The organism is Methylobacterium sp. E-065 (assembly GCF_022829605.1).
Taxonomy (GTDB): domain Bacteria; phylum Pseudomonadota; class Alphaproteobacteria; order Rhizobiales; family Beijerinckiaceae; genus Methylobacterium.
This window is the reverse complement of the sequence record NZ_JAKSYD010000046.1, coordinates 1-54,319: the sequence shown is the minus strand read 5'-3', so window position 1 is coordinate 54,319 and position 54,319 is coordinate 1. Positions and strand designations below refer to the sequence as shown.

The following is a 54,319-nucleotide window of genomic DNA, read 5'->3' as shown; positions in this document are numbered from 1 at the left end:
ACGGCCCCCGCAAGGTCCGGCGGAACCGGCGTGTCAGGACGGCCGATGGTGAAGGACCGCGCCGCCGTCTCGTCGCCTGAGGCCATTGTGTCGGGGTCGGATACGCGAAAGGTCGGGTTCGGATCGCAGGCCATGCCCGCATGGGGGCCGACGCGACCGGACCCTGCCGAAAGGTGCCCGGAGGGTCAAGCGAGGGGCGGATGCCGCGGTGCAACACTTTGGCATCCCATGCGCCGCCGGCTGCAATTAACGGCTTCGCAATGCGCAGGCCCTATTTAAAATCACGTGCGGCGCAGCTAAATTGCAGCCATAGCGAAGCGTTAATCTTTCCGGGAGCCGTCGCGGCCTCCCGCCGGGCAATTACGGAGTAGTGGTTCGATGGCTCTCGACTTGAGCATGCCGATCCTCGTTGTCGACGATTATCAGACGATGGTTCGCATTATTCGAAATCTTCTGAAGCAGCTCGGCTTTGAAGAGGTTGATGACGCTTCTGACGGCACCGAAGCACTGGCCCGTCTCAAGGACCGCAAGTACGGCCTTGTGATCTCGGACTGGAACATGGAGCCGATGACGGGGTACGAGCTGCTCCGGCATGTGCGCGCTGACGAAAATCTTCGCACGACGCCGTTCATCATGGTGACGGCCGAATCGAAGACCGAGAACGTCATCGCCGCCAAGAAGGCCGGCGTGAACAACTACATCGTCAAGCCGTTCAACGCCGCTACCCTGAAATCGAAGATCGAAGCCGTCTGCGGCAGCTGATTGAGATCGATGACACGCGCCCCGCGCCGTCCGCCCGGCTCCCCGATCCTTCGGAAGTCGCCCGCACACGGCGCGGATGGTCCGGACGGTGGCCGATCTCAGGAGAACAGCATGTCGTTAGCCGCCCCCCGGCAGTCCGAAGTGCGGTTCCGGGAACCGCAGGCCGTCATCGCCGAGTTGAGCGAGATTGCCGAGTACATCTCCCATCTCCGCGAGGAGATCGGGGCCCTCCGCGCGAACGAGATGAGTCGCGACCGGATCCCCATGGCGCATGAGGAGCTCGGCAGCGTCGTCGCGGCGACGGCCGGCGCCACCAACACGATCATGGAAGCCGCCGAAGCCATGCTCGGCCTGCCCGACGGGCCGGGCTACCGCGCAGCGGTCGAAGAGCGCATCAACACGATCTTCGAGGCCTGCGCGTTCCAGGACATCACCGGGCAGCGGATCGCCAAAGTGGTCGAATCGCTGCGGCTGTTCGAGCAGCGCCTGGCTCGGTTCGTAGGCGCCGTGAAGGCGCGCGACACTGCCTCCACGGACCCGACCGAGCGTACCCGCCGGGCCCGGGCCGAGGATCTGATGCTCAACGGCCCCCAGGCAGACGGAGCCGTGCCGTCCCAGGACGATATCGACGCGCTGTTCGGCTGAGTCGATTCGCTCGGCGCCTGTCGACTCGCCGGCCCTGCGCCGGTTAGAGGGGCCTGGCGACCTGTCGCCGCCCGGCGCAGGGGGAGGTCCCGGCAGGCATGGCGGCGCGGTTCTGGTCCGACTTCACCACGGATGAACTGGCGAGCCGCGACATGCGGCGTGCCATTGCGGTGCTGCCGGTGGCCGCCATCGAGCAGCATGGCCCGCATCTGCCGCTCGCGACCGATACGATCGTCGCGGAGGGCTACCTCGCTGGCGTGTGTGCGCGCGCGCCGGCTGATCTCGACGTACTGATCCTGCCCGTGCAGGCGATCGGCAAGTCCGACGAACACGATGACTTCCCGGGCACGCTCTCGCTGGACACCGGGACGGCGTTGGCCGCCTGGACGGGGATCGGCACCGCCCTCCACCGGGCGGGCTGTCGCAAGCTCGTGATGGTTTCGAGCCACGGCGGCAACAGCGCGATCATTGATCTCGCGGCGGCCGAGCTGCGCGCGCGGCACGGGATGGTGGCGGTGACGACCGCCTGGGCGCGGTTCGGCTATCCGGAGGGTCTGTTTCCGGCCGGCGAGATCACCCACGGCATCCATGCCGGCGGCGTCGAGACCGCGCTGATGCTGGCGCTGCGGCCGGACCTCGTGCGGACCGACCAGATCGCCGATTTCCCGCCGCGGACGCTTGCGATGGTCCGCGATTTCACCCATCTGCGCGCCGGCCGGCCCGCGGCCTTCGCCTGGAAGGCGGGCGACCTTCACCCGTCCGGCGCCATCGGCGACGCGCGCCTCGGCACCGCGGAGGCCGGGCGCGCGGCCCTGGCGCATGGGGCTGAAGCCTTCGTGGCGCTGCTGCGCGACGTGGACGCGTTCGAACTCGACGGGTCGGACCCCGCGTAACCGCCGCCGCCGCAGGGCGAAGAGAAGGGTGCGCCGGATCGATCCACCGGCGCGCAGGAATCTCGTCCATGCGCCCTGTCGTCTCGATCGCCCTCGCCCTCCTCGGTGCCGCCCTCGGCCCGGCCGCGGCCACGGAACGCCCCGTCGTCGTCGAGCTCTTCACGTCGCAGAGCTGCTCCTCCTGTCCGCCCGCGGAGGCGCTGATCGGGCGCCTCGCGCATGAAGGCGCCGAAATCCTGCCGCTCGCGTTCCACGTCACCTACTGGAACCATCTGAATTGGCGCGATCCCTACGCGCTGCCGGCCGCGACCGCGCGGCAGGAGGCCTATGCGGCCCGGCTCGGCGGGCCCACCTACACGCCGCAGGCCGTGATCGACGGAACGGTCGTCCTCGTCGGATCCGACGAGGCGGCTGTGCGCGGCGCCATCGCGCGGGCCCGGGCGGCCGGACCCGGCATCCCGCTGGCTCTGACCCGCGAAGGCGATCAACTCGTCGTACGGGTCGGCACCGGGAACGGCGACGCTCAGGTGGTGCTGGTCGGGTTCGATCCGAGCCACACCACGAGGGTACTGCGCGGCGAGAATGCCGGGCGCACCCTGGAGCAGGCCAACGTCGTCCGCGCGATCCGCGATCTCGGCCGCTGGTCCGGGGGCGCTGCGACCTTCGCGGCGGCGCGTCCGGAGGGTGAGGCGGCGGCCGTTCTGCTTCAGGCGGAGGACGGGCGCATCCTCGCTGCCGCCCGCCTCGATCAGGATGGGGTGCAGCGGGAGGCGCTGCGATGATCCTCGCCGTGCAGGCCGGGTTCGCAACGTGCGGCTGGTCGCTGGCGCCGGGCTCCGAGGCCGGGCAAGATGCGGCCCGAGCCGGGGGGCGGAACGGCGGCGGGGCCCGGATGGTGCTCGAAGAGGAACTCGCGGGTCTGATGGCGTCGGCGCAACGCGGCGATGCCGCTGCCTATCGCGCGCTGCTGAAGGCCTGTCTACCGGTCGTCTCGGCGATCGCCCGGTCGCAGGGCGTGCGCGGCGAGGCGGTGGACGACGTCGTGCAGGACACGTTGATGACCGTCCATCGGGCGCGGGCGAGCTACGATCCCGATCGGCCGTTCATGCCCTGGCTGCGGGCCATCACCCAGCGGCGGGCGATCGATCGGTTGCGCCGGTCGGGCCGCCGCCCCCGGGAGGTCAACGATCCCCTCGCCTACGAGGCCGAGGTCGATCCCGGCCCGGCGCCTGGCCAGAGCCTCGAGGCGCGGGACCGTGCCGCAGCGCTCGCCCGCGCGGTGGCCTCCCTGCCCGATGGGCAGCGGCAGGCGGTCGAGCAGCTCGGCCTGCGCGAGCTGTCGCTCGACGAGGCCGCGGCGCTCACCGGCCGCAGCAAGGGCGCACTGAAGGTCAATCTGCATCGGGCGCTGAAAGCGCTCCGGACCAGCCTGACGCGGGAGGCGGAGTGATGGCTGAGCGTGCCGGCTGCGAAACCACCCGTCACGATCGGCTCGTCGAGGCACTGGCCGGCGGGCTGGAGCCGGTCCGGCCGCTGCCGGCGCCGGGGATCCGCACGGCTGTGTGGCTCGGCGCGGCGCTTCTGGCCGGGCTGCTGCTGGTGGCCGAGGCCGGCATGACGGGCTTCATGCTGCGCATGCACGTGCCGGATCTCGCCCTGGCGGCGATCGGTGCCGTGCTCACCGCGATCACGGCGGCCTACGCGGCCTTCGCCACGAGCGTTCCGGGCCGCTCGGGCCGGTGGGCGCTGCTGCCGCTGCCGCCCCTCGCCCTCTGGATCGGCGCCAGCGGGTTGGGCTGCCTGCGGGAGTGGATCGCCCCCGGGACCGACCTCCCGGGTGCCCATACGGTGACGGACTGCTTCAGCTTCCTGATCTGCGCCTCGGTGCCGCTGTCGGTGCTGATCGTGATGATGCTGCGCCGCGCCTGCCCGCTGCGGCCGAACCTGACGGCGGCGCTCGGCGGCCTCGCGGTGTCGGCGGCTGCGGCGGCTCTGCTGATGCCGGTCCACCCGCATGACGCCACCGCGACGGATCTCCTGATGCATGCGGCGGCGGTCGCCATCGTGATCGCGGTGAACGGTCTGGCCGGGGGACGGCTGCTGGCCCCGTCATCGCGCGCGGAGCCGGTCTGATCCGGGGTCTCGGGTTTCCAAAGGGCTTGAGCCCTTTGGTGGGTTGTCAGGGCAAAGCCCTGACGGACTCGAGGGCTCTACCCTGGACCCGCGAAAGGTCTCGACCTTTCGAAACCCGGACTTGTCGCTGCGCGCGCGAGGATGGCCGCCTTCAGCCGGCCTGCGGATCGAGTGCCGGCCAGTCCACGATCCGGTCCGGGTATTCCTCGTCCGCAAACTCCTCCTCGTTGCCGGAGAGCCGTCCGCGCACCGAGATGCCGGCCTCGTGGACGCTCGCGGCCCGACCCGAGATCAGCGGGTGCCAGGGATAGAGCGGCTCGCCGTCCCGCAAGAGGCGGTAGGCACAGGTCTGCGGCAGCCAGGCGATGGCCCGCACCGCCTCGGGCGTCAGCCGGACGCAATCGGGCACCCGCTTCTGGCGGCGGACATAGTCGCGGCACCGGCAGGTCAGACCGTCGAGCAGCGTGCAGCCGATATCGGTGTGGTGGACCTCGCCCGTGTCCTCATCCTCGAGCTTCAGCAGGCAGCAACGGCCGCAGCCGTCGCACAGGCTTTCCCACTCGGCGGGGGTCATGGCTTCGAGCGTCTTGGTGCGCCAGAACGGCTCGGCCGCCCCGTGGCGCACCGCCTCGGGCTTGGGCATCGATGTGGTCTCTCGATCGGAAGGGCGTCTCTCTGCCCGAGCCGGGGCGGCGGAGCAAGCGTAGCCGCGATCCCGCGACCAGGTCGCGTCCCCGCGCGTTATGCCCAAGCGCGTCCGCGGCGATTCGCGAGACTGCGCAGAGCCTCGCCCGCGGTTCCGGATCCTGCTATGGAGGAGGATGCCGTGCGGTGGCCCGGCCGCAGCTCCCATGTCTGCGGTGCAGACGCTCCACGCCCCGCCGCAGAGGCGCTCGACAAGCCGGGTTCGACATCGTGCGCCTGCCGACGCTCACCGAGATCAAGGTTCGCCTGGAACGGGCCGCCCTCGCCTTCGACGCCTGGGTCAACGCCAGCCTGTACGACAGCGGCCGCTCGACCGGCGAAGCCTATGAGCGCTTCCGGCGCGTCATGGGCCGCTTCGCCGTGCGCGGCTGGAAGCGCGCCGTGCTCGATCTCACCAGCGAGGGCGTCACCATCGGCACCGGGGGCGCCGTGCTGATGCTGGCCTTCGCGCAACCCGCCTTCCAGCTCACCAGCGAGAATTGGCTGAAGCAGCAGGATCTCGCGGTCACCTTCCTCGACCGCTACGGCACCGAGGTCGGACGGCGCGGCATCAAGCATGACGACTCGCTCAAGCTCGACGAGTTTCCCGACATCATGATCAAGGCGCTGGTCTCGACCGAGGACCGGCGCTTCTACGAGCACTGGGGCATCGATCCGATCGGCACCCTGCGGGCGCTGGTGAACAACTCGAAGGGCGGCAGCGGCACGCAGGGCGGCTCGTCGATCACCCAGCAGCTCGCCAAGAATCTGTTCCTCACCAACGAGCGGTCCCTGGAGCGCAAGATCAACGAGGCCTTCCTGGCGCTCTGGCTGGAGAGCCACCTCACCAAGAACGAGATTCTGAAACTCTATCTCGACCGCGCCTATATGGGCGGCGGCACCTTCGGCGCCGTGGCGGCGGCGGATTACTATTTCGGCAAGCCGCTCAAGGATATCAGCCTCGCGGAAGCTGCCATGCTGGCGGGCCTGTTCAAGGCGCCGACCAAGTATGCGCCGCACGTCAACCTGCCGGCGGCCCGCGCCCGGGCGGCGGACGTGCTGCACAACATGGTGGAGGCGGGCTTCGTCACCGAGGGCCAGATCCAGACGGCTTTGCGCAACCCGGCGACGCCGGTCACCCGAACCCGCGACATCACCGCCGACTACTACCTCGACTGGGCCTTCGGCGAGATCAAGGGCATGGCCGACGCCGGCAAGCTGCGCAACGACCGCGTGCTGACCGTGAAGACACCGCTCGATCTCGCGATCCAGAAGCGGGCCGACGAGGTGGTGGCCGACACGCTGCGCAAGTCCGGCGACGCCATGGATGTCGACGAGGCCGCCATGGTGATCCTCGACCCCGACGGGGCACTGCGCGCCATGGTGGGCGGCGCCGATTACGGCGAGAGCCAGTTCAACCGCGCCACCGACGCGCTGCGCCAGCCCGGCTCGTCGTTCAAGCCCTACGTCTACTCGGCCGCGCTCAATTCGGGTCTGTTCAAGCCCGAAACGGTGGTGGTCGACAGCCCGGTCTGCATCGGCAACTGGTGCCCGCAGAATTACGGCCGCTCTTATGCCGGCCGCGTGCCGATGTGGCTCGCGGTGGCGAAGTCGATCAACACGATCCCGATCAAGATCTCGATCGCGCTCGGCAAGGGGATGGGCATCACCCACGAGGCCAAGGCCGCCAAGGCCGGCCGCACCAAGATCATCGACCTCGCCCACAAGATGGGCATCACCTCGAACCTGATCGATACGGTCTCGATGCCGATCGGCTCGGACGAGGTGACGGTGATCGACCAAGCCGCGGGCTATGCGGTGTTCGCCAATGGCGGCTTCCGCGCCAAACCCTACGCCGCCATGGAGGTGAAGAACTCCTCCGGTGAGGTGATCTACCGCCACGCCGACGAGGCACCGGAGCGGGTGCTCGCGCCCCAGGTCGTGGCCGACATGAACTTCATGCTCAACAAGGTGGTCGAGGAGGGCACCGGCAAGCGGGCCCAGCTCGAGGGCGTGAAGGTCGCCGGCAAGTCCGGCACCACGAACGCCTACCGGGACGCGTGGTTCGTTGGCTACACGGGCAATTATGTCGGCGCCGTCTGGTTCGGCAACGACGACCACACCTCGACCAACAAGCTGACCGGCGGCTCGCTCCCGGCCCAGACCTGGCACGACGTGATGGAGCCGGCCCACCAGGGCATCGAGATCAAGCCCCTGCCCGGCCTGAAGGAAAGCCCCCGGGCCGCCCAGCAGCAGGCCTCCGGCGGGCCGACCGCGCCGATCGATCCCAATGCCAGCGCCTATGGCAAGCTCTCGCGCCGCTCCTTCGAGGTGATCAATGGCCTGAACGGGCTGTTCCGCACGGTCGAGCGTGTGCCCGCCGGCGCAGGCGACGCCCAGAAGGGCGCCCGCAAGCCCGACGACCGCGCCTCGTCCGGTCCCCTCGACAGGGCGCGGGCGATGGCCGAGGGCAGCCGCGCGCCCGGCGGCTTCGTCGAGGTCCGGTGAGCGCATGAGGGACGCGATTCCGGTACCCAGCGGCCATGCGGTCGCATCCGGGCAGGCCCCGCGCGGCGGCGTGATCCGCTTCATCCGGCGCCTGTGGCGGAAGAGTTCGGTGGCCGGGCTCGCCGTCTACGCTTTGGCGCTCGGCGGTGTACTCGGTCTCGCCAGCGCCGACTGGGCGACCAGCGGCGGTTACCCCTTCGGCGGCGTGCAGGTCGGTGCCTGGACAGCCTGGCCCCGGGCCGGCGCCGCGAATGCCGATCCCTACACCCGCGCGGTCAACGCGCGCCGGGGCGAGATCCCCCTCGCGGTGGGTGAGGGGCTGCTCCTCACGGCGGCTGCGGACGATGCCGGTCAGGCGCTCGATGCCACCTGCACCTATCGGATCGGCGGCGGGACGCCCCCGGCCCGGGCCTGGACCATCACGGTGGCCGGCCGTGGGGCCCATGAACCCGGACGGCCGACGCTACGCGAGGGCTTCACCTCCACCGAGGTCCTCCGATCGGCCGAAGGCCGGTTTGCGGTGGTGCTCGCGCCCGACGTCCAGCCGGGCAACTGGCTTCCGAGCCCCCGGGCGAGCGGGCCGGTGCGTCTGGCGCTGCGCCTCTACGACACGCCGGCCGCCGCCAGCGCCGGATCCCTCGACCGGTCCTCGGTGCCGGCCATCACCCGCCTGGGATGCGCATCGTGAGCCTGCGCGTCGTCTACGCCACACTGGTCGGTCTCGTGCTGGCCGGGATCGTCCACGTCGCGGCGGTGCTGGCCATCCCCGTCCTGTCGGAGAAGGATGCCGTCTCGCGCGCCCGGACCAGCGAGAACCTGGACCATCCGCAGCCGATCTACACGGTGGCGACCGGCGACGACCCCTCCCCGCCCGAGGCGTGGCTGCCGATCTCGGATCCCGCCGTGGCGGTGGGCGTCTGTGCCTACGATCTGGCCGACGGGCCGATGCGCGTCTCGGCGCGGACCGGGGCGCTGTCCCTGTCGCTCGCCGCTCATGCGCGGCGCGGTGCCTTCTACGCGGTGACCGATCAGGCGGCGGTGCGCGGCGCCCTCGACCTCGTGATCCTCACCCGTGCTCAGTACGACGAGGCGCTGGCCGACGACGACGAGAACGATCCGAGCCGCGACGTACGGATCGTCGCGCCGGATACGCGTGGCTTTGTGGTGGTGCGGGTGATCGCCGGCCTGCCGAGCCAGCGCCCGGCCGCGAACGCCGCGATCCAGGCGGTTTCCTGCACCACCGATACAGCGACGGACGATGCGTCGGCGGGCAAGGACTCGTCCGGCAAGGGTGCGGGGCGGTAGCGGAGCGCCGCCGGCACCCCGTTGCAGGCTGTGTTTCAGCCCAAAATGGGCTGGAGCGTGAGAGGCGACAGACCCGCCGAGGCTCTGCCGGTTTGAGCCGCGGATATGGCCGTGAACGTGCATCCGTTGTCGCAGAACATGCGCAGCGTTTGCCGATCCAGGCCGATGTCACCGAGCATGGCGTCGTCGAGCGCCGACAGGATCCGATAGTTGCGCGCCGCCGTGCGCGCTTTTCGAGCGGATGTCAGGTACGAAAAGATCATGGTCTATACTCCATGCGAGCAAAGACGTGCCGTTTGGTCAGTTGATGACCCTGATGATTATTAGTGTTCTGGTTGATATAAACATCACCCATTCGAATTAAGGGCCGACACTATTCAAATCACTCAGGCGACAGGTCTGGCCTGACGGCGATCGGTTGCGGGCAGAGCAGGAGCAGGCGCATCAGCTCCGCCTGTCGGCGCGCGCCGGTCTTCTCGAAGATGTGCCGGAGGTGGACCTTCGCCGTGTTCGGTTTAATGCCCCGGCGCACCGCGCTCGCGGCCAGGTCGTGCCCGGCCAGGACATCGGCAGCCAGAGCTGCCTCGGCGGGCGTCAAGCCGAACTGGCTCTGCAGGACAGACGTGTCCGGCGGCCGAACCGATGCCGGATCGGTGAAGCGCAGGAGCACGGTCGACGTGGCGATCGAGCCGACCGGCGCGGGGATCGCGCACGCGGCGACGAGGAGCACGCCGTGCTCGCTCACGAGGCGGGCCGATCTCCCGCCGTCGGCAGCACACCCCGCGATGACGCTGCGAAGGGTGACGCCTGCGCTGGGTGACGGGCCGCGCAGATGGCCGCCTTCGAGACGCAGAAGCCCGGCGCGGACCAGGGCGTGCCCGGCGCGATTCAGGAAATGGACCCGCGCGGACGGGTCGGTCACCGCCACCCCCTGTTCGAAATTGTCGATCAGGATGCCGAGCGCCATGTCCACGGGTGTCGGGCCGGCGCAGGGGTGCTCGGCTTTGGCGACGCCCCGACTGCGAAACGCCGCGCCGTTGCCCGGTTCGTGCACTGCATCGGACCCGCCCGCCCAACTTCTGTCCGTCCCCAACGGGAAGCGATCTGCGATGGCGATCACGCGCGGCCCCTCGATGTCTGCATAGAACGACATCATCGGAAACCCGGCGAGCCGCGGACTTATTCCCGGGCGCGCGCAGGATCGCTCATCCCTGCCGCGTGGTCCGCGACTGGAACAGGTCGATAAAGCTGCGCAGGGCGCGTGCGTTGAGATCGGACACCACCCAGTAGGTCAGGTCGCCGGCGTTCCACCTCAGGATCGTGGACCCGTCCCGGCGCTCCTCACCCTCCGGCGGGCCGGCGGTGGCCGGGACGACGGTGACGCTGATGACGTGGCGGTCGTGGCGATAGACGAGGGTCGGGACGGGTTTGCCTGCGACGATGTCGATCCGCCCGCCGATGAGCGGAAAACCCTGGTCCGCCAGATCGGGTGCATCCGGCGCGAGGAGTGTGCGCCCGTTGAACCAGGGTTTGACGACGTGCCCATCGGAGGAGGCGATGTCGAACGGCTGCGGCGCGGCGAGCCCTCTCAGGTGGCTGGCGAGCACGGCCTCGCTCGTCGTCGGCGCGGCTCCCTGTTGGTCGCGGTAGACGGCGCCCCCGCCGATCGCCGCGCCGACGGCGATGCCGAACACCAGCGTCGCGGCGAGCGCGCGCCAGGACCCGGACCCGTTGCGGTCAGGGGCGGCGTCGACGAAGCCGATTGTCTGCACCACGCGTCCACGCAGCGATTCCGGCGCTGGCGCGCCCGGCAGCGTTTCGCGCAGGCTGGCCGAGAGGTCACGGAGCCGGTCGGCCGTCGCCCGCAATTCAGGCTCCGCCGCGAGCCGGCGCTCCATGGCGAGCACCTCGCCGGGCGACAGCTCGCCGTCGATATAGGCGCTGAGGAGGAGGAGCGTCTCGTCGTCGCCAGTCATCGTTGGTCTCGCGGGAACTGTTCGAGCAGCCTCTGCCGGGCGCGGCCGAGGCGGGACATCACGGTTCCGACCGGCACCCCCGTCACCTCGGCGATCTCCCGGTAGCCGAGGCCGTGGTACTCGCGCAGCACCAGCGCCTCTCGGAAAGGGACCGGCAGCGTTGCGATCGCCCGGGTGAGATGGCGCGCGTCGTCGTGCGCGATGAGGGCCGCCTCGGGCGTCTCCGGGGCCTGAATCGAGGGGCCGCCCGCGTCCAGCTCGGCGCGGGCGACCGGATCCAGGTCGTCGGCAAAGATCACCGTGCGGGGGCGGTGCCGCTGCAGCCAGGAATATCCGGTGTTGCGGACGATGGTCAGGAACCACGCGCGCGCGTTGCCCTCGGCGAAGGTCTCGATCGCCCGGTAGGCCCGGAGACACGCCTCCTGCATCACGTCCTCGGCGTCTGTCGCGTCGCCGGTCAGCCAGCGCGCGAGCCGGTAGCCTTCGTCGAGCCGCGGGAGGATGAGCTGGCTGAAGCGTGCACGGGCGAGCGGCGTCATCCGGCACGCCCGGAAGCACCCGCCCCGACGATGTCCTGCGCTGCCATGGATGCGTTGCCCTGCCGTCGTGCGCCCTGATCATCGGACTCGGCAAGCCGATCGTCTATTCCCGTAACCGGGGTCGAGCGCTGCAAGGTCGTGCGCTGTAGCGGATCCGGATGTCCGTCGTCGTTGGCCGTTCCCGACCGTGCCGGCTCCGGCCGGCCCTCAATACTTGACGACGAGTGGCGCGGCCTGCGCCACCGGCAGCGGCACGGTCTCGAGCCCGCATCGTGCGGCGGCATCCGCCGGCAGGAGCGGGTCCAGGAGGTTGCGTCTGGCCGCCAGCATCATGATGGACCGCTCGGCCGGGACCGATTCGGGCGCCGGGGCCGCGGCGAACAGGTGTTCCAGGGCGAAGCGGTAGCGGGCCAGCCGCAGGCCGGCCTCGATCCGCACCCAGGCGATCACGCAGCGATTCTCGGCGACGCGCCGGGCCGCGTCCTGCACGTCGGCGACCTCGAGGGTCTTGGCGAAGGGCAGGCTGCGCAGGCGCGCGGCATCCGCGTCGATCACCCGGGCGGCCAGCGCCGTGAAGAGCGGGATCAGCCGGGCATCCGCAGTCGCGTCGTCGCCGAGCTGCCGATAGCGGGAAACGGGCGAGCGCGAGGGCTCGGCGGTCAAGGTGTCGTAGTAGGCGCCGATCTCGTCGTACCGCCAGGTCGGCGGCATCGCGTGGGCGCTGGCGAGGCCCAGGAGCAGATCCTGGAAGGCCGCGAAGGTGCTGGCGGGCTGCACGAACCGCCATGCGCGATCACGCAGGGCCTGCTCGTCGTCGGTCAGCCCCGAATCGAGCAGGAGCCGCCCGCGGTCGTGGGTGCTGAAGCTGCCGGTGGTATCGATCAGCCCGTTCCAGACGCCCGTTCGCGGCCGGCCGAAATCACCGCTCTGCGTGCAGGCGGCGAGCAGCGCCAGCGCCACGCAGGCGGGCAAGAGGCGGGTTGGCGCGGGCACGTCGCGGCGCGGCTCTGGCATCCCCCGGATACCGTCAGGACGCGAGGCGCTCGTAGCGCACGCCGAGGAACAGCAGGATCTCGCCCCGGGGCTCACCCGAGCGCGGGATCCGGCGGGCCCGTCGTGCCTCGGGCCCGGGGAAGGGAATCACGAGGGTGTGCGCGGCCGGGGTGGGTTCGCTTATCGCGCCGAACCGGATGCTCGGGCGGTCGGCGGTCTCCAGCGGTTTGAAAGGCGTCATGGTCTCCGGCTCCTGTCGGCGGTCCGAGCGTCCGGCCCGGGCCCTCTGAGGGCGTCGGCAAGGGCTACGACGGCAATCCATCACGGGGTGGTTAACGGACTCTTTCCGCCGGATTGACCGGTAACGAAATCCTTAGACCGGTTGGCCCGCGACTTGCGACGGGTCATCTGCCCATGGCGGGCGTTTCCTCCCTTCGACTTGCGGCCCTGCCCGAACCCGGGTGGGGCCCTTTCTTATGTGCGCCTTCGCGGAGGCGCCGACCCGGCGCTGCGGCCGTGAGGCCACACTCCGGCGGGCCGGCGCCGCGTGGCACTCCGTCGAACCGCGGGCGCTTGCCTAGCGCCCGGCGCGACCGATATGCCGGATGCGGGTGGAGGGGGGACCGCCGCGTCGGTTCTCCGCCCGATCGAGATTTTGAGGACACCGCTGAATGCGACTGGTTCCGGAACGATCCCTGCGCGCCGTCCGCCGCCGTGGGCTGTCTGCGCTGGCACTGCTCGTGCTCGCCGCCGGCCCCGCCTACGCCCAGCGCGAGGACCAGGGTCTGCAGCTCGGCTGTGCCAACGACTATTTCCGACTCTGCGCCGGTGTCGACCCGAACAGCCCGGACGCGGAGAAGTGCATGACGCGCAACCGCAAGCGCCTGTCGCCCGAGTGCCGGGCGGCGATCGGCGATTACGACAAGCGCACGGGCGGCAAGTCGCTGTCCGACGAGTGAGACGAACGGCGATCATGATGCGCGGCGTTGGCAAGGGACGTTTCGGATGGGCCTGACCGTCGCCGTCCAGATGGACCCGATCCAGAATATCCGGATCGCGGGGGACACGACCTTCGCCCTGCTGCTGGAAGCCCAGCGGCGGGGGCATTCCCTGTTATACTACACGCCGGACCGGCTCTCGATGCAGGGCCGCCGGGTGACCGCGCGGGTCGAGCGGCTGACCGTGCAGGATGTCGAGGGTGCGCATTTCACCCTGACGCCGCCGGAGCGGATCGACCTCGCCGAGGCGGACGTGGTGCTGATGCGCCAGGACCCGCCGTTCGACATGGCCTACATCACCGCCACCCACATGCTGGAGCGGATCCACCCGGAGACGCTCGTTGTGAACAACCCCTTCGAGGTGCGCAACGCCCCGGAGAAGCTGTTCGTCCTCGACTTCCCCGAGTTGATGCCGCCGACCCTGATCAGCCGCGACAAGGCGGAGATCGAGGCGTTCCGGCTGGAGCACGGCACGGTGGCGATGAAGCCTCTGCATGGCCACGGCGGCGCGGCGGTGTTCAAGGTGACCGAGAAGGACCCGAACTTCGGCTCGATGTTCGACCTGTTCGCCACCACCTTCCGGGAGGCCTGGGTGGTCCAGCGCTATCTCGACCGGGTCACCGAGGGCGACAAGCGCATCATCCTTGTGGACGGCGTCGCCATGGGCGCGGTGAACCGGGTGCCGGCGGCGAACGACATCCGCTCCAACATGGTCCGGGGCGGCGCGGCCTCGGCGTCCGAGCTGACCGAGCGCGAGCGTGAGATCTGCGCCACGATCGGCCCGGAACTGGCGCGGCGGGGTCTGATCCTCGTGGGGATCGACGTGATCGACGGCCATCTGACCGAGATCAACGTCACCTCCCCCACCGGCATCCGGGCGATCCAGCGGCTCGGCGGGCCCGATCTGTCGGTCGTGGTCTGGGACGCGATCGAGGCAAGGATCGCCGTGCGTAAGGGCGTGTGACCGATGCGCTCTCCTCCCCCTTGCGGGGAGGAGTTGGAGGTGGGGGTGGTTAAGGACCGAGCGATCCGGTGCCTTCTGCGCCACCCCCACCCCTGGCCCCTCCCCGCAAGGGGGAGGGAACGGCGCTTTGTACTTAAAGCGTCGGTGTCGGACCTAAGGGGTATGCGTCCCGTAACCTTTGCAAGGGAGGGATTCGTTCAGGTCTCCGCCTTCGGCGTGGCGCTGAGTTCGGCCCAGTCGAACTCCTCCTCCAGCAGGTAATAGGCGTCGTCACCGATCCGGCCGCGGTGGCGCAGGGTCAGGACCGCGTCACGGGCCGCCTCGACGGCCCGGCGCCGGGCGGCATCGGCCGGCAGGCTTTCCGGGGCGCGGCCCTCCTCGTGCTCCTCGGCCTCCGCGAGCGCCGCGCGGAATTCGGCGCGCAGGGCGTCGGTGCTCGGCTCGTCCTCGGCCTCTGCAAGCGAGTCGAGGGCCGCCTTGTACGCAGCGGCGCGGGCACGGCCCGTCTCGCGCCCCACGGGGTCGTCGTCCTCCAGCTTCAGGTGCGCCAGCAGCGGGCGCAGGGTCAGGCCCTGCACGACCAGTGTGCCCAGCACGGTGACGAAGGCCGCGACCACCACGAGATCCCGGCGCGGAAAATCGGCGGGCAGCGCCAGGGCGGCCGCCACCGTCACGATGCCCCGCATCCCCGCCCACGAGAGCGCCAGCCCCGGGCCGAGCCGGGCCTGCACCCCCGCCTGCCGCAGGCCGAAGCCGCGCAGGCCGGTGGTCGGCATCACCCAGGCGAGCCGGGTCACCACGACGGTCGCGAAGGTCGCGGCGGCGAGGATCAGCGCCTGCTGCGCATCCGCGCCGGATAACCGCTCCTGGATAGGGCCGATCTGGATGCCGATCAGCACGAAGGCCAGGACGTTGAGCACGAACACCGCCGTGTCCCAGACCGCGTAGGAGATCACCCGGGCCCGGGGCGCCGTGATCCCCGGCGCCCGGCGGGCGACCGTGACCGCGAAGGTCACGATCGTCAGCACCCCCGACAGTTCCAGCCGCTCGGCCGCCAGCCAGATCCCGAAGGCGGTGACGAACTGCATCACGATGGCGCTCGCCGGATCGGTCACCCGCCGGGTCAGGGCGACGAACAGCAGGCCGAGACCGGGCCCGACGATGAGGCTCGCCACGACGCCGAGCAGAAAAGCCGGCGCCACCTCGGCCGGGTGGAAACTGCCCGCGGTCGCGGCGGCGACCGCGAGCCGGTAGATCAGCAACGAGGCGGCGTCGTTGAGCAGGCTCTCGCCGCGCAGGATCGTGGCGAGCCGATGGGGCATCGGCGCGTGCTTGAGCACCGCCAGAGCCGCCACCGCGTCCGGGGGCGCCACCACCGCGCCAAGCACGATGCAGGCGGCGATCGGCATGTCGGGCACGATCAGGTGCGCCACGATCGCCACGGCGAGCGTCGTCACCACCACGGCGCCGACCGCGAGCCCGAGGATCGGGCGCCAGTTCACCTTCATGTCCCGCACGGAGGCGTCGAAGCCCGCATCCAGCAGGACGGGGGCCAGGAACAGCGCGAGGGCGAGTTCGGGATCGAGCCGCAGGTTCGGCACGCCGGGCACGAAGGCGAGGCCGATGCCCCCCAGAGCCAGGAAGGCCGGATACGGGGCTCCGAGGCGACGTGCCAGACCAGCTAGGAGGACGGCGCCGAACAGAACGCCGACAACCCATTCGAAGATCAACATGATTCGAAAAGAGGCGGGGCGCCGGGACCGTTCCCGGCGGCGCCGTCGCAGGGCTGGTCAGTACTGCACGGTGGCGCGCAGCCCGAGTACCGCCGCGTTGCGCAGCCGGCGGCCGTCCGGACCGGCGATGCCCGCGCCCGGGCGGATGATGTACTGCGCGTCCGGCTGCACCGTGAAGCCCGGTACGACCACGGCCTGATAGGTCGCCTCCAGCACCCTCTCGGCCCGGCGCCGGGGAATCGGCAGGCCGGTGTAGACAATCGTGTCCCGGTCGGCGCGCTGGGCCTCGTCGCTGATCCGAGCATAGGCGAAGCCGATGCCGAGCGTGTCGTCGTCGCGGCCCTCGAACAGGCCCTTATAGGCGAGGCCGGTATCCACGTAGGCGTCGATCAGGCTGGACCGGGTCGGCGACCACGCGGCGCGCAGGAAGAAGCCGAGACCCTCGTCGTCCTTGCCCGATTCCCGGTACAGGGTCTGATCGTAGATCGCGTAGAGCCCGGCATTGCCGCGCACCGGCCGGCCGATGCCGGTGGCGTTCGGGTCGGCCAGCGGCACGCCGGTGATGTCGAAGCGCAGGCTGTCGAACCGGCCGAAATGCTGCCAGCCGCCGAGGGTGATGTCGCCGGGCAGGCCCTTGGATCCGGGGGCGATATTGTAGGCGTAGGTCGCCTCCGCGATGAACAGGGCCGGGTCATGCAAGCGGAAATTCGTGCCGGTCCGGTCGAGGCGCTGCGCCTCCGGGTCCTGGCCCGGCCGGTTCGCCCCAGCCGGATCGCCGTCGTAAAGCCCGACCTGCAGGGAGAAGCCGTTGCCCGGCACGTACTTGGCCCGGATCGCCGGGGTCGCCAGCGGGTAGGCCGGGCCGCCGCTCGGCAGGTCGAGCCCGGTGATCGCCGGCCAGCCGAAGGTGGAATTTACGAACAGGGTCGCGGTCTGGCTGACGAAGAACTCGGTATCGGCGGCCTGTTGGCCGATGCGGATGCCCAGCTGGCCGTCCATGAGGCTCTGGTCGAACCAGAGCACGTAGAGCCGCGACGCGGGCAGCGCCTCGATGACGCTCGTGGTCAGCAGGTTGCCGACATAGTAGCGCGACAGGCCGGTGCCGTGGATGAAGTAGGCGTTGGCGTGGACCGTGGCCCCCTGCCAGCCCGCCAGCCGGTCGAGGTCGAGGTTGAGCCGCAGGTTCAGGCGGTCCTCGACGATCGCGCCCTGGCGGAGCCCTCCGATCGGGTTGCCGAGGACGTCGACGATATAGGTCAGGCTGTATTCGATGCCGCGTTCCTTCAGCACCGGTCGGATCCCGAGGGGATCGCCGAGCGGGCCGAGATAGGGCTCGACCGAGCGGACGAAGCCCCCCGACGCCTGGCTGGTGGTCTCCGGCTGCGAGACCGAGATGCGCGGATCGCCGCCGGCGCCCTCGAAGACGCGCGGCACCTGCTGCTGCGCCGCGGCTGGCGTGGCGGCAAGGCCGAGGCCGATGGCGAGACGAGGCAAACGTTTCCGGGACATCGGCCGCTTCTGCGGGACAGGATCGGCGCAGCATAGCATGGCGAAGATCTTGTACCCGCCCGCCCTTTGCAGGATCCGCGCGCTCGCCTAACCCTGCGGCCCGGACACCACAGGACCCGCGATGCCCGAGACCCCCGTCTTCACCGCCGCCGCCGTCGCAGCGCCCCATCATCTCGCCGCGCAGGCCGGCCAGACCGTGCTGGCCCAGGGCGGCAATGCGATCGAGGCGATGGTGGCGATGGCCGCCTCCATCGCGGTGGTCTATCCGCACATGAACGGCATCGGCGGCGATGGTTTCTGGCTGGTGCGCGAGCGCGGCGGCCGGGTGCGCGGCATCGAGGCCTGCGGTCCGGCCGGGCGTCTCGCGACGATCCAGCGCTACCGCGAGAAGGAGTTCGACGCGATTCCCGCGCGCGGCCCCGACGCCATGGTGACGGTGGCCGGCGCCGTCGGCGGCTGGCGCCTCGCCCTGGAATTGGCGCGGGCGCTCGGCGGCCGCCTGCCCCTGGAGACGCTGCTGGCGGATGCGATCAAGCAGGCGCGGGAGGGTGTGCCGGTCTCGCCCTCGGAAGCGCGCTACGTACCCCAGGAACTCGACACGCTCCACGACGCCCCGAATTTTTCCAAGACATTCCTGAAGGATGGCAAGCCCTACCCGGCCGGCGAGACCCGCGCCCTGCCCCGGCTCGCCGCCACGCTGGAGCAGCTCGCCCATGCGGGGCTCGGCGACTTCTACCGCGGCGATATCGGCCGCGAAATCGCCGCCGACCTGGAGCGCCTGGGTGCGCCGGTGACCCGAGCGGATCTCGAAGCCTTTGCGGCGGTGGAGCGGGTGCCCCTGTCGATCCGCCGCCGCGACGCGACGCTCTACAACTTCCCGCCGCCGACCCAGGGGCTCGCGGCGCTGCTGATCCTGGGGATCTTCGACCGGCTGAACATCGCCGAGGCCGAGACCACCGCCCATTACCATGGGCTGATCGAGGCGACGAAGCGCGCCTTCGCGATCCGCGACCGGGTGGTCACCGACTTCCACCACCTCCAGCACGACCCCGCCGCCTTCCTGACGCCCGAGCGCCTCGCCCGGGAAGCCGCGCAGGTGGACATGCGCCGCGCCGCCCAAGTGCCCCTGCCCGATCCGGGCCATGGCGACACGGTCTGGATGGGGGCGATCGACGGGGACGGGCTCGCGGTCTCCTACATCCAGTCGGTCTACTGGGAATACGGCTCCGGCACGGTGCTGCCGGCGACCGGGATCTGCTGGCAGAACCGGGGCATGTCGTTCTCCCTCGACCCGCAGGCCGTGAACCCGCTGGAGCCGGGCCGGCGCCCGTTCCACACCCTGATCCCGGCGCTGGCCGCCTTCGACGATGGAAGGGTGATGAGCTACGGCAGCATGGGCGGCGACGGGCAGCCGCAATTCCAGGCCCAGATCTTCAGCCGCTACGCCGATTACGGGTTCTCGGTGTCCGACGCCGTCGATGCCCCGCGCCTCCTCTACGGGCGGACCTGGGGCGCCCCCTCGCTCAGCGTCAAGGTTGAGGACCGGTTCGATCCGGCCTGCATCGCGGCGCTCGGCCGCCTCGGCCACGAGATCGAGGAACTGGGCGGGCCCTACATCGACTCGCTGGGCCATGCGGGGATGCTGGTGCGCCACCCCCGCAACGGGCGGATCGAGGCCACGCACGATCCGCGCTCGGATGGCGGGGCGCTGGGCCTCTGAGGAAGGGACAGGAGCCGCTTCGGGGCGAGTCCTGTGCTGGCTCCCGGATCAGGTTCCGCCTCGCTGTACCCGTCCGGGGAAGGGGCGGTTCAAGGTGAGCCGCTGCCTTTTCCGGGGCGCATGCAGCGCCAGCGGAATGCGTCCCGGGACCGAGCTCACGAATGGTCGCGAAGCGGCTCGAAACCGAAGCGGACGTCGGCCCTCAACCCGCCTGAACCAGCCAGCACGCCGCGCGCAGCCGTACCGCGCCGCCCGACGCGTGCCGGATCAGGGCCTCCGTCACCGCCGCCTCGGCCCGCGCCCGGAGATCCGGCTCGGCCTCGCGGACGAGGTGCGAGGTCGGGCCGAGGTTCAGCGCGACATGGGCCGCCGCCGCGGCGGCCTCCGCGTCGGTGTCGCCCCGGCCGAGGATGACGTCCCGGTCGAGCGCTGCGCAGGAAACGGTCCCGAACCCGGCGTTCCGCAGCAAGGCCCCGAGCCCGTCCGCATCCGCGAAGCGAAACGGACCCGGCGTATCGAGCGCCGGCGGTAAGGGCACTTCCGGCAGGAGCGGCAGCACAGCCTCGCGCGGCACCTGCACCCACAGGTTCTCGGAAAGCGTGCGCCAGCACAGGAAGGTCAGCTGCCCGGCAGGCCGCAGCATCCGGCGGATATTGGCGAAGGCGCGCAGCGAATCCGGGAAGAACATCACGCCGAACCGGGACAGGGCGGCGTCGAACGTGCCGAGATCCGCCTGCTCCACGTCGGCCTCGACGAAGGAGACCGGGGCTTCGCCGCCGACCCGGGCCCGGGCGACCGCGAGGAGCGGCGCCGAGATATCCGCCCCCGTGACGCGGCCGGCGGCCCCGACACGGCGCGCGGCCTCGACCGTCGTCGCCCCCGAGCCGCAGCCGATATCGAGCGCCGTGGCGCCGGGATTCAGCCCCGCCCGCTCGAACAGCGCCTCGGTCAACGGTTCGAACATCGCATCGAGCACCGCCTGATTGCGCGCCCAGCGGGTGCCGACCTCGCCGTTCCAGTACTCGACCTGGGTGATGCCGCCCGCCATCGTGCGATCCTCCTTCAGGCCGTGGTGACGGCCACCGACAGCGCAGGCTTGTGGTTGAGCGTCTGGAACACCACGCAGTAGCGCTCGGTGAGCTTCAGGAGCTGCGCGAGTTTCTCTTCCGACGCATCCGTATCGAGCTGGAAGAACAGCCGGATGTTGCGGAAGCCGACCGGCGCCTCCTTGTCGACGCCGAGCGTGCCGCGGAAATCGAGATCGCCCTCGGCGCTGACCGTGCCGGCCCGCAGCGGGATCTCCAGGGCGGTGGCCACCGCCTTCAGGGTCACGCCCGCGCAGGCGACCAGCGCCTCCAGCAGCATGTCGCCCGAGCACAATTCCATGCCCGAGCCGCCGGTCGCCGGATGCAGGCCGGCCTCTGCGATCGCCCGGCCGGTCTCCACCTTGCAGGCAATCTTCGTGTCGTCGAGCGTGCCCTTGGCCTTCAGGGTGACCACCGCCGCATCCGGGGCCGCGCGGTACTTGTCCTTGATCGGAGCCTGGAGGGCTCGCAGCGCGGTGGCGTCCATGGCGTCGTCCTCTCGATGATCCCGTCCCGATCTCGGGCGGCCGGATCGGGTTCTTGATGCGTGAAACGCGTCGGATCAGCGGTATAGGTGCAGGCTCGGCGAACGGAAAGCGCGCCGCTTCAGCCGATCAGGGTCGCCAAAGCCTCCGCGAGGCCATCGACCTGCGCCGCGTCATGCGCCGCCGAGAAGGCGACCCGCAGCCGCGCCGTCCCGTCCGGCACGGTCGGCGGGCGGATCGCCACCACGAGATAGCCCAGCGCCTCCAGGGCCGCCGAGATGTCGAGGGCGCGTTGCGCCTCGCCGATCAGCACCGGCACCACGGCACTCTCGGCCTCGGGCAGGCCGAGCCGGGCGGTGAAGCGCCGGGCGAGATCGAGGGGCCGGGCGCGCCGCTCCGGCTCGTCTTCCAGGATCGCCAGCGCTTCCAAAGCGGCGGCGGCCGAGGCCGGCGGCAGGCCGGTCGTATAGACGAAGCTACGGGCCCGGCTTACCATCAGGTCGATCACCGGCCGCGAGGCGCAGAGATAGCCGCCATAGGAGCCCAGCGCCTTCGACAGGGTGCCCATCTCCAGCGGCGCCCGCGGCCCGTCCTCCACGACGCCGATCCCGTGGGCATCGTCCACCAGCGTCCAGGCATCGTGGTCCTGCGCGACGGCCAGGATGTCGGCCAGCGGGGCTCGGTCGCCGTCCATGCTGAACACCCGCTCGGTCAGCACCAGCGCGCGGCCGTGCCCGGCGCGGTTCGCCGCCAGGATTGCCGCGAGGTCGGCGGAATCGTTGTGGCGGAAGGTAAGCACCCGCGCGCCGGACAGCCGCGCCCCGGCCCACATGCAGGCATGGGAGAGTTCGTCCAGCACGATCAGGTCGTCGCGTCCCGCCAACGCTGGCGTGATGCCGAGATTGGCGAGATAGCCGCTGCCGAAGATGAGCGCGGCCTCTGTGCCCTTGTGGCGTGCGAGCCGCTCCTCCAGCGCTCCAAGACAAGGATGGTCGCCGGTCACGAGGCGGGAGCCGCCCGCCCCCGCGCCGTAGCGTGCCGCCGCGTCCTGTGCGGCCGCGATCACGCGGGGATGATGCGAGAGGCCGAGATAATCGTTGCAGGAGAACGAGACCAGCGCCCTGCCCCGCCGGGTCGCCGCCGCGCCGGTTCCGCGCTCGGTCGGCACGAGGCGGCGGCGCAAGCTGCCGGCCTCAAGGGCGTCGAGTTTGGTGCGGGCGAAGGCGTCGAGGCTGTCCATTCGGCGGGATGGGGCCGCGGGCGGAGCGGATGTCAAGGCGGACGCGCGCCCTTGACCCGATGCACGGGGCTGACCATGCCCGACGCATGTCCTCCGACGAACCTTCGCGACATCTCTGGCGCCCCTACACCCAGATGCGCGGCGCTGCCCCGCCCCTAGAGGCGGTGACGACCCACAGCAGCCGCATCGTCCTCGCCGGCGGGCGCGAACTCGTGGACGGCATCGCCTCCTGGTGGACGGCGGTTCACGGCTACAACCACCCGCACATAGCCCGGGCCGTGGCCGACCAGCTCGCACGGATGCCCCACGTGATGTTCGGCGGCCTCACCCATGCCCCGGCCGAGCGGCTGGCGGCTCGGCTCGCCGCCCTGCTGCCGGGCGACCTCGACCATGTCTTCCTGAGCGATTCGGGCTCGGTCGCCGTCGAGGTCGCGCTCAAGATGGCCGCGCAGATGTGGCTCAACCGCGGGGTGAACGGCCGCACGAAGGTGCTCGGCTTCCGCGGCGGCTACCACGGCGACACGATGGGGGCGATGTCGGTCTGCGATCCCGAGGAGGGCATGCATCGCCGCTTCGGCGCCTACCTGCCGACGCAGGTTTTTTGTGATTTGCCACGCACCCAAGCCGAGACCGAGGCGCTCGACCGCATGCTCGCGGCCCACCGGGAAACCCTGGCGGCGGTGATCGTCGAGCCGTTGGTCCAGGGGGCGGGCGGCATGCGCATGCACCCGCCCGAGGTGTTGGCGACCGTCGCCGCCCTCGCCCGCCGCCACGGCCTGCCGCTGATCGCCGACGAGATCTTCACCGGCTTCGGGCGCACCGGCACCCTGTTCGCCTGCGCGCAGGCCGGGATCGTGCCCGATATCCTGTGCCTGTCGAAGGCGCTGACCGGCGGCACGATGGCGCTCGCCGCCACCATCGCCCGCACGGAGGTGTTCGAGGCGTTCTGGTCCGAGGATCCCGCTTCCGCGCTGATGCATGGCCCGACCTTCATGGCCAATCCGCTCGCCTGCGCGGCCGCCAATGCCAGCCTCGACCTGTTCGAGACGGAGCCGCGCCTCGCCCAGGCCAATGCCATCGCGGCGCGGCTCGCGGACGGGCTCGAGCCCCTGCGGCGCGCCCCCGGCGTGGCCGATGTCCGGGTGCTCGGCGCGATCGGAGCGGTCCAGTTCGCCAAGGCCCCCGATCTCCCCGGCCTCAAGGCGCGGCTGCTCGACCGGGGCGTCTGGGTCCGGCCGTTCGGCGACATCGTCTACCTGACGCCGGCGCTGACGATCGGAGCGGCGGATCTCGATCGCCTGATCGAGGCGATCACCGCGGTCGTGACCGAGTAGGCATCCGTGACAGCCTGAGCACAGGAACCGGCCGCCTGTCAGCGGCGACCGCGTCAAGCTGCAACCCGGAACCGTTTCTGGTGTTGGACCTCAGGCTGATGACGCGTGCGGCGGCCCTCGCAGTCGCACGTTGCCGGAGGGAGTACACAGTGGCGAGTGAGCAGACGGGTTCGGGTGGCGATCGGCCGGTGATCCTCCTCGTCGAGGACGAGGCGCTGACGATCATGGACCTCGGCGACGTGCTGGAGGAAGGCGGCTTCGAGACCGTTCAATGTGCGTCCGCCGAGCGGGCGCTCAGCATACTTCAGGCGCGCCCGGACATCTGTGGGCTCGTCACCGACGTCCAGCTCTCGGGCAAGACGGACGGATTCGACCTCGCCAGCTCGGTCGCGGAGGCGCGGCCGACACTGCCGATTCTGATAGTCTCCGGTCGGGCGGCCCCCGACCCGGCCCGCATGCCCAGGCATGCCGACTTCATCGCGCGGCCCTGCACCGGCCAGGATATCCTCGATCGCCTGCAACGCCTCATGCACTGCTGAGCGATCGTCAGTGTGAACTCGTCATCTCAGCGTCACCGGCCAGCGCCACAGGGTCCTGGGCGGCCGGTGACGGAGATGGATCGTGCAGACTCTGGATCTTCCGGCGGCCGCCGGCACAGACGCGGGCGCTCCGGTGGGCGACAAGCAGAAACGTGATCGACACGACAGCGAGACGGCGGCTCGAGAGCTGTCGTCCAAGGAGCTGTCATCCAAGAAGATGCGGCCGCCCGGCGTGCGGAGCGTCGGTTGGGCGCTCGTGCAGGCAGCGCGCCTGCATCGCGCCCGCACGGGCGACCGTCTGGCCAAGCTGGGCCTGTTCGCCGGGCAGGAGCAGGTGGTGCAGGCGCTCGCCGGCGCCGGGACCATGACGATGGGCGATCTCGCCGCCCTCCTTCGGGTCCGGCCGCCCACGGCGTCGAAGACCGTGACCCGGCTCGCGGCCCTCGGGATCGTCGAGCGCCGTGCCGAATCGGGTGATGGGCGCGTTGTGCGGGTCCAGCTGACCCCGGCGGGTCTCGCCAAGGCCGAGGCCATCGAGCAGATTCAGGAGGAGGTCGAGGCCGAGTTGCTCGACCATCTCGACAAGACCGACCGTCGTCGGCTCCGCAAGCTCCTGCGCAAGGCCGCGCGCGGCCTCGCCGAGGCGGCGGGCGCCGCCGGCGAATCCACCGACGTCGATGCCGAGATCGAGGCCGAGGTGGACGACGAGGTCGAGGGTTTACCGACCTGACTTGCCCGACACGAGCCGCGCCTTCCATATCCCGGCTTCGATCGATGGGCGGCGTGGCTCCCCCGAAACGATGGAACGCGCTGGCTTTTCAGGCGGTCTCCGCCAGATCTCGTGCCTTGTAGGAATGTCCCAAAGCCGAGTTGGCAGGCGATAAAGACTTGCGGCCCGATGCCGACCCGTAGCGCGGCTCATCCGCTTATCGCTGCCGTCCCATCGCGCTGGTGAAATCCATGGTGCCGGCACTTCGGGCTGTCACGATGTTGCAATGATGTAACGTTGCCGGACTGCGTGTCGGATGCCGATGATCTTTCAATTGCCTTCCCGCCATCAAGCTCCAAGATGCAATGATATAACAATCCGCGAGTCTCGATGTCTGCCCTGCGTCGTCCGAGCCTGCCCGTCGGCAGCATCCTGTCGTGCCTCCTCGGCGCGAATGTGTTGAGCGTTGCAGCGGCGCAGGCCCAGCAGGCCGTCGCCCTCGACGAGATCAGCGTCACCAGCCCGAGCCCGATCCAGGCGCCGCGGGCGGCGGTCGCGGCGGATGCCGTGGTGCCGATGGGCGTCCTGCCGGTGGCGACCAACACGTTCTCACCGGTGACCGTGATCACGCAGGACCAGATCGCCCGCGACCAGCCCCGGACGCTGGGCGACGCCCTGTTCGACCGGCCCGGCATCTCCGGCACGAGCTACGCGCCGGGCGCGGCGTCCCGGCCGATCATCCGCGGCCTCGACAACGCCCGGGTGCGGATCCAGGAGAACGGCATCGTCAACGGCGGCGTGTCGGATCTCGGCGAGGACCACGCGGTGCCGGTCAACCCGCTGGTCGCCGACCGGATCGAGGTGATCCGCGGCCCCGCGACCCTGCGCTACGGCTCGGGGGCCATCGGTGGCGTGGTTTCGGCCGACAACAACCGGGTGCCGACCTTCATTCCGGCCAACGGCATCCAGGGTCAGGTGACCAGCGGATTCTCCAGCGTGGATAACGGCCGGCTCGGTGCCGCCACTCTCGATGCCGGCGGCGACGGCATCGCGGTCCACGCCGACGGCTTCAAGACCGCCAACGACAGCTACGCGATCCCGGGCGGGATCCAGCGCAACTCCTATAACGAATCGCAGGGCGGCGCGGTCGGCATCTCGGCGATCGGCGACCGCGGTTTCGTCGGCATCTCGTTCAGCCACTACGACGCGGTCTACGCGATCCCGGGCGGCGTCGCCGAGCAGGACCGCACCCGTCTGACCCCCAATCAGGACCGGGTCCTGTCCCGGGGCGAGTACCGTCCGCTCGACGGCCCGTTCGAGGTGATCCGCTACTGGGCGGGCTACTCGGTCTACCGCCACAACGAGGTCGGGATCGGCGACGACGGGATCGAGGGCGTCCAGGCGATCTTCAAGAACCGTGAGGCGGAAGGACGGCTTGAGCTGCAGCACGTCCCGGTCTTCACGGAACTCGGAAAACTCACCGGCGCGCTGGGCTTCCAGTCGGACCGGCGGGTGATCAACACGCAGCTCGAATCGTTCTTGCCCAAGACCGAGTCCCGCGCCAACGCGGTCTACCTGTTCGAGGAGCTGGAACTGCGCCCCGGCACGCGGCTGCAGGCGGCCGGGCGCTACGAGGTCGACCGGCTGTCGAGTACGGCGGCCCAATTCCCCGCCGACTACGTGCCGGTGGATGGCCAGGAGCCGTTCCAGTACGCCCGGACCCGGCGCTTCGCCCCGAAGAGCGCCAGCATCGGCGCCCTGCAGGACCTGCCCTACGGCTTCGTGGCGAGCCTGACCGGCTCCTACGTCGAGCGCGGCCCGACCGGCTACGAATTGTTCTCGCAGGGGCCGCACGACGCCACCGCGACCTTCGAGATCGGCAACCCGGACCTCAGGAAGGAGCGCGCCCGCACGGTCGAGGCCAGCATCCGGCGGGCCGAGGGACCGTTCCGCCTCGACGCCACCGGCTACTTCACGCGCTATACCGGCTTCATCTACCGCAACTATACCGGCCTGACCTGCGACGACGATTTCGCGTCCTGCGGCGTCGGGACCGACAACCGGCAGATCGTCTACCAGCAACAGAACGCCACCTTCTACGGCGCCGAGATCACCGGCCAATACGACCTCGTGCCGGTGGGCAACGGCTTTGCCGGCGTCGAGGCGCAGTTCGACTTCGTCCGCGCCCAGTTCGACAACGGCACCAACGTGCCGCGCATCCCGCCCTACCGGGTCGGCGGCGGCGTCTACCTGCGGGCCGATGGTTGGTTCGCGCGGGTGAACCTGCTCCACGCCTTCAGCCACGACGCGACCGCATTGTTCGAGACGCCGACCCCCGGCTACGACGATCTGCGCGCCGAGCTGAGCTACACCAAGGCCGTCGATCCGGCGGTCTACGGGGCGAGCGCGATCACCCTCGGGGTGCAGGGCCGGAACCTGCTGAACGACGACATCCGCAACTCGACCTCGTTCAAGAAGGACGAGATCCTGCTGCCGGGACGGAACGTGCGGCTGTTCCTGACCGCGCGGTTCTGACCGGCTTGGACAGGCCCGGCCGCGCGGTCGCTCGACAGGGGTGACGCCGCGCCCCTCCGCCGTGGCGCGATCCGGCCCGCCGGGCGAACGTCGCGGGAGGGCCGGTTCGGCTCAACCCGCGGCGTCCGCGAGAACGGTCCGGAGCTGAGCGTCGAGCTCCTGAGCGACGCTGTCGACCTCGTGCTTGCCGAACTGCCCGAAAGTGGTGGCCGGGCGGTCGTACTCGAACGCGACGCCCCCTTCGGCATCCTCGCGCAGGAGCACCCGGATCGGCGCGTAGAGGGCGGCCGAGAGGACGTGCCGGGTCATCCGCGCGGCCGTCAGCGGATTGCCGATGTCGTACTGGATGGCCTTACGGGTCAGGCCGGCGGTGAGGAGCAGGCCGCCGTGGTCCCGGGCCCCGAAAATCGACAGGGGCGCCTGCCGTTCGAGGAGATCGCGTGCCGCGTCCACCTGCCCGTCCTGCAGAAGCTTGGCGTAGGCGTGGTCGAGGGGCGGCACCGAGGCCTCCAGGGCAGCCCGCACCGCCTCGAAGGACTTGGGCGAGCGGAGCGTGACGTGCTCGATCGCGATCTGGGTCGAAGAGATCTGGGTCGAAGAGATCTGGGGCGCGGTGATCTGCTCGCTCATGGGGGCGGCTCCTGGGTTGGGTTTGGCTGGGATGCAGGTCACGGCCGGTCGTCGCGTGTTCAGATGCGGACGACGGCGCGTCGTCAGCGGATCGCCCTGGCCTGCGTCGTCGCCGTCGCCGCCAGGATGATGTCGGCCCAGGCCTGGGGGCGTTCCAGGGCGCTGAAGTGTCCCGTCCGCTCCAGGGTGATGACGTCCGCCGCGGGAACGGCGGCCTCGACGCCGGCACGGTCGCGGAGCGTCGACCAGTCCTTGTCCCCCCAGACGAGCGTGACCGGCGCGGTGATCGCACGATAGCGGGCGCGGGCGGCGACGAAGCTCGGGAGCGCCTTGAGCAGCGTCCGTGCGGCCTTGCTGTAGCCGGCGCGACGGCCGACCCGTGCGTATTCGTCCAGCAGGTCGGAGGGCAGGCTGCGCGGATCGTGGAAGCCGCCGTTCATGATGCCGCCGGTGATGGTCCGGTTCTCCAGCGCCGCGAAGATGGGGCCGACGACCGGCGCCCGCACGCTCTTGATGATGATCGAGGCCAGAAGGTTCGATCGCTCCAGCCCCGGCAGATAGTCGTAGGTGTTGAAGGCGAAGACTCGCTCGACCGCATCACCGAGCTCCGCGGCGAGCGACAGCGACAGCGTCGCTCCGATGGACTCGCCCGCGAGGATCGGACGCTCGATGCCGAGCATGGCGATGAAGTCCTTGAGGGCTGCCCGGAGCGTGGGCTCGTCCTTCGGAGCGCCCGGCTTCAGGTCCGACCAGCCGAAGCCCGGCAGGTCGAGGGCGTAGACCGTGAAATGCGGCGACAGCAGCGGAATCACGCGCTGGAACAGGTCAAGTTGAGTGCGCACCGTGTGGGTCAGGACGAGGTTCGGGCCTTTGCCCACCCGGACGTACCGGATCCGGGTCCCATCGCGCAGGGTCGCGGCAGCGATCTCACCGCACTTGAGCCAGCGGCGGGTGTAATTCTGAGCTTCCAGGCCGAGGGCAAGGGCGACGTGCGCGGTCATGGCGGTCCGGATCCTTCAGCAGGTTTGCGCGGGGTGATGCCCACGCGTGCTGCGATGAAACCTAGACGCCCGCTGGCATGTCCCATATGCCGAAGATCCACCTTTTTCAGACATTCGAAGGGAGGAGTTTTCCATGCCGTCCATCGGCGTTGTGGTGTTCCCCGACTTCCAGGTCATGAACCTGGCCCCCCTGTCGGCCTTCGAGTTCGCCAACCTGGAACTCGGCCGGGATTTCTACGACGTGACGTTCCTGTCCGAGGGGGGCGGGCCGATCAGGACCTCCATGGGGATGGTCATCGAGACCAAGCCCTTCGCGGGCCGGCGCTTCGATACGGTCCTCGTCGTGGGCGCGATCAAGGTCGACCCGGCGGCCCCCGGCCTGATCGCGCGGTTGCGCGAGACGGCCTCCACCGCGCGCCGGATTGCCGCGACCTGTACGGGCGCGTTCCTCCTCGCCGAAGCGGGCCTGCTCGACGGCCGGAAGGCAGCGACCCATTGGGCCCATGCCCGCGAGCTGCAACGGCTCTACCCGTCGATCAGGGTCGATGACGACCGCATCTTCGTCTCGGACGGCAACGTCTGGACCTCGGCGGGCATGACGGCGGGGATCGACCTCACGCTGGCCTTGGTCGAGGACGACCTCGGGCCCGAGATCTCGAAGGGGATCGCCCGAAAGCTCGTCGTCTATCACCGCAGAACGGGCGGCCAATCGCAGTTCTCCGCCCTGCTTGAGCTTCAGCCACGGTCCGATCGGGTCCAGAAGGTCCTGGCCTACGCGCGGAGCAAGCTCGGGAATGCGCTCTCGGTCGAGGAGCTGGCGGAGGCGGCCCATCTGAGCCCGCGCCAGTTCAGTCGCATCTTCCGGGAGGAAACCGGCCAATCACCCGCGAAGGCCGTCGAGAACCTTCGCCTGGAGGCCGCCCGGACGATGCTGGAGGACGGTCGGCATTCGCTGGACACGGTGGCCCAGGAGACGGGCTTTGCCGACCGGGAACGGATGCGGCGGGCCTTCCTGCGGGCGTTCGGCCAGCCGCCCCAGGTCATCAAACGCCAAGCCCGCCATCTCCCAGCACCGCGAGCGCTCTCCGTCGAAGTGGCGGCCACCGGTTCGGCGCAGTAAAGCGCGTCACGAAACGGGTTGAGAGCCGCGCGTCATGGCAACCGCCCCGCGAAGCGTGTGGGATCATCCTCACGCCGAGCGGGTCCGGCGCAGCCTGCGCCAGCCTGCCACGATCCCCGTCACCGCGATCCCCGCGGCCAGCAAGTTCAGCACCCACTGGGCCGCGTCGTGCAGGGGCCGGTCGCCGGTGAGCCCCGGCAGGTCGAGCCGGTGCGCGGCGTTGAACAGCCAGCGGTTGATCCGGCCCGAGCGGTCCAGGCGCTGGAGGATCGTGCCGTCCCGGGGATCGACGTGGAGCCATGTGGCGGCCGGATCGCCGAAGCGCAGGCGCAACACCGGAAGCGGCCGCGGATCGGTCCCGTGGGGATACCAGTAGGCGTCGTAGGCCGTCAGCGAGCGGATCGACCGGAGGGGGCCGTCCGCAAATTCGCCCGCTGCGGCCAACGCGATGGTGCGCACGTCCAGCACGGTCGCGCCGTCCGCCCCGACCGTTCGGGGTCCGTCCGGCGCCTCGGCGACGATCCACCAGCGTCCGCCGATCGCCGCGAAGCGCAAGGCGCGGGTGTTTGGCACGGCGCAATCGCGCAGGCGTTGCGGGTCGAGCGCGAGGGCCGGCGGGGATCCTGCATAGGCGGTTCGCAACGCAGCGGGCGGACTGGTCGACGCGAACCAGCGGTTCGGGTTCATCGAGATCCAGCCGCTGACGATGAACACGCTCAGCCCGAAACCGCCCGCGAGGCCGAGCAGATGATGCCAGCGCGCGAGCCCGCGATAGGGCGTCACGGCCCCGCCCGCGTAGCGGCGCCGGAGGCGCAGGCGCCAGATCCCGATCGCGCCTCCGCTCAGCGCGCCGAGGGCCGCGAAGCCGGAGAGCCACAACAGCACCGTCCGCCACAGCTCCGCGCGGGCGCGCAGCGGCGTGAGGTAGATCCAGTGCGTCACCGCGCCGACCCAGTTCCAGCCCCGTTCGAACCGGGTCGTATCGAGGGCGACTGCGCCGGTTCTTTGCGAAAGGTAGAGTTCGGTCCCCGCCGGGTCGCCGAGGGCGACTTTCAGGAAGGGGCGGAGCGGATCGTACCGGGCCGTGACCGTCCACTGGTCGCGATCGACCAACTCGACCCGCGCGTCCGGAGCCCCCTGGGCCGCGAGATGCCGCGCATCTTCGGGCGTCAGCGGGCCGAGCCGTTCACCGGTCCGCGCCGAGACCGTTGCGCGGGCGCTATCCTGACCTTCGATCCGGTAGGCCGGCTCCGTGCCCTGCATCTCCAGGGTGAAGGCAGCGGGTACGCCGCCGAGGCCACTGACGCGGAGCGCCTCGTCCGGTGAGACCGCGACTCGATCCCAGGCGATTGGAGTCAGCCGCCCCAGGCGCTCGGCCTCGGTGAGCGTCGGGAACGGCACGTAGAGCATCACCAGCCCGGAACCGATCCACAGGGCGAAGAACAGCCCCGCGGCGATGCCGGCCCAGCGGTGGAACAGCAGCAGCCAGCGGAGGCCCGCCTTACCGAGCCGCCGCGACAGCCTCACCACGTCACCGTGTAGGCGACCTCGACCGAGCGCGGGCGCCCGAGCAGCCAATTGGTCCCGACCCCGTTCACGGCGTTGCCCGAGATCGCGTAGACCTTGTCGAACAGGTTGTAGACCCGCAGCGACAGGCGCGACGCCTCCGTGACTTGATGATCGAGCACGAGGTTGACGAGGTTGTAGGCCGGCCGCCGCGCCGTGTTGCCGAAATCGCTGTAGACCTGGCCGACATTCTGAAGCCCGACCCGTGCGGTCCAGTCGCGTGCGACATCCCAGGTCAGCCAGAGATTGGCGACGCGCTCGGGCACGTCGATCGGCTGGTTCCCGGCATACGAGACGGTGGCGCCGCCCACTGACTGATCGAACCGGTCGTATTGCGCGTGCAGGAGCGCGAGGTTGCCGTCGAGCCGCCAGCCTGGGGCGAAGAGCCAGCCGAGCGCCAGCTCGAACCCTTGCGAGGACTGGCTTCCGACCTGCGTGGACAGCGTCGGCTGCCCCGGGATCGCCGAGATCAGGTTGTCCTTGGCGATCCGGTAGCCGGCGATCGTCCATTCCAGGGCGCCGCCGAAGGCGAGACCCTTGGCGCCGATCTCGACCTGATCGCCCGTGGCGAGCTTGAAGCCGGCCAGCGACTGGTTCAGCGTGATCAGGCTGTTCACCGGATCGGTCGCGACGCTGTACTGGGCGTAGAGCGCGCTGTCCGGCGTCGGATTGTAGACGAGGCCGAACCGGTAGCCGAGGGCCCGGTAGGTCTTCTCGAAGCGCGAACCGGTCTGCAGATCCTCCCTGTTCAGCGTCGGCACGTCGAGGCGCACGCCCGTGAGGAACGAGAGTTTTTCCGACAGGGTCACGCGGTCTTCGGCAAAGACCGAGGCTTGGTTCGTCTGCGTGGCATAGGCCGGACGGGCCCGACCGTTCTGCGGGAAGAAACCCGGATCGTAGCCGGTAAGCGGCACGCTGGTGCTCTGGTCGAAAGTGAAGTTGTTGGTGTGGCGGAAATCGATGTGGTTCACGTCGAACCCGGCCACGAACTGGTTCGGCAAGCCGAACAGGCTGCCCCGGACCGTCGCGTCGAGCCGATCCCCGACCTGCTCCTGACTGTGGTAGATCTCGAGGTAGTCGCCCCGGTCCACCAGGCCGGTGCCGCGGTTGTAGGAATACTGCTCGACATCGAGCCAATGGCGCCGGCTGGTGAGCCGGTAGGCGGTGTTGCGGATCGTGATGTCGGCCGAGGGCGACCACTCGGTCTTGAACTGGGTCCAGTTGTCGGCCCAGGTGATCTTCGCGTCGCGGACATTGTAGTTGTTGAACCGGATCAGGTCCGGGATCCGACCTTCGACCAGCGGTGTGCCCCAGTAGCGGGCCGGCTCCTGGTAGCCGAGATCGTGGCTCAGCGTGAAGGCGAGGTCGGCGCTCGGCCGGAACAGCAGGGCTGCCGAGACCGCGAGGTTGCGGAAATCGCCCTCGGGCCGGATCCAACCATCGGCGCGGTTGCCGCTGACGTTGAGGCGGTACGCGAAGGTGTCGCCGAACTCCGCCTGCCCGATCCCGCCGCCGGAATCGAAGGCGAGCCGCGCCACACCGTCCGTGCCCACCACGGCGCGAGCGGCGTTGATCGGCACGAAGACCGGCTTCTTGGGCACCACGTTGATGACGCCGCCGATGGCGCCGTCGCCGTAGAGCACCGAGGACGGCCCCCGCAGCACCTCGATCCGCTCGACATTCCAGGTGTCGAACGGGAAGGTCACGGTGTTGGCGCCGACATAGAAGCGCGTGCCGTCGTAGAGCTGCTGGATCGAATTCGGGCCGGCGAACCCGCGGGCGGTGAACGCGCCGTTGCCGTTGCCGGGCGCGGCGATCGTGGTGATGCCGGTGGCGTCCTGCGTCACGGCCTCGGCGATCGTGTCCTGGCCGCGCAGCCGCGCGGTCTCGCCCGACACGATGTCGAGGCTGGCGGGGGTCTCCAGCAGGGTCAGGCCGAGGCGGCTCGCGGTCCGGTCGCGGGTGCGCAGGTTGAGGCCGGTCGGGCTGGTGCGGTTCGGGTCTCCGCCCTCACCTTCCACGGAAAGCTGGTCGAGCGTGACGATCTCCTGCGCGGCGCCCGGACTCGCGAGGAGTGCGAGGAGGAGGCCACCGTACAGCGGAGCAGGCCGGCCGGAACGGGTACGAAGCGTCGATGGAGACATGGGGAACGGGATCCTGGCGCGGCCCGCGCTGCCCATGTCCCATATTCGCAATGTAATAACATTACAAATACGGCGCCATTCCCAAGCTCCGGCCCCATAGGTGCGCGCAGGCCTCCCGGACGGGCAAAAGCAAGGTGGTGATGGCGTGGACGGACATCGAAGTGGCGTCGCGGGCGCGCTTGCTGTGGCACGTCACCGCGAACGAGGCCGTGTCGACCGTGCTTGCGCACGGGCGGCTCGACACCCGTCAGGACACCCCGCCCGACGCGTTTCGCGTGTGACCACGGCTGACGGCAGGTCTCCTGGCTCACGGGTCGCCGCCCTGACACCGTCTTCCCGGGCCTCGCGACCCAGTGACATGGTGGTGAAGGGCTCGCCGCTTACAGTTGCGGGGGCAGCCGCGGCCTCGGGGCGAGCCCCACACCGCGTTCCCTTTTGATCCCCGAAGGGAACCGTCACGGCCGAGCTTGATTGCTTCCACCCGCAAGGTCAAGCTTGTGGATATCTCAGATAACCGTCGCGGAGTCGCCGATCGGGCCACCAACGGCTGCGTGATGCCGGCGACGTGGAGTCTCGATCTTCCGGAAATGAATTTCTTCCGGAGGCTGTGGATCTGGCCAAGCTCTTTCATTCGCCAGCTTTGCAAAAATAAGATCACATCAAAGAAATGATAGAGATCGGTGGATCGTTTCAGCTCCTGATTGCTTGACTGGTGGCGGTATGCTCGCTAAATCAGTTCTCGCTTGATGATCTTATCAATTAAATCTGTATTAAAGCTCGAGACAAACGAGGTCGTAAGCAGAAATCGATCCGCTGAAACTCATATCTGTAATGAGTTCGCTGCCAATCGAAACGCGCGATCTTCGGCGGGCACGCGGGCAGCTAAAGTTTTTCTCCTTCACGCGCAAGTCATGTGCGGCACTCTGGAAGTGCTGGTCCGCACCGCGAAACGGCAAGCACGTTGGTATGACTTGGGTATCGCTCGATATAACCTGGGGATTAAACGATGAATACGGGTTACACGTTGGCAAAGCCATTTCACCCCGGCGGCTTCGTCCGTCGCAAGATTCTCGAGCCACGCAATCTAACGATCATGGGGGCCGCTGCCACATTGGGGGTGACGCGCCAGGGGTTGTCGGATTTCCTCGCCGAGCGGGCCAGTCTGACGGTCGAGATCGCTTTCGAGATCGAGAAAGCCTTCGGCTTCAATGCAGAGGCGCTGATGGAGATGCAGACGCGCTTCGACCTCACCCTCCTGCGCCAACGCCAGCGCGCCGCCCAGATGCAGATGGTTGCCAAGCAGAACGCGCAACCGAGCAAGTCGGGCCGTCGATCGGCCGCCTGACGGTCGCGGCATGGCCCCTTCCCGCTGGCATCCCCGTCGCGGATGACGCGGAGCCGTTCCTCACCGTCATGGAACAGGAACGGCTCCGCGTCTCGCCGCGGCGCGCGTGCATTTCAGGGCTCTGCGGCGGCAGATCCCATCCAGCCTGTGCGTCGGCGGGAATTGCAGCTGGGGCGGTTCTGCGGGCATGGGGACTGCGACACGGCGCGGCCCATGTGCCTGTTTGCGGCGATGCCTTCGATATCGAGATCGCGGCATCCATATCGCGGCGCGCGAAACGCCCGCGCGTTCAAGATGCGCAAATTATTCGAGATACAAAGCAAGTAAAGATATTGCAACGGAGGGGAAAATCGACTCCCTGGATGCATCTTGCGGTGACCGACAAGGATCAGCCTCTGTCGTGGAACCTTGCGCCACATTCTGCGTAGTCAAGCTGTCTGCTTCAGATCTCGGTCAGGTCGGACGCTTTCTGGGTACTGATCTCGGTCTATAGTTCAAAGGATGGATCGATGAAAAGTATATCTTGCGAAAGGCGTGCCGATTATGGTCTATCGACTGCAAAATCCCGGCCATCCTGGCGGCTACGTTCTTCGAAACGTGATCGAGCCGCGCGACCTCACCGTCATGGACGCCGCGAGCCTGCTCGACGTGCCGCGTCACGACCTGTTCGACTTCATCAACGAGAAGGCACCTCTGACCGCGGAACTGGCGTTCCGTATCGAGACGGTGTTCGGCATCGAGATGGAGACGCTGATGGAGATGCAAAGCCAATTCGATATCGCCGAAGCACGCAAGCAATTCCACGCGCTCCGGATCGAGCTCGCCGCCAAGGCGAGGGACCCGATGGCCGGATCCGCGCACCCGGCGGCCGAGCTTCCGCAGCCGACGATCATCCGGCGGGGCTTCGCCCGGGCGTAACCCCGGTTGGCCTTGAGCCGGCTGGGTTGTTTGGGAACGCGGCCGCCTGCCTTTGCCGCGGCATGTCCGCGATGCTAGACCGTCCCCTTCCTCGGTGCGCACAATCCCGCGAAGCGGAGGTCGCTGCGCCCGGTTGGTCCGTCCGCAACGGGGCGGGTTCTGGCAGATTCATGACGACACGACCCCCCTCACGCGGCGGCCCCAAGGGGCGCAGATCCCCGCCCGGTGCGCCTTGGGCGGACGGGCGCGCCCGCACGGGCCCCCGCACCAGCGCCCGCGACGCCGCCGAACGCGCGGCTCGCAACCGGGGCGACGATGCCGGTGCCCGCGACCCCTGGACCGCCGGGGCCGCCGACCGCGCGACCCCCGCGGCGCAGAAGCCGGCACCCCGCGCTGCGGACGGCGAAGCAAAGGTCGAGGCAAAAGCTCAGGCCGCCCTACGGAAAAGCCCGCCGCGGTCCGCGATCAAACCCGCCGCCCGGCCGAGCCCGACGGAGCGGGCCCCTGCCCCGCAAGTCGGCCCGACCCGCCGCGAGCAGCGCGCCGCCGCATCCGCGACCCTCGCCTCCGGGGTGCAGACCCTGACGGTCGAGGCGGACGAGGCCGGCATGCGCATCGACCGGTTCCTGACCGCTCGTTTCCCGCTGCTGCCGTTTACCCGCGTGCAAAGCATCGTCCGCAAGGGCGAATTGCGGGTCGACGGCAAGCGCGCCAAGCCCAACGACCGGCTGGAGCCGGGCATGAACGTGCGCGTGCCGCCGCTGCGCCTCGACCAGCCCTCCGAACGGCCGCGCAACCCCGCGCGCGAGCAGGACGACGCCGAGTTCATCCGGTCGCTGATCCTCTACGAGGATGCCGACATGATGATCCTCAACAAGCCGTTCGGCCTCGCGGTCCAGGGCGGATCCGGGACGGTCCGGCACGTCGACGGCCTGCTCGCCGCGTTGACCGGCCCGGACGGCCAGAAGCCCCGTCTCGTCCACCGACTCGACAAGGACACCGCCGGCTGCCTGATCATTGCCAAGACCCGGCTCGCCGCCGCGACGCTCGCCAAGAGCTTTCGCTCGCGGGCTGCGCGCAAGATCTATTGGGCGCTCTCCGCCGGCGTGCCGCGGGTCCGCCAGGGGCGGGTCTCGACCTACCTCGCCAAGGACGAGCCGACCGACGCCGATGCGCGGATGCGCGTCGCCAAGCACGGTGACGAGGGCGCGAGCCACGCGCTGACCTACTACGCGATGGTCGATCAGGCGGCCCAGAAGCTGTCCTGGCTGTCGTTCAAGCCGGTGACGGGCCGCACCCACCAGTTGCGCGCCCACGCGGCCCATATCGGCCATCCGATCGTCGGCGACCCGAAATACTTCTCGATCGAGAACTGGGAGCTGCCGGGCGGGATCCAGAACCGCCTGCACCTGCTCGCTCGCCGGATCGTGATCCCGCACCCGCGCACCGGCAAACCCATCGACGTCAGCGCCCCGCTGCCGCCCCACATGGCCCAGAGCTGGAACCTGCTCGGCTTCGACGCCGCCCGCTACGATCCGATCGTCGAGGCGCCGGAGGCCTGAGACCGCAGCCAGGGCACGATCGCCGCCGCCAAGGCGTCGGGGGCTTCGAGGGGCAGCATGTGCCCCGAGCCGTCGATCACCGTCAGGGTCGCGCCGGGGATGCCATCCCGCAGCTCCTGCGCCTCGTCACGGCTGCGCAGGGCGTCCTGCGCGGCCGCGACCACCAGGGTTGGGCAGGCAATCTGCCCGAGCTGCGCGTGGTCGGACTCGCGGATCTGCCCGGCCTGACGCAGGAAGACCGCGCCGCCGAGCCGGTCGCCCATCGCCCAGATGCGCGCGATCAGGGCCGCATCACCCGCGCGCGCCGGATGCACCGCTTGCAGGATCGCGCCTCGGCTGAGGCCGGCGAAGCCCTGCCGGCGCACATGGGCGATTGCGGCGGCCTTCCGCTGCGCCTGGGCCGGCGTGTCGCCCCGGGCCGAGGTTGCGATCAGCACGAGGGCGCGCACCCGGTCCGGCACGCTACGGGCGATCGCGCGGGCCACGTAGCCGCCCATGGAGAAGCCTATCACCGCGAAACGGTCCGGCGCCGCCGCGATGGCCCGGTCGGCGAGATCGCCAATCGTGGCGTCCTGGCTCGGATCGCCGTACGTGATCGGACCCACCCGCGCGAGGTCGTCGGCCAGATCGGACCACAGGTCGTGGTCGGTCATGAAGCCCGGAAGCAGCAGAAGTTTCATCGCAGGATCGTCGTCCCGTCGCCCGCTGGGCTCGCGCCCGATCCTATCGCCCGTGAATTCCGCATCACGATCTGGGGGGCTTCCAAGGTCTTGGATTGGAGTCGGGTCTTGCCGAGGTCTTGGCAAGCGGAGGCGTCGCCTCATATGCTGCCCCGCGCCGCCGTTCCATCGCGGCTCCCTTCCCCGGCTTGAGACTTTGACGCATGAAGCTCGCGATGCTGGCCTGCCTCGCCGCCCTGTGCCTTGTCGGGCCGATCGCGCATGCCGCCCCGGGCGAGGCGTCCAAGCCGGCCGCCGGCACGAAGCCTGTCGAGACCGCGACGCCGCATTCGGCCACGATGCCGCATCCGGTCACGGCGCCGGCCGAGGCGGCGCCCGCGCAGGCGCGGCCGGGCACGAGTGCCCGGGTCGAGCGCCGCCGCCGCTCCTACGCGGCCTGCAACCGCGCCTCGCATCAGCGCGGGCTGCGCGGGGGCAAGCGCCGCCGCTTCTTGATCCGCTGCCGGCTCGGCTACGAGCGCACCCGCGGTCAAGCCGGTCCATCTGCCGGTCAGTCCGCAGGGCCGGCCGGCGGGCAGCCGGGTCAGCCCGCCGGGCAGCCGGTGCAGCCGGGCCGGAAGCCATGACCCGGCCCGGCGCCCACCCCGTCCGATCGGCCGGCCTGCCACGGGCTCGATGCCCGCGATGAGGCTCGTGGTCTTCGATGTCGATGGAACGCTCGTCGACAGCCAGCACCTCATCGTCGCGGCGCAGGGTCTCGCCTTCGCGGAGATCGGCCTGCCCGCTCCCGGACGACGGGAGGCCCTGTCGGTGGTGGGCCTTTCGTTGCCGCAGGCGTTCCGCCGCCTCGTCGGCGACGATGGGCCGATCGCCGAACTCTCGGAGAGCTACAAGCTGGCCTACAACCGGCTCCGGCTCGATCCCGCCTACGAGGAGCCGTTGTTCCCCGGCATGGCCGACCTCCTGGCCCGGCTGCACGCCCGCGACGACGTCCTGATCGGCCTGGCCACCGGCAAGTCCCGGCGCGGCGTCGACCGGCTGGTGGCGCATCACGGCTGGGGGGACTGGTTCGTCACCACGCAGAGCGCGGACGACGCACCGTCGAAGCCCGATCCGACCATGCTCCAGCAGGCTATGGATGAGGCCGGCTGCGGGCCGAAGGCCACCGTGATGGTCGGCGACACCACCTTCGACATCGCCATGGGCGTCGCCGCCGGGGCCGAATCCGTGGGCGTGGCCTGGGGTTACCACCCGCCCGAGGCGCTCTACGGAGCGGGGGCCGCCATCGTGGTGCCGAGCGCCGGCGCGCTGGAGGCCCGCCTGTTCGACGCTGCGGCGACGCGTCCCTGACCCCGGGAGGCTCGCGCGCCGGCCCGGGAAGGCCTATCTCGCCCCCATGAGCGACGAGACGACAGACTGGCTCGGCCAGCCGCATGACGACGGGGCACCCGATCCGGTGCGGGCCGCCCGCGGCCACGCCAAGCCCGCCCTGCCCCGCCGGTTCTACACGGAAGCCGGCTTCTCGGAGGGTCCGGACGGATTCCGGCTGACCCTGGATGGTCGTCCGGCCAACACGCCGGCCCGCAACCCGCTGCGCCTGCCCACCCGCGCGCTGGCCGAGCGGGTGGCGGCCGAGTGGGCGGCGCAGGAGACGCAGATCGATCCGGCCCGGATGCCCCTAACCCGGCTCGCCAACACCGCCATCGACGGTGTGGCCCCCCGGCTGGCGGCGGTTGCGGCCGACCTGTCCGCCTATGCCGGCACCGATCTCGTCGCCTACCGGGCCGGGGACCCGGAGCGGCTGGTGGCGGCGCAGGCCACGGCCTGGGATCCGATCCTCGCCTGGGCGCGGGAGACGTTCGGCGCCCGGGTGATTTTGAGCGAGGGCGTGATGCACGTCACCCAGCCGGACGACACCGTGCGCGCACTCTCCGCCACGGTGCAGGCGGTGACAGACCCGTTCTGCCTCGCGGGCCTGCATACGCTGACGACCCTGACCGGTTCCCTGCTCATCGCCCTGGCGGTGCTCAAGGGCCGTCTGACGCCGGCCGAGGCTTGGGCGGCCGCCCATGTCGACGAGACCTATCAGGCGGCGATCTGGGGCCGCGATACCGAGGCGGAGGCGCGTCTCGAAGCGCGCCGCGCCGAATTCGAGGCCGCCGCCGAACTGGTGGCGCTTCAGCGCTAGAGCGCTCTCCGCCGAAATGGACACGCTCGATCGCGCCGATGCAAACGCGCAACAACCGGAAACTTGCGGGGCCACCGCCGTTCTGCCGGCTGACACCGTGCGGAGACTGATTTAAGGTCCGGGCTCGTCGAATTCGGATCGACCATGTTCATCGCCGGGCCCCTGCACTGTGTTTTTGAGCGCGAGATTGCTGCGCTCATGGCGCGTATGCAGTCGTGCGATACGCGCCGCGACCGCTATGACGACTTCGATGCACTGGTGGACCTCGAAGATCGCGCGCGGGGCGGAGGGGCTTCGCCCCTGACCTTGCGGAAGATTGCGGAAGTCCGCTTCCTCGTTGGGATCCTGCGCGAGGCGGTGCGCCCCGTTCCCGTCGCGTCCCTGCGGACGGTGCTGTGGATCCGCGGGCTCGGAAACAGCCTGAGACGCAGCGGCGCGGCGCCGGACCAGCCTCACGCCGCCGCGGAGAGCGCGGCCTGAAGTTCCGCCTCCAGGGCGGCCGGCTTCGTGCCGGGGGCGTAGCGGGCCACGACACGGCCATCGCGCCCTACGAGGAATTTCGTGAAGTTCCACTTCACCGCCCGCGTGCCGAGCAGCCCGGGTTTGGCGCTGGTGAGATACGCGAAGAGGGGGTCGGCCTCCGATCCGTTCACCGCGACCTTCGCGAGCACGGGGAAACTCACGTCGTAGCGCAGGCTGCAGAAGCTCGCGATCTCGGCAGCGTCGCCGGGCTCCTGGGCGCCGAACTGATTGCAGGGGAAGCCCAGGACCGTCAGGCCGGCGTCGCGATGCCGGCGCCATAGCGCTTCGAGGCCCTCGTATTGCGGGGTGAACCCGCAGCGCGAGGCCGTATTCACGATGAGCAACACTTGGCCGCGGTGCTGCGCGAGCGGATAGGGCGACCCGTCGGCGGCGGTGACGCTGAAATCATGAACTGTCGTCATGCCCGATCAGTCGGACAAACCGGGCCGTGCCGCAAGGTCGGCGGGCCGGCCCCGTCGCCGCGGGCCTGGGACCCCAACGTCGCGGCCGGGCGAAGACTTAAATTTAATGTGGATTATAGTCATGGGCCGTGGCTTTGTGTAGAAATCGGATAATCGCAGCAACGAGTACCGGCGCGGCTGCGGGTGAGGGCTGACTGTACCCCCTGCCTCGACTTGACCAGGGTATGTCGATGCCGCGCTTTCACTTTCATGTCCATGATGGCTGCTCGGTGCTGGATCCGGAGGGGACCGAACTGCCGGACCCGCAAGCGGCCCGGCTCGAGGCCATCCGGATCGCAGGCGACATCCTCAAGCACGACGCACACCGAATCGCCCTCGGCGAGGATTGGCGCATCGAGGTCACCGACCATACGGGCTTGATCCTGTTCCAGATGACCTTCCTGGTCGTCGAATCGCCCGTGATGCGCCGGGCTGCCGCCCTGGAACGCTGAGCGACGAGCGACGGCGTTCGCCGGGGGACAGGAGTTGCCGCTCAGGCCGGCACCTTCTCCACGTCGAAGCTCGGCCCCTGCGGCGTCATCCGCTCCCGCGAGACGATGCGCTCCTGCGCCGAGACCACCCCGAGGCTCACGTCGCGGTCCGGCAGGACGACCGTGGTGGTCTTGTTCACGTGTACCAGCACGTGCCGGTGCAGCGGCACCGAGGCCGCGGCCCAGCGCTTGAGCTGCCCGTAATAGGGCTCGCGCCGCCACGCGTTCGCCTGCCCGGGATCGACCTGCACGTTCATGTTGCGCGTGAGCGGATCCAGGGCGAGCACCATCTTGGCGCGATCGGGCTTCCATTCCGGCCCGAGCCAGGTCTCGGTCATCCACAGGCAGTGGAAGGCCCGGCAATGATCGGGGCGGGTGGCGTGGATGGCGCAGCCCTGCCCGGCCCGGGTGTGGCGGCACCATTGGCCCGCCACGCTCTCGACCGCCGGTACGTCGTAGACCTTGCAACAGAGCGTGCAGGCGCCGCAGGCGCGGCCGGGGGCGGGCTGGGCGACGAAGGCTTCGGGACTGAGCATCGGGTATACAGCGCGTCCGGCATGCATCCGACAACGGCCGGAGGCGGGTCCGCCGGGCTACCTGCCGGTGCATCGGGTCGGTAGTGTGGCGGATCCCCTCGGCACGAGGATCAGCCGCCGATGCTCTCGAATCTTGCGACCCGCGACGTCGAAACCCTGCTCCACCCCTACACCAACCTGTCGACGCATCGGCACACCGGTCCGCTGGTGCTGGAGCGCGGCGAGGGCGTCCACGTCTACGACACGGAGGGGCGCGCCTATATCGAGGGCATGTCGGGCCTGTGGTGCACGGCGCTCGGCTACTCGAACGCCGAACTCGTCGAGGCGGCTCAGGTGCAGATGGCGCGGCTGCCGTTCACCCACCTGTTCTCGGGCCGCAGCCACGATCCGGGGATCGAGCTCGCCGAGACGCTCAAGGAACTGATGCCGATCCCGACCTCGAAGATCTTTTTTACGTCCTCCGGGTCGGAGGCCAATGACACCCAAGTCAAGCTGACATGGTACTACAACAACGCGCTCGGCCGGCCGAACAAGAAAAAAATCATCGCGCGGCAGAAGGGCTATCACGGTGTCACGGTGGCGAGCGCCTCGATGACCGGCCTGACCGCCAACCACGCCGATTGGGACCTGCCGCTGCCGGGCTTCCTGCACGTCGCGTGCGCGCACCATTACCGGGGCGCTGAAGCAGGTGAGAGCGAGGAGGCCTACTCGGCCCGGCTCGCCGCCGAGCTGGAGGAAACGATCCTGCGCGAGGGTCCCGAGACGGTGGCGGCCTTCATCGCCGAGCCGGTGATGGGCGCGGGCGGCGCGATCGTGCCGCCGCGCGGTTACTTCGCGGCGATCCAGGCCGTGCTGGCGAAATACGACGTGCGTCTCATCGCCGACGAGGTGATCTGCGGCTTCGGCCGGTGCGGCACATGGTTCGGCAGCGAGGCGCTCGGCGTCCGGCCGGACACGATCTCCTTCGCCAAGGCGCTCACTTCGGCCTACATGCCGCTCGGCGGCGTCAGCATCGACGAGCCGCTCTATCAGGCCATGATCAGCCAGAGCGAGAAGCTCGGCACCTTCGGCCACGGCACCACCTATTCCGGTCACCCGGTGGCCGCCGCGGTGGCGCTGAAGGCGATCGAGATCTACCGGCGCGACAAGATCATCGAGGGCGCGGCCGAGAAGGCGCCGCACTTCCAGCGTCGGCTCTCGGCGCTCGCCGACCACGCCATCGTGGGTGAGGCCAACGGCATCGGTCTGATCGGTGGGTTGGAGATCGTCGCCGACAAGGCGAGCAAGCGGCAATACGATCCGAAGAAGGGGGTCGCGGCCCGCTGCGTGGCCTTCGCGCAGGGCGAGGGGCTGATCGTGCGCGCGCTCGCCGGCGACCGCGTCGCCGTCTGCCCGCCGCTGATCATCACACCGGAGGAGATCGACGCCCTGTTCGACCGCCTCGGACGGGCGCTCGACCGCACCCGCGACTGGATCCGCGCCGAGGGGCTGGAGGCGATGCCGGGGTGAGGTCCGGTTCGGGGCCAACCCTTTCCCGGACGCCCGGAACGAACGTGGAAGGTGATCCTGAAACCAGCGCAAGGTCTCCGCGAAGCGCCGATCCGGATCGACCGGTGACTCCAGCGCGAAATCCCGGGCGTATGCCGATCACGCCGCATGCGCCCGGTAAGAGGCGCGCGTCGTGGGCGCGGGCGCCGGTCCCGCACTGCGCGCTCACACCGCGCCGCGCGGCCCCTCGATCTGCCCGGTCACCTGCACCCCCGTCGCCGTCAGCGGCGTGATCCGCAGCGTCGTGATCCGGTTCTTGGCCTTCCGGATCACTTGAAAGCGGAAGCCGTGGAAGTTGAAGGCGTTGCCCTGGTCGGGGATGGTCCGGGCCTCGTGGATCACGAGGCCCGCGATGGTGGTGGCCTCCTCGTCGGGCAGGTTCCAGTCCATGGCCCGGTTGAGGTCGCGAATCGGCACGCCGCCATCGACGTTGACCGAGCCGTCCCCCTGCGGGCGTACCCCGGAGACGGTCACGTCGTGCTCGTCGGCGATCTCGCCGACGATCTCCTCCAGGATATCCTCCAGGGTCACCAGACCCATCACCTCGCCGTACTCGTCGACCACCAGGGCGAAGTGGGTCTTCTTGGTCAGGAACGCCTTGAGCTGGGCGCGCAGCGAGGTCGTGCCCGGCACGAACCACGTCTCCAGCGCCAGCGCCTCGACCTTCAGGCCGGACGCGTCACCCCCCGCGGCGTCGAGCGCCCGCAGCAGATCCTTGGCGTGGAGCACGCCGATGATGTTCTCGGGCGTCCCCCGCCACAGAGGCATGCGCGTGTAGGGCGAGGACAGGACCGCGCGCACGATGTCTTCGGAGGCTTGGTCGGCGTCGATCGCCCGCATCTTGGTGCGGTGGACCATCACGTCGGACACGTTCAGCTCCGACAGGTCGAGGAGGCCACCGAGCATGTCGCGCTCGGCCTTGGCGACCCCGCCCTCCCGGTGCATCAGCGCCACCTGTCCGCGCAGCTCCTCGGAGGCGGTGAGGATCGACTGGTGCTCGCCGATGGTCACGCCGAACGGCTTCAGCATCAGCCGCACCAGCTGCTCGATGGCGATCGCCAGCGGCCCCATCACGGCCACCGCGAAGGCGACCGGCCGGGCCGTGGCCAGGGCGGTCTGGTCCGGCTTGGAGATGGCGAGCGTCTTCGGCAGCACCTCGGCGAACACGATGACCAGCACCGACATGCCGACTGTGGCGTAGATCACGCCGCTCTTGCCGAATAAGGCGGTCAGCACGCTGGTGGTGAACGCCGAGGCGCCGATCGCCACGATGTTGTAGCCGATCAGCATGGCGCCGATGAAGCGCTCGCGGATCGCCAGAATGCGGTTGACGATCGCCGCCCGCGGATCGCCCGCCTGCTCCAGCGTATGCATCCGCGCCCGGGAGGCGGCGGTGAAGGCAGTCTCAGCGCCCGCGAAGAAGGCGGAGAGCAGAAGCGAGATCACCACGATGCTCGCGGCGAACCACAGGTCGATTTCGGTGTCCATCGGTTCCGTCAGGCCAGCCCAGTACGGCGAGTCGGCTGCCCATATAGCGGCTCGCGCCGCTTATTGCGCGTCGGTCCGGCGCACCGTCCACGTCGCCCAGTAGACCGGCCGGCCGTAGAGGCTCGACGTGTCGCGACCCGACGCCGTGGGAGCGAGCCGGTCGAGCCAGGTCAGGAAGCCGGCCTTGTTGGGGTAGATCGACGGCGTATCGAGGTTGCCCTGCGCGTCCGTCATCCAGAAATGGGCACTCCGGTCGAACCGGCCGCTGCCGTCGCCCCCCGAGCGCAGGCCGAGATAGGCCGGCGAGCGGCCTGCCTCGATCGGGTCGGCGTAGAGCTTGAGGGCGCCGATCCCGTCGAGATTCGTGTCGGCGGTGTATTGCAGGCAGATATCGGCCACGGGCCCGCCCGGGGCGTTGGCCGGCCTCTGGCAGGAGTACGACACCGCCCAGCGCTGCAGGCCCTTGGCGCGGGCCACCCGCACGAGGCTCCCCGGCGGCAGCGGACCGGCGAGCTTTTTCGCCACCGACCAGACCTTCGGGCCCGACAGGTCCTGCGCGGTGCGCAGGTACAGCCCCGTGCGCCGCTTCTCCGGGGCGAGGCCGCAATCCTCAGGCAGCACGTCCGTGTAGACATAGTGATAGGTGCGATCGACGATGCTGATCGAGCCCGCGAGCCCATGCGTCTCGAAGGCCGGGGCCGTGCAGGCGGAGGCCACCGGCTTGCCGGCCGCGTCGATCACCGGCGCGGGCGCCGGCGGATCGCTCCGCCCGCGACCGGACTTCGTGCCGGCCTTGGGCTCGAACGGCGTCCAGGCGAGGCCGTAGCCATCGGCGGAGCGGGTGCGGATCTCGAAGGTCTGGAAGTCCAGGGTGCGGGCCTCGATCTGGACCCGGCGCCGGACATCGGCCGGTCCGGGTCCGGCCTCATCGGACTGTGCCCGCCGCCGCCGGCGCGCCGGCCCGTCGTCCTGGGCGTCGTCCTGGGCGTTGGCCACGGCCACCCGCTCCTGCCCGAGCAGGAACACGTAGCTGTAGGCCTCCCCGGCCCAATCGCGGCCGGCCACCGCGATCGGGTCGCGTGGGCCGATCCCCTCCGCGGCCGGCGTCGGCTCGGACCAGCCGCGGGACTTCGCGCGCTCCTCCGGCAGATCGACCCAGAAGCGGTCGGCCGTGGGGGGCAGCGTCGTGACCAGAGCCTCGACGGTGCGCCCCGTGCGCAGGGACCCGCCGTCCCGACTGTCGATCGCGCGTCGCTCCGGGCAGGGCTCGTCGCGGCGGCTCGCGATCGGGGTCTGGCCCTGGAACAGGGTCTGGATCGGACCAGGCGCCTCGGTGCGGGGCAGTCGCAGGATCTGCACGCCGCGCACGAAGGCGCAGGGCGCGGGCGCGATCAGCACGCCCTCGGCCTCCGAGCCGTCGCGGCAGATCTCCAGGCCCCCGCCGCCGGTCACGTAGCAGCTCGGCGCGCTGCCCTCGAAGCCGGCCGGACGGGCCATCGCGCCATCGGGCGCGAGAAGCCCGGAGGTCACCAGCGCGCCGAGTCCGCTCAGGGCCAGCGCTCGCCGCCGGGCAATGGGCCGGGAAGAGCAATGATGGACTTGAGATGCGACGCGATCGACGGGCGATGTGAGGGCAGTCTTCTGTGAAACCACGTCACTCGCCAGTCTTGATCCGGTCGTCGGAGAAGTCGCGTTGGCTCTAGCCCACGGACGCGGGGCCGCAAAGGGGCGCGGACCACGCATGCACGGTTCGATACGGCGCGGTTCGATGAGGATAGGGCGAACCCGGCGCCCGCTCGCCCGTTGTCGCCGCTTGAGGGCCCAGCGGGCCCGACCGTTTCAGCGTCCGGAGCACACCGCATGGATATCGCCGTCGAAACCGTCACCGACATTGTTTTCCGGCTGCGCGCCATCGCGGTGAAGGAGGGCAACACCGATCCGGATTCGGGCTCGAACCCGATCGACGACGGCTCCACGGACGTCCTGATCTCCGGCACCGACGATGCCACGGAGGAAGAGGTCCGCGGCATGATCGCCGGGCTCGACGACGATGCCCGCGCGGAGCTGCTGGCGCTGCTCTACATCGGCCGCGGCGACATGGAGCCGGAGGAGTGGGGTGACGCGGTGCGCTTCGCCCGGGAGCGGGAGGCTGCGGGCGACGGCGCCGTGAAGGAATTGCTGGGCGCGCCCGATAGCGGGGACCTGCTGGAGGAAGGCCTGGACGCGCTGGGGCTGAGCCCCGAGCTGCCTCAGGCCTGATCGACGCCATGGCGTCCCGCATGAGCGCCCGCGTGCGCAGGGGCGCCGGCAAGGCGCTGCGTGTCCTCGTCCGGCCGGTCCGCCGGGCGCAAGGCCATGGCGGCAAGGGCCGCGGCGGGCTCGTGGTCGAGCCCTATCGCGGCTACGGCTCGCGGGAGGCGATCTTCCTGATCGGGCGGGTGTTTCGCCAATCCCCCGGCATCCCGGGGGAGGATCCGGATTCGCTGCGGGCGCAGTGGCGCGACCTGCGCCGCCGCATCGCCCGGCGGACCGTGGCGGGGGCGTCCGTATCGGCCCGGTTCGGCGGGGCTGCGGTCCGGGTCGAGACCGACCGCGACGGCTATTTCCGTATCCACCTGCATCCGCACGACCCACCGGCGGAGCGGGCCGCGTGGCATCCGGTCGAGCTGGTCCTCGAAAGCGATCCGCCGATCCCGGCCGAGGGCGCGGTGTTCATCCCGCCCGAGAACTGCCGCTGCGTCGTGGTCAGCGATATCGACGACACGGTGATGCGCACCGGCGTCGCCAACAAGCTGAAGATGCTCTGGCGGCTGTTCGTAGAGGATGCCGACAGCCGGGTCGCCTTCCCGGGCGTCGCCGCCCTGTACCGGGCCCTGCACGCGGGCGTCGGCGGCGCGGACGGCAATCCGATGCTCTACGTCTCCCGCGCCCCCTGGGGCCTCTACGAGATGCTGTCGGAATTCTTCCAACGGCACGGTATCCCGGCCGGGCCGGTGCTGTTCCTGCGGGAATGGGGCCTGTCCTGGACGCACCCGCTGCCGCGTCGGGCCACCGACCACAAGCAGGCGGTGATCCGGCACATGCTCGCGCTCTATCGGGACCTGCCCTTCGTGCTGATCGGCGACAGCGGGCAGCACGACCCGGAAGTCTACGCGCAGATCGTCGAGGAGAATCCCGGGCGGGTTCTGGCGGTCTACATCCGCAACGTCTCCCGCGATTCCGGGCGTGTCGAGGAGATCGTGCGCCTCGCCGCTGCGGTCGCCCGGGCGGGGTCCAGCCTCGTGCTCGCCGCCGACAGTGTCGCCATGGCCGAGCACGCCGCCGCGATCGGCCTGATCGCCCGCGAAGCCGTGGCTGGTGTCGCCGATGAGCACGCCGCCGACACCGAGACCGGGCCGCGCCGGGAGACTGCCCGGATCACGCCGGATCCCGCCGGACCGGCAGCGGAGGACCCGATTGCCCCGGAGGCGATCGCCGAGGCGCTGGCGGGCGACGGCGCCGTGCCGGCGACCCTGGTGGTCGAGCCGGAACGCCCGGCCACGCTCCCGCGCCTCGACGCCTGAACGCGCCGCGCGCGTCAGCCGGAGCGCTGGTCGCGTCGAACGCGTCCCCTGTGGCCCGGTACTTCGACGCCCATCGCGGACGCTGATGGCTGGTCCTCACGCAATGGTGCAATGCAGCATCGCGCTTGGATGGGTTCACATCCGGGTTGCGATGCTTAGGTTCCGCCGCTCGCATGCTGGTCCATGCTCGTAAAATCCGCTGGAGCCCATCCGTGCAAACCTACACCCTCGCGATCGCCGACGGCGTCCTGTTCGCCTGCTTGCCCGACGAGGCCGACATCTCGGCTGCGATCACCGACGCGACCGCCACCAATTACGGCTTCGGCCTCAGCCTCGATATCGTTCGCGGCGCGACCCTGACCGACGCGGCCCGTCCCGAGGACGAGGTGGTCTGGCAGGAGAGCCCCGACAGCGAGTTGGTGGACGCGCAGGGTCGCCGCTATCGCTTCGCGGTCCGTCGCCCCTGCTGACCGGCCCGCATCGGCCCTGACACACGGGCTCGCACCGGTGCTACGCTCCGCCCATGGGGGCGGGAACGATCAGCACGCGGAGGGGCGGCCTTGTCGGCTTCTTCGTCCTCTACAGTACGCTCTACGGGGCCTACGGTATCCTTTCGCCGATCCTGCCGGGCTTCCTGGCGATGCGCGGCCTCGATCCCGGCGCGATCGGGATGCTGCTCGCCGCAGCGGGCGCCCTGCGCCTCGTCATCGGCCCACTCGCCGGCGCCTGGTCCGATCGGTGGCAGGCGGCCCGCCCGATCCTGGCGGCGAGCCTCGCCGTGGCGGGCCTTGCGGTCCTGGCCCACCTGCCCGGCATCGGGTTCGCACAGCTGATCGGGCCGGCCCTGCTCTACGCGGCGGGGACGGCCGCCCCCGCTCCGCTGGCCGACGCGTTGACGCTGGCCGCCGCGCGGGGCGGGGCAGCCTTCCAGTATGGCTGGGTCCGCGCCGCCGGCTCGTCCGCCTTCATCGCGGCGACCGTCGCGGCAGGCTGGCTGATCGCGGCGCTCGGCCTCGCGGCTGCCCTCTGGGCGAGCGGCACCCTGTTCCTCGCGGCGGCTGCCGCTTCCCTGGCCCTGCCGCCGTCTGACCGCACCGAGTCCGTTGCCGCCGGGCCGCCCTGGCGGGGCTTCGCCGCGCTCATCGTGCTCCCGCGCTTCCGCCGCACGGTGCTGGCTGCCGCCCTGGTGATCGGCGCCCACGCCATGCATGACGGGTTCGCCATGATCCTGTGGCGCGCCGCCGGGATCCCGGCCGGAATCGCCGGCCTGCTCTGGTCGGTCTCGGTTCTCGCCGAGGTCCTGGTCTTCCTGCTGGTCGGACCGCCCCTGCTGGCTCGGATCGGGCTTCCGGCCGGCATCGCGGTGGCGGCCATCGCGGGCGCCCTGCGCTGGGCGGTGCTGGGCGCGACAGTCGTGGTGCCCTGGCTCGCCGCCGCCGAGGCGCTGCACGGGTTGAGCTTCGCGCTCCTGCACCTCGCCTGCCTGGGCCTGATCGAGCAGACCACGCCGCCGGAGCTGCGCGCCACCGCGCTCGCCCTCTACGGGACCCTGGGGCTCGGCCTGTCCGGCGTGCTCGCGACGCTCGCCTCCGGGCTGCTCTACGGCGCGTTCGGGGCGCCGGCCTTCTGGGCGATGGCGGCCTTGAGCCTCGCCGCCCTGCCGCTGGTGCCCGGGCTGAGGCCACGCTGAAGCCACGGGTTCTTTTTTCGAGCCTGTGGTACGGACCCGGAACGGAGCCGCCCGAAAAGCCCAGTATGCCGTCTATCGCCGAGATCCTGATCCCGCTCGCCCTCGACACGCCCTACAGCTACGTCGTGCCGGCCGGGCTCGAACTCGCGATCGGCGACGTGGTCCAGGTGCCGCTGGGGCCGCGCGAGATCGTCGGCGTCGTCTGGGGCCTCGCCGAGACGGCCGGCGGCTCGAATCTGCGGCCGGTGACGGGCCGCCTGCCCTACCCGCCCCTGTCGGAGCCTCTGCGCAGCCTCGTCGACTGGATTGCCCGCTACACGCTGGCGCCGAAGGGCTCGGCGCTCGCCATGGTGTTGCGCCTGCCCGACGAGGCCAATGCCGCCGAGACCATCCGGGTCGCCGTCCGCCTCACCGACAAGCCCCCGTCGCGGCCGACCGCCGCCCGCACCAAGGTCCTGGCGGTCGCCGCCGACGGCGCGCTGCGGGGCAAGAGCGCGCTCGCCAAGGAGGCCGGGGTCTCCGCCTCGGTGATCGACGGGCTGATCGACGACGGCGTCCTGGAGACCGTTGCGGTCGAGCCCGAGCCGGTCGCGCCGCGGCCCGATCCCGCATTTCCGCGGACGCCGCTCTCGCCCGCGCAAGGCGATGCGGTCACCGCGCTGCTCGAAGGTTTCCCCTGGCACCGGCCGCCCGGCGAGCCGGAAGCGGCCGCCGATCCGCGGCCGGTCCTGCTGGAGGGCGTCACCGGCTCGGGCAAGACCGAGGTCTATTTCGAGGCGGTGGCGGCCTGCATCCGGGCGGGTTTTCAGGCGCTGATCCTAATGCCCGAGATCGCGCTCACGGCGCAGTTCCTCGACCGGTTCGCGGTGCGCTTCGGGGTGAGGCCGGCGGCCTGGCATTCCGGGATCGGCGGCAAGAGGCGTGAGCGCCTGCGGGCCGCAGTGGCCGAGGGCGAGGCGCTGGTGGTGGTCGGCGCCCGCTCGGCCCTGTTCCTGCCCTTCGCCCGCCTCGGCCTGATCGTGGTCGATGAGGAGCACGAGACCGCCTACAAGCAGGAAGACGGCGTCCACTACCACGCCCGCGACATGGCGGTGGTGCGCGGACGCCTCGAAGGCTGCCCGGTGGTGCTGACCTCCGCGACGCCCGCCATCGAGACGCGGGTGAACGCGGCGCGCGGCCGCTACCGCCACGTGCTCCTGCCCGAGCGCTTCGGCGGCCGGCAGATGCCCGATATCGCGGCGATCGACATGCGCCGGGACCAGCCCGAGCGCGGGCGCTTCCTCAGCCCCCCGCTGGTCAACGCGGTGAAGCACACCCTGGAGCGCGGCGAGCAGGCTCTGCTGTTCCTCAACCGCCGGGGCTACGCGCCGCTGACCCTGTGCCGGGCCTGCGGCCATCGCTACCAGTGCAAGAACTGCTCGACCTGGCTCGTGGAACACCGGTTCCGTCGCGCCCTGGTCTGCCACCAGTGCGGCTACGCCGAGCGCCGGCCGGAGGCCTGCACCGAGTGCGGCACCTTCGACAATCTCACGGCCTGCGGACCGGGCGTCGAGCGCATCGCCGAGGAGGCCGCCGAGCTGTTCCCGGACCGGCGCATCGTCGTCCTGTCCAGCGACTTCCCCGGCGGCGCCGAGCGCCTGCGGCAGGAGCTCGACGCCGTGGCGGCCGGAGAATGCGACGTCGTGATCGGCACCCAGCTCGTCGCCAAGGGCCACAATTTTCCGTTCCTGACGCTGGTCGGCGTGCTCGATGCCGATATCGGCCTGACCTCGGGCGACCCCCGGGCAGCGGAGCGCACCTTCCAGCTGCTCCAGCAGGTGACCGGCCGGGCCGGGCGCGGCGAGAAGCCCGGTCGGGCGCTGGTCCAGACCTACCAGCCCGAGCATCCGGTGATCGCCGCCCTGCTGTCGGGGGATGCCGAGCGGTTCTACGCCGAGGAGATCCAGGCCCGCGAGGCGGCGGGGCTGCCGCCCTTCGGCCGGCTCGCGGCGCTGATCGTCTCGGCCAACGACCGGGCGGTCGCGGAAGCGCACGGGCAGGCGCTGGCCCGCGCCGCCGACCCGCCGGAGGGCGTAATGGTGCTGGGCCCCGCCGAGGCGCCGCTGGCCCTGATCCGCGGGCGCTACCGCTTCCGGCTTCTGATCAAGACCGAGCGCAACGTCGATCTCCAGGGCTATCTGCGCGCTTGGCTGGCCCGGGGGCCGAAGGTGCGTGGCAACGTCCGGGTCGCGATCGATGTCGACCCGCAGAGCTTTTTGTAGGAGACTCGTCTAAAGGGGCCGCGGACCTGGGCCGGACACCGGCTACGGGACGCGGGCGATTCCCGGAGGAGCGATCAGTGCTGACCTACACCAAGACGCCGAATTCGAATGTTGCCGAGATCGTGGTCGACGGGAAGATCACCGACGAGGAGATGAACGCGGCGATGACCGCCATGAAGTCCGACCTCGACAAGGGCGGCAAGATCAAGCTGCTCGAGGATATCCGCGCCTTCGAGGGCATGGAGCCGGCGGCGTTCTTCAAGGACCCGCGCTTCGGCATCTCGATGATGAAGAGCATCAGCCACGTCGCCCTGGTGACGGACGCCCCCTGGCTGAAGGCTTTGGCCGAGACCTTTAACTTCGTCTCGCCGACGCAGATCAAGGTGTTTGAGCGCGCCCGTCTGGAAGACGCGCGCAACTGGCTCGCCGCCGCGGCCTGAACGCGGCTAGAGCCGTGCCCGATCGCGTTGCAATCGTGCGCGGCTCTGAGCTCTTGTTTTGACGCGCTCTCTTCGGTCGAACCGGTGTCCACTTCGGCGGAGAGCGCACTATTCGGCCTGCGCGGTGCGGGTATCACTGCGCCGCGCGGTCCAGCGGCCGGAGCAGAGCGAAGACACTTTCCAAGTGCCCGCACCGGTTCCGGCCTGCAGCCGGCCCGTTCCGGTGCCGCTCGCCGTCCCGTTGCTGACGCTCAGGCCCACAACGCCGTCGGCGCCGACATGGCCGCTGACCCGGGCTCCGGCGCTGCCGGAGACGAGCTGCAACTGCCCCTCCCGGATGGCCAGCGCGTAGCTGTAGCGGGCGTTGCACAGGCCACTCTCGGTCACCAGCTCCACCGACCACCGGCCGTTATGCGTGCCGGGTTCCGCGGACGCACAGATCGGCATGGACAGGCCGGCGGCGAGGGCCGCAAGGGCGATGGGCTTCAGCATGTAGAGCAATCTTTCAGCGATGCGGGTGCCGCGCTGGGCGACACGCAGAATCGTCGATCGAGGATGACTCTACGCTGAACGCATTGCGCGGCAAGAATATGGCCGCAATCATGCGCGGCGTGATCAGATCTTATAGCCATGTCGGGCCGGAAAGTCGACCCGGGGCGATCTGATGCTTGGCCGTATCCTGCAGGAGCGCAGAGCGTTGCTTGTGCTCAGGCGGATGATGGGAGATTCAAGACGCGCCTTTTCCCTTCCCCCTTGCGGGGAGGGGTCAGGGGTGGGGGTGGTTCAGAAGGAAACGCGGCGTTCGATCCTGCGCCCCCCTTACCTCCAACCCCTCCCCGTCAAGCGGAGGAGAGACCCAAGCCGCCACCGATCGGT

General features: G+C 70.1%; 56 protein-coding genes and 1 riboswitch (1 of these 57 cut by a window edge). Of the genes, 33 read left to right on the top strand and 23 right to left on the bottom strand.

Annotated features, from left to right (window positions below):
• Positions 1-86 carry the beginning of a bifunctional riboflavin kinase/FAD synthetase gene (locus MKK84_RS03870; protein WP_243916716.1) on the bottom strand. 901 nt of this gene lie to the left of the window's left edge, so 86 of the gene's 987 nt are visible here — the first part of the coding sequence; it begins with the start codon at positions 84-86; its stop codon lies beyond the left edge, outside the window.
• A 292-nt stretch (positions 87-378) separates the two neighbouring features.
• On the opposite strand from MKK84_RS03870, the gene MKK84_RS03865 reads away from it, so the two are divergent.
• From MKK84_RS03865 to MKK84_RS03840, 6 genes are all read left to right on the top strand, one after another.
• Positions 379-762 (top strand): response regulator, encoded by a 384-nt coding sequence (locus tag MKK84_RS03865; protein WP_091719055.1) that lies wholly within the window; start codon positions 379-381, stop codon positions 760-762.
• Positions 763-873: 111 nt separating this feature from the next.
• Complete coding sequence (locus MKK84_RS03860; protein ID WP_243916715.1) at positions 874-1,407, top strand: protein phosphatase CheZ; 534 nt, start codon at positions 874-876, stop codon at positions 1,405-1,407.
• 98 nt (positions 1,408-1,505) lie between these two features.
• Positions 1,506-2,300 (top strand): creatininase family protein, encoded by a 795-nt coding sequence (locus MKK84_RS03855; RefSeq protein ID WP_243916714.1) that lies wholly within the window; start codon positions 1,506-1,508, stop codon positions 2,298-2,300.
• A gap of 68 nt (positions 2,301-2,368) precedes the next feature.
• A complete protein-coding gene (locus MKK84_RS03850) occupies positions 2,369-3,082 on the top strand; it encodes a DUF1223 domain-containing protein (RefSeq protein ID WP_243916713.1) in 714 nt (237 codons plus the stop codon).
• Between the two features lie 110 nt (positions 3,083-3,192).
• Entirely contained in the window at positions 3,193-3,750 is a 558-nt protein-coding gene (locus MKK84_RS03845; RefSeq protein WP_409566437.1) for a sigma-70 family RNA polymerase sigma factor, read from the top strand.
• Complete coding sequence (locus MKK84_RS03840) at positions 3,750-4,433, top strand: NrsF family protein (RefSeq protein WP_243916711.1); 684 nt, start codon at positions 3,750-3,752, stop codon at positions 4,431-4,433. The genes MKK84_RS03845 and MKK84_RS03840 overlap by 1 nt, the downstream gene beginning before the upstream one ends.
• Positions 4,434-4,584: 151 nt before the next feature.
• Here the strand turns inward: MKK84_RS03840 and MKK84_RS03835 are convergent, their stop codons facing one another.
• Positions 4,585-5,076, bottom strand: a complete 492-nt coding sequence (locus MKK84_RS03835) for a YcgN family cysteine cluster protein (RefSeq protein ID WP_243916710.1) — start codon at positions 5,074-5,076, stop codon at positions 4,585-4,587.
• A 272-nt stretch (positions 5,077-5,348) separates the two neighbouring features.
• Between MKK84_RS03835 and MKK84_RS03830 the strand changes: the two genes are divergently transcribed.
• From MKK84_RS03830 to MKK84_RS03820, 3 genes are read left to right on the top strand one after another with little or no spacing between them, the layout of a single operon-like run.
• A complete protein-coding gene (locus MKK84_RS03830) occupies positions 5,349-7,625 on the top strand; it encodes a transglycosylase domain-containing protein (protein ID WP_243916709.1) in 2,277 nt (758 codons plus the stop codon).
• 4 nt (positions 7,626-7,629) lie between these two features.
• Positions 7,630-8,313, top strand: a complete 684-nt coding sequence (locus tag MKK84_RS03825; protein WP_243916708.1) for a DUF1214 domain-containing protein — start codon at positions 7,630-7,632, stop codon at positions 8,311-8,313.
• The gene (locus tag MKK84_RS03820) at positions 8,301-8,930 is read left to right on the top strand and encodes a hypothetical protein (RefSeq protein WP_243916707.1); all 630 of its coding nucleotides are present in this window, start codon (positions 8,301-8,303) and stop codon (positions 8,928-8,930) included. The genes MKK84_RS03825 and MKK84_RS03820 overlap by 13 nt, the downstream gene beginning before the upstream one ends.
• A gap of 35 nt (positions 8,931-8,965) precedes the next feature.
• Here the strand turns inward: MKK84_RS03820 and MKK84_RS03815 are convergent, their stop codons facing one another.
• The 6 genes from MKK84_RS03815 to MKK84_RS03790 all read right to left on the bottom strand — a co-directional run bounded on the left by MKK84_RS03815 (position 8,966) and on the right by MKK84_RS03790 (position 12,679).
• Positions 8,966-9,193 (bottom strand): DUF1127 domain-containing protein, encoded by a 228-nt coding sequence (locus tag MKK84_RS03815; RefSeq protein WP_243916706.1) that lies wholly within the window; start codon positions 9,191-9,193, stop codon positions 8,966-8,968.
• Between the two features lie 119 nt (positions 9,194-9,312).
• A complete protein-coding gene (locus tag MKK84_RS03810; protein ID WP_243916705.1) occupies positions 9,313-10,050 on the bottom strand; it encodes a helix-turn-helix transcriptional regulator in 738 nt (245 codons plus the stop codon).
• A gap of 85 nt (positions 10,051-10,135) precedes the next feature.
• Positions 10,136-10,906: an anti-sigma factor family protein gene (locus MKK84_RS03805; RefSeq protein ID WP_243916704.1), complete on the bottom strand. Its 771-nt coding sequence runs from the start codon at positions 10,904-10,906 to the stop codon at positions 10,136-10,138.
• Complete coding sequence (locus MKK84_RS03800) at positions 10,903-11,445, bottom strand: sigma-70 family RNA polymerase sigma factor (RefSeq protein WP_243916703.1); 543 nt, start codon at positions 11,443-11,445, stop codon at positions 10,903-10,905. Before MKK84_RS03800 ends, MKK84_RS03805 begins: the two co-directional genes overlap by 4 nt.
• A gap of 207 nt (positions 11,446-11,652) precedes the next feature.
• Positions 11,653-12,459, bottom strand: a complete 807-nt coding sequence (locus tag MKK84_RS03795) for a hypothetical protein (RefSeq protein WP_243916702.1) — start codon at positions 12,457-12,459, stop codon at positions 11,653-11,655.
• Positions 12,460-12,472: 13 nt separating this feature from the next.
• Entirely contained in the window at positions 12,473-12,679 is a 207-nt protein-coding gene (locus MKK84_RS03790) for a hypothetical protein (protein WP_243916701.1), read from the bottom strand.
• A 430-nt stretch (positions 12,680-13,109) separates the two neighbouring features.
• On the opposite strand from MKK84_RS03790, the gene MKK84_RS03785 reads away from it, so the two are divergent.
• Positions 13,110-13,397, top strand: a complete 288-nt coding sequence (locus MKK84_RS03785; RefSeq protein WP_243916700.1) for a hypothetical protein — start codon at positions 13,110-13,112, stop codon at positions 13,395-13,397.
• A gap of 46 nt (positions 13,398-13,443) precedes the next feature.
• Positions 13,444-14,400, top strand: a complete 957-nt coding sequence (gene gshB, locus MKK84_RS03780) for a glutathione synthase (protein WP_243916699.1) — start codon at positions 13,444-13,446, stop codon at positions 14,398-14,400.
• A gap of 197 nt (positions 14,401-14,597) precedes the next feature.
• Here the strand turns inward: gshB and MKK84_RS03775 are convergent, their stop codons facing one another.
• Positions 14,598-16,133 carry a cation:proton antiporter gene (locus tag MKK84_RS03775; protein WP_243916698.1) on the bottom strand — a complete coding sequence of 512 codons (1,536 nt, stop codon included), beginning with the start codon at positions 16,131-16,133 and terminating at the stop codon, positions 14,598-14,600.
• A 57-nt stretch (positions 16,134-16,190) separates the two neighbouring features.
• Positions 16,191-17,642 (bottom strand): carbohydrate porin, encoded by a 1,452-nt coding sequence (locus MKK84_RS03770; RefSeq protein WP_243916697.1) that lies wholly within the window; start codon positions 17,640-17,642, stop codon positions 16,191-16,193.
• Positions 17,643-17,763: 121 nt separating this feature from the next.
• On the opposite strand from MKK84_RS03770, the gene MKK84_RS03765 reads away from it, so the two are divergent.
• Positions 17,764-19,362 carry a gamma-glutamyltransferase family protein gene (locus MKK84_RS03765; RefSeq protein WP_243916696.1) on the top strand — a complete coding sequence of 533 codons (1,599 nt, stop codon included), beginning with the start codon at positions 17,764-17,766 and terminating at the stop codon, positions 19,360-19,362.
• 202 nt (positions 19,363-19,564) lie between these two features.
• Here MKK84_RS03765 and MKK84_RS03760 read toward each other — a convergent pair whose 3' ends face one another.
• The 3 genes from MKK84_RS03760 to MKK84_RS03750 form a co-directional block, all read right to left on the bottom strand.
• Positions 19,565-20,410, bottom strand: a complete 846-nt coding sequence (locus tag MKK84_RS03760) for a class I SAM-dependent methyltransferase (RefSeq protein ID WP_243916695.1) — start codon at positions 20,408-20,410, stop codon at positions 19,565-19,567.
• 14 nt (positions 20,411-20,424) lie between these two features.
• On the bottom strand, positions 20,425-20,934 hold the full coding sequence (locus MKK84_RS03755) for an OsmC family protein (RefSeq protein WP_243916694.1): 510 nt from the start codon (positions 20,932-20,934) through the stop codon (positions 20,425-20,427).
• Positions 20,935-21,053: 119 nt separating this feature from the next.
• Positions 21,054-22,172: an aminotransferase class I/II-fold pyridoxal phosphate-dependent enzyme gene (locus MKK84_RS03750; protein WP_243916693.1), complete on the bottom strand. Its 1,119-nt coding sequence runs from the start codon at positions 22,170-22,172 to the stop codon at positions 21,054-21,056.
• A gap of 86 nt (positions 22,173-22,258) precedes the next feature.
• Here MKK84_RS03750 and MKK84_RS03745 point away from each other — a divergent pair, with 86 nt between their 5' ends.
• From MKK84_RS03745 to MKK84_RS03730, 4 genes are all read left to right on the top strand, one after another.
• Entirely contained in the window at positions 22,259-23,506 is a 1,248-nt protein-coding gene (locus tag MKK84_RS03745; RefSeq protein ID WP_243916692.1) for an adenosylmethionine--8-amino-7-oxononanoate transaminase, read from the top strand.
• Positions 23,507-23,655: 149 nt separating this feature from the next.
• Complete coding sequence (locus MKK84_RS03740) at positions 23,656-24,045, top strand: response regulator (RefSeq protein WP_243916691.1); 390 nt, start codon at positions 23,656-23,658, stop codon at positions 24,043-24,045.
• Positions 24,046-24,127: 82 nt separating this feature from the next.
• A complete protein-coding gene (locus MKK84_RS03735) occupies positions 24,128-24,775 on the top strand; it encodes a MarR family winged helix-turn-helix transcriptional regulator (RefSeq protein WP_243916690.1) in 648 nt (215 codons plus the stop codon).
• A 369-nt stretch (positions 24,776-25,144) separates the two neighbouring features.
• Positions 25,145-27,289: a TonB-dependent receptor gene (locus MKK84_RS03730; RefSeq protein ID WP_243916689.1), complete on the top strand. Its 2,145-nt coding sequence runs from the start codon at positions 25,145-25,147 to the stop codon at positions 27,287-27,289.
• A 111-nt stretch (positions 27,290-27,400) separates the two neighbouring features.
• Here MKK84_RS03730 and MKK84_RS03725 read toward each other — a convergent pair whose 3' ends face one another.
• Positions 27,401-27,919, bottom strand: a complete 519-nt coding sequence (locus MKK84_RS03725; protein WP_243916688.1) for a DUF302 domain-containing protein — start codon at positions 27,917-27,919, stop codon at positions 27,401-27,403.
• An 83-nt stretch (positions 27,920-28,002) separates the two neighbouring features.
• Positions 28,003-28,920 carry an alpha/beta fold hydrolase gene (locus tag MKK84_RS03720; protein WP_243916687.1) on the bottom strand — a complete coding sequence of 306 codons (918 nt, stop codon included), beginning with the start codon at positions 28,918-28,920 and terminating at the stop codon, positions 28,003-28,005.
• Positions 28,921-29,053: 133 nt separating this feature from the next.
• Between MKK84_RS03720 and MKK84_RS03715 the strand changes: the two genes are divergently transcribed.
• Positions 29,054-30,040 (top strand): GlxA family transcriptional regulator, encoded by a 987-nt coding sequence (locus tag MKK84_RS03715; protein WP_243916686.1) that lies wholly within the window; start codon positions 29,054-29,056, stop codon positions 30,038-30,040.
• 69 nt (positions 30,041-30,109) lie between these two features.
• On the opposite strand, the gene MKK84_RS03710 is transcribed toward MKK84_RS03715, so the two are convergent.
• Both MKK84_RS03710 and MKK84_RS03705 read right to left on the bottom strand, forming a co-directional pair.
• Complete coding sequence (locus MKK84_RS03710) at positions 30,110-31,570, bottom strand: PepSY domain-containing protein (protein WP_243916685.1); 1,461 nt, start codon at positions 31,568-31,570, stop codon at positions 30,110-30,112.
• Positions 31,564-33,750 carry a TonB-dependent receptor gene (locus MKK84_RS03705; protein WP_243916684.1) on the bottom strand — a complete coding sequence of 729 codons (2,187 nt, stop codon included), beginning with the start codon at positions 33,748-33,750 and terminating at the stop codon, positions 31,564-31,566. Before MKK84_RS03705 ends, MKK84_RS03710 begins: the two co-directional genes overlap by 7 nt.
• 140 nt (positions 33,751-33,890) lie before the next feature.
• Between MKK84_RS03705 and MKK84_RS03700 the strand changes: the two genes are divergently transcribed.
• The 4 genes from MKK84_RS03700 (at position 33,891) to MKK84_RS03685 (ending at position 37,575) form a co-directional block, all read left to right on the top strand.
• Positions 33,891-34,031, top strand: coding sequence for a hypothetical protein (locus MKK84_RS03700; RefSeq protein WP_243916683.1), 141 nt, complete (start codon positions 33,891-33,893; stop codon positions 34,029-34,031).
• A riboswitch (cobalamin riboswitch) is annotated at positions 34,025-34,222 on the bottom strand. It overlaps the preceding gene by 7 nt.
• 534 nt (positions 34,223-34,756) lie before the next feature.
• Positions 34,757-35,095, top strand: coding sequence for a HigA family addiction module antitoxin (locus tag MKK84_RS03695; protein WP_243916682.1), 339 nt, complete (start codon positions 34,757-34,759; stop codon positions 35,093-35,095).
• Between the two features lie 543 nt (positions 35,096-35,638).
• A complete protein-coding gene (locus MKK84_RS03690) occupies positions 35,639-36,013 on the top strand; it encodes a HigA family addiction module antitoxin (RefSeq protein WP_243916681.1) in 375 nt (124 codons plus the stop codon).
• Between the two features lie 170 nt (positions 36,014-36,183).
• Entirely contained in the window at positions 36,184-37,575 is a 1,392-nt protein-coding gene (locus MKK84_RS03685; RefSeq protein WP_243916680.1) for an RluA family pseudouridine synthase, read from the top strand.
• On the opposite strand, the gene MKK84_RS03680 is transcribed toward MKK84_RS03685, so the two are convergent.
• The gene (locus MKK84_RS03680; RefSeq protein WP_243916679.1) at positions 37,542-38,255 is read right to left on the bottom strand and encodes an alpha/beta fold hydrolase; all 714 of its coding nucleotides are present in this window, start codon (positions 38,253-38,255) and stop codon (positions 37,542-37,544) included. The two genes, MKK84_RS03685 and MKK84_RS03680, sit on opposite strands and share 34 nt — an antisense overlap.
• Before the next feature lie 203 nt (positions 38,256-38,458).
• On the opposite strand from MKK84_RS03680, the gene MKK84_RS03675 reads away from it, so the two are divergent.
• From MKK84_RS03675 to MKK84_RS03660, 4 genes are all read left to right on the top strand, one after another.
• A complete protein-coding gene (locus MKK84_RS03675; protein ID WP_243916678.1) occupies positions 38,459-38,881 on the top strand; it encodes a hypothetical protein in 423 nt (140 codons plus the stop codon).
• Positions 38,882-38,939: 58 nt separating this feature from the next.
• Positions 38,940-39,605 carry an HAD-IA family hydrolase gene (locus tag MKK84_RS03670; protein ID WP_243916677.1) on the top strand — a complete coding sequence of 222 codons (666 nt, stop codon included), beginning with the start codon at positions 38,940-38,942 and terminating at the stop codon, positions 39,603-39,605.
• A 46-nt stretch (positions 39,606-39,651) separates the two neighbouring features.
• Positions 39,652-40,443, top strand: coding sequence for an ATP12 family chaperone protein (locus MKK84_RS03665; protein WP_243916676.1), 792 nt, complete (start codon positions 39,652-39,654; stop codon positions 40,441-40,443).
• 144 nt (positions 40,444-40,587) lie between these two features.
• A complete protein-coding gene (locus tag MKK84_RS03660) occupies positions 40,588-40,923 on the top strand; it encodes a hypothetical protein (protein WP_243916675.1) in 336 nt (111 codons plus the stop codon).
• Here the strand turns inward: MKK84_RS03660 and MKK84_RS03655 are convergent.
• Positions 40,896-41,387, bottom strand: a complete 492-nt coding sequence (locus MKK84_RS03655; RefSeq protein ID WP_243916674.1) for a glutathione peroxidase — start codon at positions 41,385-41,387, stop codon at positions 40,896-40,898. The two genes, MKK84_RS03660 and MKK84_RS03655, sit on opposite strands and share 28 nt — an antisense overlap.
• 230 nt (positions 41,388-41,617) lie before the next feature.
• Here MKK84_RS03655 and MKK84_RS03650 point away from each other — a divergent pair, with 230 nt between their 5' ends.
• On the top strand, positions 41,618-41,878 hold the full coding sequence (locus tag MKK84_RS03650; protein WP_243916673.1) for a DUF6894 family protein: 261 nt from the start codon (positions 41,618-41,620) through the stop codon (positions 41,876-41,878).
• Between the two features lie 41 nt (positions 41,879-41,919).
• Here MKK84_RS03650 and MKK84_RS03645 read toward each other — a convergent pair whose 3' ends face one another.
• Positions 41,920-42,453 carry a hypothetical protein gene (locus tag MKK84_RS03645; RefSeq protein ID WP_243916672.1) on the bottom strand — a complete coding sequence of 178 codons (534 nt, stop codon included), beginning with the start codon at positions 42,451-42,453 and terminating at the stop codon, positions 41,920-41,922.
• 120 nt (positions 42,454-42,573) lie between these two features.
• Here MKK84_RS03645 and MKK84_RS03640 point away from each other — a divergent pair, with 120 nt between their 5' ends.
• Positions 42,574-43,962, top strand: a complete 1,389-nt coding sequence (locus MKK84_RS03640; RefSeq protein WP_243916671.1) for an aminotransferase — start codon at positions 42,574-42,576, stop codon at positions 43,960-43,962.
• Positions 43,963-44,166: 204 nt separating this feature from the next.
• Here the strand turns inward: MKK84_RS03640 and MKK84_RS03635 are convergent, their stop codons facing one another.
• Together MKK84_RS03635 and MKK84_RS03630 are read right to left on the bottom strand one after the other, a co-directional pair.
• Positions 44,167-45,489 carry an HlyC/CorC family transporter gene (locus MKK84_RS03635; RefSeq protein ID WP_243916670.1) on the bottom strand — a complete coding sequence of 441 codons (1,323 nt, stop codon included), beginning with the start codon at positions 45,487-45,489 and terminating at the stop codon, positions 44,167-44,169.
• 60 nt (positions 45,490-45,549) lie between these two features.
• Positions 45,550-46,986 (bottom strand): hypothetical protein, encoded by a 1,437-nt coding sequence (locus MKK84_RS03630; protein WP_243916669.1) that lies wholly within the window; start codon positions 46,984-46,986, stop codon positions 45,550-45,552.
• Between the two features lie 363 nt (positions 46,987-47,349).
• Between MKK84_RS03630 and MKK84_RS03625 the strand changes: the two genes are divergently transcribed.
• The 6 genes from MKK84_RS03625 (at position 47,350) to MKK84_RS03600 (ending at position 53,443) form a co-directional block, all read left to right on the top strand.
• The gene (locus tag MKK84_RS03625; RefSeq protein WP_243916668.1) at positions 47,350-47,748 is read left to right on the top strand and encodes a DUF3775 domain-containing protein; all 399 of its coding nucleotides are present in this window, start codon (positions 47,350-47,352) and stop codon (positions 47,746-47,748) included.
• Between the two features lie 8 nt (positions 47,749-47,756).
• Positions 47,757-49,052, top strand: coding sequence for an App1 family protein (locus tag MKK84_RS03620; RefSeq protein WP_409566435.1), 1,296 nt, complete (start codon positions 47,757-47,759; stop codon positions 49,050-49,052).
• Between the two features lie 212 nt (positions 49,053-49,264).
• Entirely contained in the window at positions 49,265-49,522 is a 258-nt protein-coding gene (locus tag MKK84_RS03615) for a hypothetical protein (RefSeq protein WP_243916667.1), read from the top strand.
• A gap of 53 nt (positions 49,523-49,575) precedes the next feature.
• Positions 49,576-50,742, top strand: a complete 1,167-nt coding sequence (locus tag MKK84_RS03610) for an MFS transporter (RefSeq protein WP_243916666.1) — start codon at positions 49,576-49,578, stop codon at positions 50,740-50,742.
• Positions 50,743-50,807: 65 nt separating this feature from the next.
• The gene (locus tag MKK84_RS03605; protein WP_243916665.1) at positions 50,808-53,003 is read left to right on the top strand and encodes a primosomal protein N'; all 2,196 of its coding nucleotides are present in this window, start codon (positions 50,808-50,810) and stop codon (positions 53,001-53,003) included.
• A gap of 77 nt (positions 53,004-53,080) precedes the next feature.
• On the top strand, positions 53,081-53,443 hold the full coding sequence (locus MKK84_RS03600) for an STAS/SEC14 domain-containing protein (RefSeq protein WP_243916664.1): 363 nt from the start codon (positions 53,081-53,083) through the stop codon (positions 53,441-53,443).
• A 108-nt stretch (positions 53,444-53,551) separates the two neighbouring features.
• On the opposite strand, the gene MKK84_RS03595 is transcribed toward MKK84_RS03600, so the two are convergent.
• On the bottom strand, positions 53,552-53,935 hold the full coding sequence (locus MKK84_RS03595; protein ID WP_243916663.1) for a hypothetical protein: 384 nt from the start codon (positions 53,933-53,935) through the stop codon (positions 53,552-53,554).
• Positions 53,936-54,319 lie beyond the last annotated feature (384 nt).

Bases quoted from the DNA above. Each gene is read 5' to 3' on its own strand.
- MKK84_RS03730 (WP_243916689.1), top strand. From the start codon at position 25,145: ATGTCTGCCCTGCGTCGTCCGAGCCTGCCCGTCGGCAGCATCCTGTCG.
- MKK84_RS03850 (WP_243916713.1), top strand. From the start codon at position 2,369: ATGCGCCCTGTCGTCTCGATCGCCCTCGCCCTCCTCGGTGCCGCCCTC.
- MKK84_RS03860 (WP_243916715.1), top strand. From the start codon at position 874: ATGTCGTTAGCCGCCCCCCGGCAGTCCGAAGTGCGGTTCCGGGAACCG.
- MKK84_RS03675 (WP_243916678.1), top strand. From the start codon at position 38,459: ATGAAGCTCGCGATGCTGGCCTGCCTCGCCGCCCTGTGCCTTGTCGGG.
- MKK84_RS03795 (WP_243916702.1), bottom strand. From the start codon at position 12,459: ATGCCAGAGCCGCGCCGCGACGTGCCCGCGCCAACCCGCCTCTTGCCC.
- MKK84_RS03755 (WP_243916694.1), bottom strand. From the start codon at position 20,934: ATGGACGCCACCGCGCTGCGAGCCCTCCAGGCTCCGATCAAGGACAAG.
- MKK84_RS03605 (WP_243916665.1), top strand. From the start codon at position 50,808: ATGCCGTCTATCGCCGAGATCCTGATCCCGCTCGCCCTCGACACGCCC.
- MKK84_RS03745 (WP_243916692.1), top strand. From the start codon at position 22,259: ATGTCCTCCGACGAACCTTCGCGACATCTCTGGCGCCCCTACACCCAG.
- MKK84_RS03655 (WP_243916674.1), bottom strand. From the start codon at position 41,387: ATGACGACAGTTCATGATTTCAGCGTCACCGCCGCCGACGGGTCGCCC.
- MKK84_RS03845 (WP_409566437.1), top strand. From the start codon at position 3,193: ATGGTGCTCGAAGAGGAACTCGCGGGTCTGATGGCGTCGGCGCAACGC.
- MKK84_RS03700 (WP_243916683.1), top strand. From the start codon at position 33,891: ATGGCGTGGACGGACATCGAAGTGGCGTCGCGGGCGCGCTTGCTGTGG.
- MKK84_RS03835 (WP_243916710.1), bottom strand. From the start codon at position 5,076: ATGCCCAAGCCCGAGGCGGTGCGCCACGGGGCGGCCGAGCCGTTCTGG.
- MKK84_RS03595 (WP_243916663.1), bottom strand. From the start codon at position 53,935: ATGCTGAAGCCCATCGCCCTTGCGGCCCTCGCCGCCGGCCTGTCCATG.
- MKK84_RS03785 (WP_243916700.1), top strand. From the start codon at position 13,110: ATGCGACTGGTTCCGGAACGATCCCTGCGCGCCGTCCGCCGCCGTGGG.
- gshB (WP_243916699.1), top strand. From the start codon at position 13,444: ATGGGCCTGACCGTCGCCGTCCAGATGGACCCGATCCAGAATATCCGG.
- MKK84_RS03650 (WP_243916673.1), top strand. From the start codon at position 41,618: ATGCCGCGCTTTCACTTTCATGTCCATGATGGCTGCTCGGTGCTGGAT.
- MKK84_RS03705 (WP_243916684.1), bottom strand. From the start codon at position 33,750: ATGTCTCCATCGACGCTTCGTACCCGTTCCGGCCGGCCTGCTCCGCTG.
- MKK84_RS03805 (WP_243916704.1), bottom strand. From the start codon at position 10,906: ATGACTGGCGACGACGAGACGCTCCTCCTCCTCAGCGCCTATATCGAC.
- MKK84_RS03715 (WP_243916686.1), top strand. From the start codon at position 29,054: ATGCCGTCCATCGGCGTTGTGGTGTTCCCCGACTTCCAGGTCATGAAC.
- MKK84_RS03855 (WP_243916714.1), top strand. From the start codon at position 1,506: ATGGCGGCGCGGTTCTGGTCCGACTTCACCACGGATGAACTGGCGAGC.
- MKK84_RS03690 (WP_243916681.1), top strand. From the start codon at position 35,639: ATGGTCTATCGACTGCAAAATCCCGGCCATCCTGGCGGCTACGTTCTT.
- MKK84_RS03665 (WP_243916676.1), top strand. From the start codon at position 39,652: ATGAGCGACGAGACGACAGACTGGCTCGGCCAGCCGCATGACGACGGG.
- MKK84_RS03825 (WP_243916708.1), top strand. From the start codon at position 7,630: ATGAGGGACGCGATTCCGGTACCCAGCGGCCATGCGGTCGCATCCGGG.
- MKK84_RS03640 (WP_243916671.1), top strand. From the start codon at position 42,574: ATGCTCTCGAATCTTGCGACCCGCGACGTCGAAACCCTGCTCCACCCC.
- MKK84_RS03685 (WP_243916680.1), top strand. From the start codon at position 36,184: ATGACGACACGACCCCCCTCACGCGGCGGCCCCAAGGGGCGCAGATCC.
- MKK84_RS03670 (WP_243916677.1), top strand. From the start codon at position 38,940: ATGAGGCTCGTGGTCTTCGATGTCGATGGAACGCTCGTCGACAGCCAG.
- MKK84_RS03680 (WP_243916679.1), bottom strand. From the start codon at position 38,255: ATGAAACTTCTGCTGCTTCCGGGCTTCATGACCGACCACGACCTGTGG.
- MKK84_RS03840 (WP_243916711.1), top strand. From the start codon at position 3,750: ATGGCTGAGCGTGCCGGCTGCGAAACCACCCGTCACGATCGGCTCGTC.
- MKK84_RS03625 (WP_243916668.1), top strand. From the start codon at position 47,350: ATGGATATCGCCGTCGAAACCGTCACCGACATTGTTTTCCGGCTGCGC.
- MKK84_RS03790 (WP_243916701.1), bottom strand. From the start codon at position 12,679: ATGACGCCTTTCAAACCGCTGGAGACCGCCGACCGCCCGAGCATCCGG.
- MKK84_RS03800 (WP_243916703.1), bottom strand. From the start codon at position 11,445: ATGACGCCGCTCGCCCGTGCACGCTTCAGCCAGCTCATCCTCCCGCGG.
- MKK84_RS03725 (WP_243916688.1), bottom strand. From the start codon at position 27,919: ATGAGCGAGCAGATCACCGCGCCCCAGATCTCTTCGACCCAGATCTCT.
- MKK84_RS03775 (WP_243916698.1), bottom strand. From the start codon at position 16,133: ATGTTGATCTTCGAATGGGTTGTCGGCGTTCTGTTCGGCGCCGTCCTC.
- MKK84_RS03635 (WP_243916670.1), bottom strand. From the start codon at position 45,489: ATGGACACCGAAATCGACCTGTGGTTCGCCGCGAGCATCGTGGTGATC.
- MKK84_RS03660 (WP_243916675.1), top strand. From the start codon at position 40,588: ATGTTCATCGCCGGGCCCCTGCACTGTGTTTTTGAGCGCGAGATTGCT.
- MKK84_RS03645 (WP_243916672.1), bottom strand. From the start codon at position 42,453: ATGCTCAGTCCCGAAGCCTTCGTCGCCCAGCCCGCCCCCGGCCGCGCC.
- MKK84_RS03865 (WP_091719055.1), top strand. From the start codon at position 379: ATGGCTCTCGACTTGAGCATGCCGATCCTCGTTGTCGACGATTATCAG.
- MKK84_RS03820 (WP_243916707.1), top strand. From the start codon at position 8,301: ATGCGCATCGTGAGCCTGCGCGTCGTCTACGCCACACTGGTCGGTCTC.
- MKK84_RS03630 (WP_243916669.1), bottom strand. From the start codon at position 46,986: ATGGCCCGTCCGGCCGGCTTCGAGGGCAGCGCGCCGAGCTGCTACGTG.
- MKK84_RS03610 (WP_243916666.1), top strand. From the start codon at position 49,576: ATGGGGGCGGGAACGATCAGCACGCGGAGGGGCGGCCTTGTCGGCTTC.
- MKK84_RS03750 (WP_243916693.1), bottom strand. From the start codon at position 22,172: ATGGACAGCCTCGACGCCTTCGCCCGCACCAAACTCGACGCCCTTGAG.
- MKK84_RS03620 (WP_409566435.1), top strand. From the start codon at position 47,757: ATGGCGTCCCGCATGAGCGCCCGCGTGCGCAGGGGCGCCGGCAAGGCG.
- MKK84_RS03695 (WP_243916682.1), top strand. From the start codon at position 34,757: ATGAATACGGGTTACACGTTGGCAAAGCCATTTCACCCCGGCGGCTTC.
- MKK84_RS03815 (WP_243916706.1), bottom strand. From the start codon at position 9,193: ATGATCTTTTCGTACCTGACATCCGCTCGAAAAGCGCGCACGGCGGCG.
- MKK84_RS03720 (WP_243916687.1), bottom strand. From the start codon at position 28,920: ATGACCGCGCACGTCGCCCTTGCCCTCGGCCTGGAAGCTCAGAATTAC.
- MKK84_RS03765 (WP_243916696.1), top strand. From the start codon at position 17,764: ATGCCCGAGACCCCCGTCTTCACCGCCGCCGCCGTCGCAGCGCCCCAT.
- MKK84_RS03770 (WP_243916697.1), bottom strand. From the start codon at position 17,642: ATGTCCCGGAAACGTTTGCCTCGTCTCGCCATCGGCCTCGGCCTTGCC.
- MKK84_RS03760 (WP_243916695.1), bottom strand. From the start codon at position 20,410: ATGGCGGGCGGCATCACCCAGGTCGAGTACTGGAACGGCGAGGTCGGC.